Annotated in this window: 40 protein-coding genes, 1 tRNA gene and 2 pseudogenes; 30 read left to right on the top strand and 13 right to left on the bottom strand. The window is 68.5% G+C overall.

The features are described from left to right. A pseudogene (locus tag WFM69_RS18490) lies at positions 1–197 on the top strand (leucyl aminopeptidase); the annotation flags it as partial. Positions 198–240: 43 nt separating this feature from the next. Here WFM69_RS18490 and WFM69_RS18485 read toward each other — a convergent pair. Next, positions 241–2,199, bottom strand: a complete 1,959-nt coding sequence (locus WFM69_RS18485) for a YhgE/Pip family protein (RefSeq protein WP_337007208.1) — start codon at positions 2,197–2,199, stop codon at positions 241–243. Next, a complete protein-coding gene (locus WFM69_RS18480) occupies positions 2,196–4,997 on the bottom strand; it encodes an MMPL family transporter (RefSeq protein ID WP_337007206.1) in 2,802 nt (933 codons plus the stop codon). Before WFM69_RS18480 ends, WFM69_RS18485 begins: the two co-directional genes overlap by 4 nt. A gap of 132 nt (positions 4,998–5,129) precedes the next feature. On the opposite strand from WFM69_RS18480, the gene WFM69_RS18475 reads away from it, so the two are divergent. Next, entirely contained in the window at positions 5,130–5,753 is a 624-nt protein-coding gene (locus WFM69_RS18475; protein WP_337007203.1) for a TetR/AcrR family transcriptional regulator, read from the top strand. Here WFM69_RS18475 and WFM69_RS18470 read toward each other — a convergent pair. Together WFM69_RS18470 and WFM69_RS19440 are read right to left on the bottom strand one after the other, a co-directional pair. Continuing rightward, positions 5,740–6,054, bottom strand: a complete 315-nt coding sequence (locus tag WFM69_RS18470) for a hypothetical protein (protein ID WP_337007202.1) — start codon at positions 6,052–6,054, stop codon at positions 5,740–5,742. The genes WFM69_RS18475 and WFM69_RS18470 overlap by 14 nt on opposite strands. Before the next feature lie 91 nt (positions 6,055–6,145). Continuing rightward, positions 6,146–7,171: pseudogene (locus WFM69_RS19440) on the bottom strand (MFS transporter); the annotation flags it as partial. A gap of 77 nt (positions 7,172–7,248) precedes the next feature. Here WFM69_RS19440 and WFM69_RS18460 point away from each other — a divergent pair. After that, positions 7,249–7,875, top strand: coding sequence for a helix-turn-helix domain-containing protein (locus WFM69_RS18460; RefSeq protein ID WP_337007211.1), 627 nt, complete (start codon positions 7,249–7,251; stop codon positions 7,873–7,875). A 15-nt stretch (positions 7,876–7,890) separates the two neighbouring features. On the opposite strand, the gene WFM69_RS18455 is transcribed toward WFM69_RS18460, so the two are convergent. After that, positions 7,891–8,874 carry an o-succinylbenzoate synthase gene (locus tag WFM69_RS18455; protein ID WP_337007200.1) on the bottom strand — a complete coding sequence of 328 codons (984 nt, stop codon included), beginning with the start codon at positions 8,872–8,874 and terminating at the stop codon, positions 7,891–7,893. A gap of 139 nt (positions 8,875–9,013) precedes the next feature. On the opposite strand from WFM69_RS18455, the gene WFM69_RS18450 reads away from it, so the two are divergent. From WFM69_RS18450 to WFM69_RS18400, 11 genes are all read left to right on the top strand, one after another. Beyond that, positions 9,014–9,346, top strand: coding sequence for a PadR family transcriptional regulator (locus WFM69_RS18450; protein WP_337007199.1), 333 nt, complete (start codon positions 9,014–9,016; stop codon positions 9,344–9,346). A 1-nt stretch (position 9,347) separates the two neighbouring features. Beyond that, positions 9,348–10,301: a permease prefix domain 1-containing protein gene (locus tag WFM69_RS18445; protein ID WP_337007198.1), complete on the top strand. Its 954-nt coding sequence runs from the start codon at positions 9,348–9,350 to the stop codon at positions 10,299–10,301. A gap of 66 nt (positions 10,302–10,367) precedes the next feature. Then, positions 10,368–11,309, top strand: a complete 942-nt coding sequence (locus WFM69_RS18440) for a 1,4-dihydroxy-2-naphthoyl-CoA synthase (protein ID WP_337007197.1) — start codon at positions 10,368–10,370, stop codon at positions 11,307–11,309. A gap of 13 nt (positions 11,310–11,322) precedes the next feature. Next, on the top strand, positions 11,323–12,477 hold the full coding sequence (locus WFM69_RS18435; RefSeq protein ID WP_337007196.1) for an AMP-binding protein: 1,155 nt from the start codon (positions 11,323–11,325) through the stop codon (positions 12,475–12,477). 140 nt (positions 12,478–12,617) lie between these two features. Beyond that, positions 12,618–13,409 carry a class I SAM-dependent methyltransferase gene (locus WFM69_RS18430; protein ID WP_337007195.1) on the top strand — a complete coding sequence of 264 codons (792 nt, stop codon included), beginning with the start codon at positions 12,618–12,620 and terminating at the stop codon, positions 13,407–13,409. Positions 13,410–13,468: 59 nt separating this feature from the next. Then, positions 13,469–14,647 (top strand): sensor histidine kinase, encoded by a 1,179-nt coding sequence (locus WFM69_RS18425; protein ID WP_337007194.1) that lies wholly within the window; start codon positions 13,469–13,471, stop codon positions 14,645–14,647. Next, entirely contained in the window at positions 14,644–15,279 is a 636-nt protein-coding gene (locus WFM69_RS18420; RefSeq protein ID WP_337007193.1) for a response regulator transcription factor, read from the top strand. The genes WFM69_RS18425 and WFM69_RS18420 overlap by 4 nt, the downstream gene beginning before the upstream one ends. Before the next feature lie 217 nt (positions 15,280–15,496). After that, positions 15,497–16,258, top strand: coding sequence for an ABC transporter ATP-binding protein (locus WFM69_RS18415; RefSeq protein ID WP_337007190.1), 762 nt, complete (start codon positions 15,497–15,499; stop codon positions 16,256–16,258). Beyond that, positions 16,255–17,715 carry an ABC transporter permease gene (locus tag WFM69_RS18410; protein WP_337007188.1) on the top strand — a complete coding sequence of 487 codons (1,461 nt, stop codon included), beginning with the start codon at positions 16,255–16,257 and terminating at the stop codon, positions 17,713–17,715. The genes WFM69_RS18415 and WFM69_RS18410 overlap by 4 nt, the downstream gene beginning before the upstream one ends. A gap of 18 nt (positions 17,716–17,733) precedes the next feature. Further along, positions 17,734–18,393, top strand: a complete 660-nt coding sequence (locus WFM69_RS18405) for a 2-phosphosulfolactate phosphatase (protein ID WP_337007186.1) — start codon at positions 17,734–17,736, stop codon at positions 18,391–18,393. Between the two features lie 134 nt (positions 18,394–18,527). Next, a complete protein-coding gene (locus tag WFM69_RS18400; RefSeq protein ID WP_337007184.1) occupies positions 18,528–18,950 on the top strand; it encodes a DUF3054 domain-containing protein in 423 nt (140 codons plus the stop codon). A 10-nt stretch (positions 18,951–18,960) separates the two neighbouring features. Here the strand turns inward: WFM69_RS18400 and WFM69_RS18395 are convergent, their stop codons facing one another. From WFM69_RS18395 to WFM69_RS18380, 4 genes are all read right to left on the bottom strand, one after another. Further along, complete coding sequence (locus WFM69_RS18395; RefSeq protein WP_337007182.1) at positions 18,961–19,449, bottom strand: SprT-like domain-containing protein; 489 nt, start codon at positions 19,447–19,449, stop codon at positions 18,961–18,963. 46 nt (positions 19,450–19,495) lie between these two features. Next, a complete protein-coding gene (locus tag WFM69_RS18390; protein ID WP_337007180.1) occupies positions 19,496–20,023 on the bottom strand; it encodes a hypothetical protein in 528 nt (175 codons plus the stop codon). A 131-nt stretch (positions 20,024–20,154) separates the two neighbouring features. Beyond that, entirely contained in the window at positions 20,155–21,015 is an 861-nt protein-coding gene (locus WFM69_RS18385) for a spermidine synthase (protein WP_337007178.1), read from the bottom strand. 32 nt (positions 21,016–21,047) lie between these two features. Beyond that, positions 21,048–22,319 carry an LCP family protein gene (locus WFM69_RS18380; RefSeq protein ID WP_337007176.1) on the bottom strand — a complete coding sequence of 424 codons (1,272 nt, stop codon included), beginning with the start codon at positions 22,317–22,319 and terminating at the stop codon, positions 21,048–21,050. Positions 22,320–22,501: 182 nt separating this feature from the next. Between WFM69_RS18380 and WFM69_RS18375 the strand changes: the two genes are divergently transcribed. From WFM69_RS18375 to WFM69_RS18355, 5 genes are read left to right on the top strand one after another with little or no spacing between them, the layout of a single operon-like run. After that, positions 22,502–23,788 (top strand): sugar ABC transporter substrate-binding protein, encoded by a 1,287-nt coding sequence (locus WFM69_RS18375; protein ID WP_337007174.1) that lies wholly within the window; start codon positions 22,502–22,504, stop codon positions 23,786–23,788. 15 nt (positions 23,789–23,803) lie between these two features. Beyond that, positions 23,804–24,778 (top strand): carbohydrate ABC transporter permease, encoded by a 975-nt coding sequence (locus tag WFM69_RS18370; protein ID WP_337007172.1) that lies wholly within the window; start codon positions 23,804–23,806, stop codon positions 24,776–24,778. Then, positions 24,775–25,608, top strand: a complete 834-nt coding sequence (locus WFM69_RS18365; RefSeq protein ID WP_337007170.1) for a carbohydrate ABC transporter permease — start codon at positions 24,775–24,777, stop codon at positions 25,606–25,608. The genes WFM69_RS18370 and WFM69_RS18365 overlap by 4 nt, the downstream gene beginning before the upstream one ends. Further along, positions 25,605–27,116 (top strand): glycoside hydrolase family 3 N-terminal domain-containing protein, encoded by a 1,512-nt coding sequence (locus tag WFM69_RS18360; protein WP_337007168.1) that lies wholly within the window; start codon positions 25,605–25,607, stop codon positions 27,114–27,116. The genes WFM69_RS18365 and WFM69_RS18360 overlap by 4 nt, the downstream gene beginning before the upstream one ends. A 14-nt stretch (positions 27,117–27,130) precedes the next feature. After that, positions 27,131–27,997, top strand: coding sequence for a MurR/RpiR family transcriptional regulator (locus WFM69_RS18355; protein WP_337007166.1), 867 nt, complete (start codon positions 27,131–27,133; stop codon positions 27,995–27,997). Positions 27,998–28,095: 98 nt separating this feature from the next. On the opposite strand, the gene WFM69_RS18350 is transcribed toward WFM69_RS18355, so the two are convergent. Then, a complete protein-coding gene (locus WFM69_RS18350) occupies positions 28,096–29,016 on the bottom strand; it encodes a sugar kinase (protein ID WP_337007164.1) in 921 nt (306 codons plus the stop codon). Positions 29,017–29,181: 165 nt separating this feature from the next. On the opposite strand from WFM69_RS18350, the gene WFM69_RS18345 reads away from it, so the two are divergent. The 6 genes from WFM69_RS18345 (at position 29,182) to rpoC (ending at position 42,329) form a co-directional block, all read left to right on the top strand. Beyond that, on the top strand, positions 29,182–30,855 hold the full coding sequence (locus WFM69_RS18345) for an ABC transporter substrate-binding protein (RefSeq protein WP_337007162.1): 1,674 nt from the start codon (positions 29,182–29,184) through the stop codon (positions 30,853–30,855). Between the two features lie 88 nt (positions 30,856–30,943). Continuing rightward, on the top strand, positions 30,944–31,948 hold the full coding sequence (locus WFM69_RS18340) for an ABC transporter permease (protein WP_337007160.1): 1,005 nt from the start codon (positions 30,944–30,946) through the stop codon (positions 31,946–31,948). Between the two features lie 34 nt (positions 31,949–31,982). Further along, a complete protein-coding gene (locus tag WFM69_RS18335) occupies positions 31,983–32,948 on the top strand; it encodes an ABC transporter permease (RefSeq protein WP_337007158.1) in 966 nt (321 codons plus the stop codon). Further along, positions 32,945–34,651 carry an ABC transporter ATP-binding protein gene (locus tag WFM69_RS18330; protein WP_337007157.1) on the top strand — a complete coding sequence of 569 codons (1,707 nt, stop codon included), beginning with the start codon at positions 32,945–32,947 and terminating at the stop codon, positions 34,649–34,651. The genes WFM69_RS18335 and WFM69_RS18330 overlap by 4 nt, the downstream gene beginning before the upstream one ends. Before the next feature lie 220 nt (positions 34,652–34,871). Then, complete coding sequence (gene rpoB / locus WFM69_RS18325) at positions 34,872–38,375, top strand: DNA-directed RNA polymerase subunit beta (protein WP_337007155.1); 3,504 nt, start codon at positions 34,872–34,874, stop codon at positions 38,373–38,375. Positions 38,376–38,453: 78 nt separating this feature from the next. Continuing rightward, positions 38,454–42,329, top strand: coding sequence for a DNA-directed RNA polymerase subunit beta' (gene rpoC, locus WFM69_RS18320; protein ID WP_337007153.1), 3,876 nt, complete (start codon positions 38,454–38,456; stop codon positions 42,327–42,329). 243 nt (positions 42,330–42,572) lie between these two features. On the opposite strand, the gene WFM69_RS18315 is transcribed toward rpoC, so the two are convergent. Further along, on the bottom strand, positions 42,573–43,166 hold the full coding sequence (locus WFM69_RS18315) for a hypothetical protein (protein ID WP_337007151.1): 594 nt from the start codon (positions 43,164–43,166) through the stop codon (positions 42,573–42,575). Between the two features lie 85 nt (positions 43,167–43,251). Here WFM69_RS18315 and WFM69_RS18310 point away from each other — a divergent pair, with 85 nt between their 5' ends. Both WFM69_RS18310 and WFM69_RS18305 read left to right on the top strand, forming a co-directional pair. After that, a complete protein-coding gene (locus WFM69_RS18310; RefSeq protein WP_337007149.1) occupies positions 43,252–44,181 on the top strand; it encodes a PfkB family carbohydrate kinase in 930 nt (309 codons plus the stop codon). Positions 44,182–44,267: 86 nt separating this feature from the next. Next, positions 44,268–44,352, top strand: a tRNA-Tyr gene (locus WFM69_RS18305). A 776-nt stretch (positions 44,353–45,128) separates the two neighbouring features. Here WFM69_RS18305 and WFM69_RS18300 read toward each other — a convergent pair. Continuing rightward, entirely contained in the window at positions 45,129–45,326 is a 198-nt protein-coding gene (locus WFM69_RS18300) for a hypothetical protein (protein WP_337007146.1), read from the bottom strand. Between the two features lie 815 nt (positions 45,327–46,141). Here WFM69_RS18300 and WFM69_RS18295 point away from each other — a divergent pair. Next, complete coding sequence (locus WFM69_RS18295) at positions 46,142–47,746, top strand: hypothetical protein (RefSeq protein WP_337007144.1); 1,605 nt, start codon at positions 46,142–46,144, stop codon at positions 47,744–47,746. Continuing rightward, complete coding sequence (locus WFM69_RS18290) at positions 47,691–48,806, top strand: helix-turn-helix transcriptional regulator (protein ID WP_337007143.1); 1,116 nt, start codon at positions 47,691–47,693, stop codon at positions 48,804–48,806. The genes WFM69_RS18295 and WFM69_RS18290 overlap by 56 nt, the downstream gene beginning before the upstream one ends. Here WFM69_RS18290 and WFM69_RS18285 read toward each other — a convergent pair. Continuing rightward, entirely contained in the window at positions 48,803–51,430 is a 2,628-nt protein-coding gene (locus WFM69_RS18285) for a helix-turn-helix transcriptional regulator (RefSeq protein ID WP_337007142.1), read from the bottom strand. The genes WFM69_RS18290 and WFM69_RS18285 overlap by 4 nt on opposite strands. 129 nt (positions 51,431–51,559) lie before the next feature. On the opposite strand from WFM69_RS18285, the gene WFM69_RS18280 reads away from it, so the two are divergent. Beyond that, positions 51,560–52,915: a hypothetical protein gene (locus tag WFM69_RS18280; RefSeq protein ID WP_337007140.1), complete on the top strand. Its 1,356-nt coding sequence runs from the start codon at positions 51,560–51,562 to the stop codon at positions 52,913–52,915. The last annotated feature ends 116 nt before the right edge of the window (positions 52,916–53,031 follow it).

Here is a 53,031-nt window from a genome sequence, read left to right as displayed (position 1 = left end):
TCGGCGGCCCGTTCGCGGGAGCGACCACCGCCGCGCTGTTCCTGCAGCACTTCGTCGGAGAGACACCGTGGGCGCACCTCGACATCGCCGGCACGATGCAGACCGAGAAGGACGACTCCTGGCGCACTGCGGGTGCCACCGGGTTCGGGGCGCGACTGCTCCTGGAGACCGCGCGGACCTTTGCGCCGGCGTCCTGACCCGCACCGGCCCCGCCCTGAGCGCAGGGCGGGGCCGGTGCGCTCAGGCGGTGGCGAGGACGGCCTTCGCGGAGGTCGTGCGTCGGAGGGTCACGGCGAGGGTCGTGGCCACCAGTGACAGCACGCCCCAGACCACCAGGGCGGCGACGGCGGATCCGCTCCCGGCGATCAGCCCTGCGAAGGCAGGAGCCGTGGGGAGCGCCGCGCCGATGCCGGCGAGCCAGCCCGGCACGGTCGAGATGAGTCCGGTCGCGATGGCGAGCACGCCGACGAGTGCCGAGATCCAGCGTCCGATGCCGCCGAACAGGGCGACGAGCGCCTGGTTCACGGCCGCGAACACGACTCCGGCCAGCACGGCGGTTCCGGCGAACGCCCACCAGGTGGCGGCGTCGTAGCTCGCCACGATCTGCACGATCAGCGACACCAGCAGACCTTGCCCCGCACCGATCAGAGCGGCAGGTGCGAACGCTCGCAGGGTCAGCGTGGCCGAGGAGCGCCGCGACGTGAGGGTGCGTGCCGTGTGCGCGCGCATCACCAGGAACGTGGCGAGTCCACCGAACCAGAGCACCACCGCGGCGAGCAGCGGGATCGCGGTCGGGCCGAAGATCGTGTTCATCGACGAGTTCGACGACACCGGGTCGGCGATCACCGAGGCGAGCGACTTCGACTCGCTGTCGCTGAACGACGGGAGCGAATCGGATGCCGTGCGCAGCCCGCCCGCGAGGTCGCCCGTGCCGGTCGCCAGGGTGTCCAGTCCGCTCGCGAGCGACGCGGAGCCGTCGGCGAGGGCGGTCGCCCCGTCGGAGAGCTGGGTCGCCCCGGAGGCGAGGCCGCGGGCGCCGGTCGCCGATGCGCCGATGCCCTGGTCTGCGAGCTGGGTGAGTCCGCTCGCGAGTGCCGTCGCGCCGGCGCCGCCCTGAGACAGACCGGAGACGGCGCCGTCGAGGACGCCAGGGATCGCGGCTACGCCGGGGGCGGCGGCGTTGAGGTATCCGGATGCCGTGCCCGCGGAGGTCGCCAGCGCGACGGATTTCGCGGCGGCGTCCCGGAGGTTCCCGCAGAAGGTGCTCTCCGCGGGAGTGCACGACGCGGCCAGGGCTCCGACATCGCCCGCGAGTCCTGCCGCCTGGTCAGACGCGGTCTGCGCGGAGGCGGTCCCGGCCTGCACGGCGCTCATCGCTTTCTTGAGGTCGTCGACGTTGCCGCCGATCTGAGTCGCCCCGGCCGTGAGCCCCGACCCGATCTGCGCCGCACCCGCCGCGGCGTCACGGGTCTTGCCCGCGATCGTGTCGAGCCCCGATGCGAGCGACGACGCACCCGTGCCGAGCTGTCCGGCCCCCGAGGCCAGCTTCGTGGCGCCGTCGGGGAGCGCGGCGGCTCCGTTCGCGGCATCCCGCGCACCGCTCGCGAGCTTGACCGCGCCGTCGGCGGCCTCGCCGATCTGGTCGCCGATCGTGGTGAAGCCGACGAGGATGTTCTCGGTCGTCGCCTCGGTGAGCATGGTGCCCATGGTGGTGGCCGCGACGTTTGCGATCTGCCCCGTGATGAGGTCGTCGGCGACGAGGCCGTCGTCCGGGGTGGTCACGGTGATGGTGGCCTTCTCGGCCTTCCCTCCGCCATCGGAGATCGCTGTACCCGCGGAGGTGGCAGCGGCCGAGAAGTCCTCGGGGATCGTGATGACGGCCTGGTAGGAGCCGTCGGCGAGTCCGTCGGCGGCGTCGTCCTTGTTGGAGATGACCCACGTGAGGTTCGAGTCGAGGTCGTCGGAGCCGTCCACGAGGCCAGCGGCGAGCTGTCGCCCGAGGGGGGTCAGCTGGCCGTCGATGGTCACCGGGTCGTCGAGGTTGACGATCGCCGCGGTCATCGAGTCCAGGCGTTCGGTCGGGTTCTGGAGGGCGGCCACGAGGATGCCGCCGACCGCGGCGGGCAGCAGCAGCACGCCGAGGATGGTCAGCCACGTGATGGGCTTGCGGGAGCGTGCGCGCTCGATGGGGAGGGTCATGCGGTCACCTCGGTGGATTCTGCGGCGCTCCGGCGGGGAGCGCGCGTGTCGAGAGTCTGGGCGTCGGGCCAGCCGGCCTCGGCGAGTGCCGTCCGTGCCGGATCGGCGTCTGACGCGGTGGCGAACACCGCGAGCGTGCGGGAGGCGGCAGCATCGCGCAGCATCGCCGTCGCCTGGTCGCGCTGTCCGCCGCTGAGGCGGTCGATCCCGTCGATCACGACGAGCCGTGACTTGCCCCGCAGTGCTTCCGCGAGGTCGGTGAGTGCGGCATCCGCGTCGTCGACCAGCACGCAGCCGACGTGTGAGCGCACCCAGGCCGCGCGGCCGGGGAGCAGGTGCCCCGCGACCCGGAGGCGACCGTCGGTGGGCGTCAGGCGCCCGGCGATCGTGAGGGCGAGGGCTCGTCGTGCAGGCACGTCGCCACCGGTCGCGATGACCGCGCCGCCCTCCGCGATGCGCACCGACACTCCCTCGACGAGTGGCGCGTCGGCGCTGATGTCCAGGTCGTCCGCGGCCACGATCGATCCATCGCCCGGCCACTCGGAGAGGTGCCGTTCGCGTTCGACGGCCTCGCCTTCCACATCGACGCGGGGGAGGATCTTCTCCAGCCAGCGCGGGAGCTCCCAGGCGCGTTCGCCGAGGATCGCCATCAGAGCGGGAATCAACGTCATGCGCACGAGGAACGCGTCGACCGCGATACCGGCCGCGAGGCCGAGCGCGATGGGTTTGAGCGACGAGTCGCCCTCGGGGACGAACGCGACGAACACCGCGAACATGATGAGTCCGGCCGCGGTGACGACCTTCGCCGAGCCCGTGAAGCCGCTGCGCACGGCACGCAGGGCCGCGGCGCGACGAGCGGCCCGGTCGGGGCTCTTCGCATCCTGGTCGTGCACGAAGTCCTCCCGCATGCGGGAGACGAGGAACACCTGGTAGTCCATCGCGAGGCCGAACAACACGCCCATCAGGATGATCGGCATGAAGCTGATGATCGGTCCCACCTTGGCCACGTGCAGCAGGTCGGCGAACCACCCCCATTCGAAAACCGCCCCGACCACGCCGAACGCGGCGACGATCGAGAGCAGGTATCCGGCAGCGGCGGTGATCGGCACCCAGAGCGAGCGGAACACGATGGTCAGCAGGATGAGCGAGAGCCCGATCACGAAGATGCCGAACGGAAGCAGTGCGGCGCCGAGCTGGTCGGAGATGTCGATGCCGACGGCCGTGAAGCCGGTGACCTTCAGATCGATGCCGAACTCCTTGAGCCACTCGTCGTGGTGGCTGCGCAGTTCGCGGACGAGGTCGGCGGTCGCCGGGTCGTCGGGCGCGGTCTCCGGGATGATCTGCACGATGCCGGTGTCGGCGGTCTCGTTCGGGGTGGCGAGGGCGACCTCCTTCACCCCGGGGACCTTCGCGACCGCATCCCCGAGATCCTCCATCAGCGTGAGCGGGTCGGTGGAGGTGACGATCGTGCCGGTGAGGATCAGGGGGCCGTTGAAGCCGGGACCGAACTGCTCGCCCACGAGGTCGTAGTTCTGCCGGGCTTCGGAGTCCTTCGGCAGCACACCCGCGTTGGGCAGTGCGAGGTCGAGGCTCAGCGCGGGGACGGCCACGATCCCGAGTCCGAGGACCACGGCGAGCGACACCAGCACGGGATGCTTCATGACCCCGCCGACCCAGCGGCCGCTGCCCTTCACCGGGGCGGTGGTCTCCTTCGCGTCTCCGGACTCGTCGGCGTCGTCGTTCTTCTTCCGCGCCGCGGCCTTGGCCTTCTTCGGCCGCCCGACGACCTTGCCCTTCATGAATCCGAGCAGAGCGGGCGTGAGCGTGACGGCGATCGCGACGGCGACGGCGACGGCGGCGGATGCCGCGATGCCCATGGTGGTGAGGAACGGGATGCCCGCGAAGCCGAGGCCGATGAGCGCGATGAGGACCGTGACACCGGCGAACACGACCGCGGATCCGGCGGTGCCGACCGCGCGGGAGGCGGACTCCTCCGGATCGACGCCGTCGCGCACCTGATCCTGATGTCGCGCCATGATGAACAGCGCGTAGTCGATGCCGACCGCCAACCCGAGCATGAGCGCCAGCAGCGGGGTGGTGGAGGACACGGTGGCGAACGCGGTCGCGGTGAAGATGCCGGCCATCGAGATGCCGACGCCGAGGATCGCGGTGAGCAGGGGGAGTCCGGCGACGATGAACGAGCGGAAGGTGACGATCAGCACCAGGAGTGCGATCAGCAGGCCGACCGCCTCGGTGAGTGTGACGCCGGGGATCGAGATCGCGAACAGGTCGCCGCCGAGGGAGGTCTGCGAGCCCGCGGGCAGCTCGGCGCCGAGGTCGCTCACCACGGTGCGCAGGGCGTCCTTCGTCTCGGTCGAGACGTCGGTGGATTCGCCGTCGAACTGCACGCGCACGATGGCTGCCGTGTCGTCGTCGTTGATCATGCCCTTGACCATCTCGTCGTAGGGCGAGGTGGCGGCGAGCACGCCGTCGAGGTCGGCGAGCTCGTCGACCGCGTCTTCGATGTGCTCGCGATAGTCGTCGGCGGTGATCTTGTCGCCGTCGGCCGCCACCACGATGAACTGCGCGTTCGTGCCGCTCACCTGCGGGAACGAGCGCGAGAGCTGCTCGAGGCCGGCCTGCGACTCGGTGCCGGGGATGGAGAAGGTGTTGTCGGTTCCCGCGCCCAGGACGAGTGCCCCGGCGCCGGCGATCCCGAGCGCGAGCAGCCAGGAGACGAGCACGCGCCAGGGGTGGCGGAAGGACCAGCGTCCGAGCGACGACAGGAGAGTGGACACGGGTTCCTCCGAGGGGTGCGGGGGTGGATACACAGGTGTATCCGATACATAGATGTATCGTAAGGTGACCCGCCCGGCCAAGCCTGTGTGCGGGGTGTGAATCATGCGAGAGTGAAGGGTCAGGAGGTTTCGATGTCGACACCCGCAACCCGCAGCCGCGAGAACACGCGCGCTCGCCTGCTGGAAGCCGCAGCCCAGGTCTTCGCCGAGGTCGGGTTGGACGGTGCCTCGGTCGAAGCGGTGTGCGAGCGGGCAGGGTTCACCCGCGGCGCGTTCTACTCCAACTTCGAGTCCAAGGACGAGCTGTTCCTCATGCTCGCCGCGAGCGTCTCCGAGGTGCGTGTGAGCGCCGTGCGCACGCGCGTCGAGGAGCTCACCGCCGCCGGCGCCCTCGTCGAGGGGTGCGACCCCATCGACCTGGTGCAGCAGATCATGGAGCTCGGTGGTGATGACCGCCTCGGCGTGATGCTGCTCAGCGAGATCCGCATCCGCGCCCTGCGCGACCGCCAGTTCGGCGAGGCGTATCTCGCCCAGGAGCGCGAGATGGTCTCGAGCATCGCGCAGATCGTCGACGACATCGTGTCGGCGGGACTGCTGCGGCTGCGCCTGCCGGCGGAGACCGCGGCACGCATGCTCATGATCATCTGGGAGGGCATGACCGTGCGCGGCGCCATGGCCGGGCAGGATGACGCGCAGCTGCGGCACTCGGGCGGCGCGGAGCTCGGGCGGCTCGTGCAGTTGCTCATCGAGCCGTAGCCTGCGGCATCGCCCGCCGGGACTTCGACGTGCGATGCCCCGTCGCGACGGCGAGCAGTGTGGCGGCGACCAACAGGGCGGCGGTCGCGAGGAACGTGACCCGCAGTGCCGAGGTGAGCGCCTCGGGCGACGCTTGCGCGACCTCGGCGACGCCCGATGCGGCGGCGAAGAGCGCCGCGAGCACGGAGGCGCCCGTGACGAGTCCGAGATTGCGGGAGAGCCCGAGGAGTCCGGATGCGGCCCCTCGACGCTCCGCGGGTGTCGCGCTCAGGATCCCGGTGTTGTTCGCGGCGAGGAACACCTGATATCCGGGGGGCGAGCAGCACGGTGCCCGTGACATATCCGGGCAACCCCCACCATGCGGGGAGCAGTGCGAGGGCGAGGGCGCCGATGATCATGGCTCCGAGCCCCGACGCGGTCATGAGTCGTGTGCCGAACCGGTCGACGGCGCGCCCGGCGAGGATGCCCGTGCAGATCGAGGCGACGGGCCCTGCCGCCATCGCCGCGCCGATCGCCGCGGGGGTGAGCTGCAGGGCGCCGGCGAGGAAGAACGGCCCGACCACGAGAGTGCTCATCATCACCGTCCCCACGATCAGGTTGAGGACGGCGCCGACGGACACTCCGCGAGTGCGGAGCAGCGTCGGCGGCAGCAGGGGATGCGCGGCTCGGCTCTCTCGGAATGCGAACAGCACGGCGATGAGCACAGCCCCACCGAGGAGTGGCAGTGTCGGCCACGACTCGGGGTCGCCGGGCGCGGTGACCCCGAGCGTGTAGAGCGCGACCGCGGCGGTGAGCAGCAGCACGCCCGCGGTGTCGAATCCGCGGCGCGAGGCAGCGGGGGTGTTCTCGTCCTGAGCGGTCAGGGCGGTGAGCGCGGCGGCGAGGAGTCCGAGCGGGACCATGGCCGCGAAGATCGCGGGCCATCCGGCGATCGTGATCAGAATGCCGCCGAGAGCGGGTCCGGAGGCGGTGCCGACCGCGGCGGTCGTCCCGAGCAGACCCATGGTCCGTCCCAGCCGGTCGGGCGCGACCATGTCGCGGGCGCGTGCGAGTGGGAGTGCCATCATCACGGCGGCGCCGATGCCCTGAAGGGCGCGCGCGGCGATCAGCGTGCCGAGCGTGGGTGCGAGTGCACTCAGGAGTGCGGCGCCCGTGAAGATTCCGATCCCGATGCCCAGGATGCGGCGGCGGCCGAGCAGATCGCCGAGGTGGCCGACCGTGAGGCTCGTCGCGGTCATCGCGAGCAGGTAGGCGAGGGCGACCCACTGCGCCTGCGCGAAGGAACCGTCCAGCTCACGGGCGATCGTGGGGAGCGCCACGTTGGCGGCGCTCGTGCCGAGCGAGGCGACCAGCACGCTGAGGGCGAGGCCGGCCGCCGCCGAACGCGGCCGGGTGGGTGTCGGGGCTGCGGTGGTCATGGCTCCAGCCTCGATCCGTGGGTCATGAATCGGCAACTCGTGTTGCTGAAACCGGGATGTCGTGGTGTGCTGGCGTGATGGACGAACAGGCACCGGGCTTCGAGGCGACATTGGAGCGGATCGGATCGCGCCTGCAGGACCTGCGCGGGCGTCGCGGGCTCACACTCGCCGAGGTGGCGGCCGCGACCGGGATCTCCACGAGCACGCTGTCTCGTCTGGAGACCGGTCAGCGCCGGGCGAGCCTCGAGCTGCTGCTGCCCCTCGCCCGGATGTACCGGGTGTCGCTCGACGACCTTGTCGATGCGCCGGAGACGGGAGACCCCCGGGTTCGGCTGCGTCCGCGACGGGTCAACGGCCGCACGGTCGTGGCGCTGACCCGTCAGCCGGGCGAGCGGCACGCATGGAAGATCATCGTGCCGCGCAGCGCCGCGGAGCCGAAGCCGACCTCGCACGAAGGGTCGTCGTGGATGTACGTGCTCACCGGGCGCATCCGGCTCATCGTGGGCGACCGCGACGTGATGCTCGAGGCCGGCGAGGTCGCGGAGTTCGACACGCGGACTCCGCACTGGTTCGGCGCCGACGGCGAGCACGACGCCGAGATCCTCACGATCTTCGGCACGAACGGCGACCACGGGGCGCGCGGCGCCGACCTCGCGACGCGCCACCTCGCCGAGGTGCTCGGAGGGAGCGGCGCCAGGGACTGATCCGCGGGCGAGCCGTCAGCGGGCGGCGGCGACCAGCTCGTAGTGGCAGCGCGCGAGGCGGGCGAGCCACCATTCGCGACGGTCGTCGGAGGCGGCCAGGCGCGTGAGCGCATCGGCATCCGGGGTCACTCGACCGACCGGGATCGAACCGTCGACCGGGCGGCGGTCGGCGACGTCGTCGAGGAACAGGGAAGCCGTGCCGAGCCCGCAGTCGTAGTCGAGCGTCGGGAGGGCGGCGGCGAGGGCCGCACCCTGGGACAGCCCGACGGCGGTGTCCAGGGCGCTCGAGACCACGACCGGCAGGCCGGCGGCGGTGACGATCTGCAGTGCATGCGTGACACCGCCCAGCGGCTGCGCCTTGATCACGAGCAGGTCGGCGGCACCGGCGCGGGCGACCGCGAGGGGATCGGAAGACTTGCGCACGCTCTCGTCCGCTGCCACCGGTATGCCCATGTGCTTCACGCGCCTGCGCAGATCGGCGAGCTCCGGCACGGTCGCGCACGGCTGCTCCACGTACTCCAGGTCGTACTCGCCGAGGGCGTGCACCGCGTGCTCGGCCTCGTCGACGTTCCACGCGCCGTTCGCATCGATGCGGATACGCCCTTCGGGTCCCATCGCCTCGCGCACGGCGCGCACTCGTGCCACATCGTCCGCGAGGGTCTGGCCCGGCTCGGCGACCTTGACCTTCGCGGTGCGACAACCCGCGAACCGCGCGAGGAGTGCCGGCACGAGGGCGGCATCGATCGCGGGGACCGTCGCGTTCACGCCGATGCGGTCGCGCAGGGGCTCGGGCTGTGCGCGCCAGGCGAAGTCGATCGCGGCGGCGAGCCACGTGGCGGCCTCCGGGTCGTCGTACTCGACGAACGGGGAGAACTCCGCCCATCCCTCCGGCCCCTCGAAGAGCAGCGCCTCCCGCACGTCGACGCCGCGGAAGCGGCTGTGCATGGGGAGGGCGACGACCCTCGCCGAATCGATCAGGTCTGCGAGCGGCGGGATCATGTGCCCATTCTGCTCCGCAGGGTGCCGTGACGGGCTGAGCGCCGTGCGGGCGAGTCCTTGCCCGGCTCCACGCCAAAGATGGCGTGATCCATAAATGTGCGATTGACAATGGTGTGTGACGCACAGTAATGTGATCGGCATGAACGAGACGCTCGACACGCACCTGCAGGAACTGCGCCGCGGCACGATCGTGCTCGCATGCCTGCAGCTGCTGCGCACGCCGGGTTACGGCTACGGACTGCTCGAGCAGCTCGAGCAGCGCGGGTTCGCCACCGACGCCAACACCCTGTACCCCCTGCTGCGCCGACTGGAGAAGCAGGAGTACCTCACGAGCGAGTGGAACACCGACGAGGCCAGGCCCCGCAAGTTCTACCGCACCTCGGATGCCGGCATCCGCCTCGCCGACACCCTCACCGACGAATGGCGCTCGCTCACCACCGCGATCGCCTCCCTCACCGCAGAGGAGAACTGACATGACCGCCACCCTCACCGAGCGCTACATCGGCGCCACGATCCGCAGCCTCCGCCCCGACGCCCAGGCCGACGTGCGCGCCGAGCTCGAAGCATCCATCGCAGACGCGATCGACGCACGAGTCGAACAGGGCGAGGCGCCCGACGACGCCGAACGCGCCGTCCTCACCGAACTCGGCGACCCCGGCATCCTCGCCGCGGGATACGCCGAGCGCCCGCTGCACCTGATCGGCCCGCGCTACTACCTCACGTGGTGGCGGCTGCTCAAGCTGCTGCTCATGATCGTCCCCGCCTGCGCCGCAGTGGGCGTCGCGCTCGGACAGCTCCTCGACGGGGCGTCCGTGGGGGAGGCCATCGGCTCGGTCGTCGTGGTCACCATCTCGGTCGTCGTGCACCTGTGCTTCTGGGTGACGCTGGTGTTCGTCATCCTGGAGCGTTCGGGAGCAGACACGGGCGAACGGTGGAACGTCGACCAGCTGCCCGAACCCACGGAGAACGGCGCGGCCCGCAGCGACCTGATCGCCTCGATCGTCCTGCTCTTCCTCGGCATCGGCGCGGTGTTGTGGGACGCGACGCGTGGCTTCTTCCCGACCGGCGGCGACCCGATCGCGATCCTGAATCCCGGGCTCTGGCCGTGGGGGATGACCGTGTTCCTCGCACTCATCGTCGCCGAGACGCTGCTCGCCGTCGCGGTGTACGCCCGCAAGCGCTGGACGGCTGGGATCGCCGCCGTGAACACGGTGCTCGCGGTCGGCTTCGCGGCGTGGGCGCTCACGCTGCTGCTGCGCGGTGAGCTGCTGAATCCGGAGTTCCTGCAGTTCGCGTTCACCGACAACGGGGTCGAGCCCGACACGATGCGGGTGCTGGCCACCATCACCGGCGTGTGCCTCGTCGCGTTCCCCGCGTGGGACATCATCGACGGGTGGATGAAGGCGTGGCGCGCTCGCCGCAACTGACCCGCGCTGACATGCGACCCGCGCTGCTCCGATCCGGGGCGGCGCGGGTCGCATGCGTGGGAGGGCATGAGGAATAGGCTGGATGTCGTGACCAGCGCATTCGTCTCCGACCTGTTCGACCCGGCCGAATGGCGGCTCGCGCCCGGTGCCGAGGACTACACCGACATCACCGCGCACGTCTCGAACGACGGTGGTGTCGCCCGCATCGCCTTCAACCGGCCGGAGGTGCGCAACGCCTTCCGTCCCCACACGGTGGACGAGCTCTACCGGGCGCTCGACATCGCGCGTCAGGACTCTCACATCGGCGCCGTGCTGCTCACCGGCAATGGCCCGAGCCCGAAGGACGGCGGGTGGGCGTTCTGCTCGGGGGGCGACCAGCGCATACGCGGTCGCGACGGCTACAAGTACTCGGATGCCGAGACGGCGATCGTCGACGGTGCCAGCCGCGCCGCGGTCGGACGGCTGCACATCCTCGAGGTGCAGCGCCTGATCCGCTTCATGCCCAAGGTGGTGATCGCCGTGGTCCCCGGGTGGGCGGCCGGCGGCGGGCACTCGCTGCACGTGGTGTGCGACCTCACCATCGCCTCGGCGGAGGAGGCGCGCTTCAAGCAGACCGATGCCGACGTGGGCAGCTTCGACGCGGGATACGGCTCCGCGTACATGGCCCGCCAGACCGGGCAGAAGTTCGCGCGGGAGGTGTTCTTCCTCGCGGAGGAGTACTCGGCCCAGCGTGCCTACGAGGCCGGGGCCGTGAACCGCGTGGTGCCGCACGCAGAGCTCGAGCGCGAGGCGCTGAAGATGGCGCGCACCGTGCTCACCAAGTCGCCCACGGCGATCCGCATGCTGAAGTTCGCATTCAACGCGGTCGACGACGGACTGGTCGGACAGCAGGTGTTCGCCGGAGAGGCCACGCGCCTGGCCTACGGCACCGACGAGGCCGTCGAGGGCCGCGACTCGTTCCTCGAGAAGCGCGACCCCGACTGGTCGTCGTTCCCCTGGCACTACTGAGCCGGATGCGTCGATGACCGCCCTGATCCCCACGGATGCCGAAGACGCGGCGCTCCTGCGGGATGCCCTCCGGCGCGCCCTCGACGGCGGTCCGGCCGTGGGGCTGGGGATGGTGACGGATGCACCGGATGACGTCGCCGATGGGATCGCCGCGGTCATCGCGACCTCGGGGTCGAGCGGTGTCCCGAAACGGGTCGCGCTGAGCGGCGAGGCGCTGCGGGCGAGCGCCGAGGCCACGGCGGCGCGGATCGGCAGCGGACGATGGCTGCTCGCGCTCCCGGCGGGCTACGTGGCGGGCCTGCAGGTGGTGGTGCGGTCGATCCTGGCGGGCACGGAGCCGACGCAGCTCGACGGCCGTTTCTCACCGACGTCGTTCGCCGAGGCGACCCTCGCGATGCTGCGCCCCGCTCCGGGAGGCGCGATCCCCGAGCTGTACACCTCGCTCGTACCCGCGCAGGTGGCGACGCTGCTCGACGCGGCGGACGACACCGCCGTCCGTGCGGCCCTGAAGGCGTATCGGGCGATCCTGGTGGGCGGGCAGTCGCTGCCGGAGCCGCTCCGCGAGCGCGCCGCCGACCTCGGGGCGAGGCTCGTGCGCACCTACGGTTCGACCGAGACCAGCGGTGGGTGCGTGTATGACGGGGTGCCGCTCGACACGGTCGGCGTCCGCACGGTCGAGGGTGAGCTGCGGATCGCCGGCCCCATGCTCGCGGAGGGATACCTGGGCGACGGGTCGCTGACGGCGCGCACGTTCGTCCGCGACGAGCACGGCATCCGCTGGTACCGCACGGGCGACCTCGGCCTCGTCGAAGACGGCGTCGTGCGGGTGCACGGGCGTGCCGACAACGTGATCGTCTCGGGCGGGATCAACATCTCCCTCGACCGCGTGGAGCGGATCGTGCGGCGGATCGCCGGGCTGCACGAAGCCGTGGTGGTCGGGGTCGAGGACGAACGCTGGGGTGAGGCATCCGTGATCGTCGCGGCCCGTGGCGAGGTGCTGCGTCGCAGCGAGTCCGAGCAGCTCGGTCAGGCGCGCGACGCCGTGGAGGAGGAGCTCGGTCGGCACGCGCGTCCGGCACGGCTGATCCTGGTCGACGAGATCGAGCTGCTCTCTTCGGGCAAGCCCGACCGTGAGGCCATCCGTCGTGCGGTCGCCGACCTGCACTGACCCACCCCCCCGGTCCCCCTCCCCGCCGCGCGAACCACCCCTCTCCGGCCGAACCACCCCCATGCGCACGGTGCTTTCGGGGGCGCTCGCACAGGAGGGGGTGGCTCGCGCCGACGTGGTGCCCTGCCAGAATGAACCGCATGGCCTCGTACACGCATGGACACCACGAATCCGTCCTCCGTTCGCACAACGTGCGCGACATCGCGAACTCCGCCGAGTACCTTCGTCCGCACCTCACGGCCACCACCCGCCTCCTCGATGTCGGCGCCGGTCCCGGCAGCATCACGGTCGACTTCGCCACGGTCGTCGCGCACGTCACCGCGACTGAGATCGACGAGAACCCGCTGTCGCTGTCGCGCGGCCTCGCGGCGGATCGCGGGCTCACGAACCTCGCGTTCTCGGTCGAGGATGTGCACGGGCTGAGCTTCCCCGACGACTCCTTCGACGTCGTGCACGCGCACCAGGTGCTGCAGCACGTCGGCGACCCCGTGCAGGCACTCCGCGAGATGCGGCGCGTCACGGTACCCGGCGGGTTCGTCGCCGCGCGCGACGCCGACTACGCCGGCTTCCTCTGGTTCCCCGTCCTTCCCGCGCTCGACCGCTGGCTGGACCTGTACCGCGCGGCCGCCCGTGCCAACGGCGGGGAGCCGGATGCCGGCCGTCGACTGCTCGCCTGGGCGCGGGCCGCGGGCTTCGAGGATGTCACGGCCACGGCATCCACCTGGTGCTACGCGACCCCCGCCGACCGGGCGTGGTGGGGCGGCATGTGGGCCGACCGCATCCTGGAATCCGCGCTCACCCGTCAGCTCCTCGACAGCGGGATGGCCACCGAGGCCGACCTGCAGGAGATCAGCGACGCCTGGCGGCGCTGGGCCGATGACGGCGACGGCTGGTTCCTGGTCCCGCACGGGGAGATCGTCGCCAGGGCGTAGCGCGCGGGATACATCCGCAGACGGATGCCCGTGACGGGGCGCTCGCGTAGCGTGGGGGAGTGATCCGCCCGCTCTCCCGCACGTCGCTGATCCTCGACATCATCGGGGCGGCGCTGCTCTTCCTCGTCCTGACGCCGATGTCGCTCGTGTTCTACGGGCCCGGAACGGGGAACACGGCGATCGAGGGCGTGGCGGTCGCGGCCGTGGTGGTCGCGAGCGTGCTGATGTTCGGTGGCGTCGCGATCGGCAGGCTCGCGCCCGCTCTCGCACTCACCGCCGCGTGGGCCGGGGCCGTGCTGCAGATGCTGGCCGGCTTCGGGCCGCTGCCGATCGACTTCGCGATACTGCTGGTGCTCTACGCCACGTCAGCCTGGGGTACGCGGCGCGTGCTCTGGTGGGGGTTCGGCTCGGCGCTGTTCGGCGGGCTCGTGGCCGCGGTGTACATGGTGTTCGTCAACGGCATCGCGTTCGGCACCGGCTCCGGGTGGGAGAAGATCACCAGCGGCACATTGCTGCTGGCCGTCTCGGTCATGGCCCTCGGGTTCGCGTGGGTGTGCGGACTGCTGTGGCGTGTCGTGCTGCGGGCGCGGCGCACGCGAGCGGCACAGCTGCAAGCGGAATCGCTCGCCGTCGAGGAACAGGAGCGCGTGCGCATCGCCCGAGACATGCACGACGTGGTCGCGCACTCGCTGGCGGTCGTGATCGCGCAGGCCGACGGCGCCCGATACGCGGCGGCGGCGAACCCGGAGGTGGCGACCGAGGCGCTCGGCACGATCGCACAGACGGCACGCGGGGCGCTGAGCGATGTGCGCATGCTCCTCACCCAGCTGCGGCATCGCCAGGGCGACGGCCCGCAGCCGACGCTCGCCGACCTCGAGTCGCTGTTCGCGCAAGTGCGCCAGGCAGGCATCGAGCCGCGGGTCACCGTGGATCCGATGCCGCCGGGGGAGCCGCCGGGTGCGATCCAGCTCGCGGTGTACCGCATCCTGCAGGAGGCGCTCACGAACGCGATCCGCCATGGCGACGGCGCCGTGGACGTGCATCTGGCCTGGCTGCCCGACCGCGTCGATGTGGATGTGCGCAACACCGTGTCGGGGGCCGCCGTCGCGCCGGCCGGGGGACACGGGCTCATCGGCATGCGGGAGAGGGCGCAGCTGGTGGGCGGTAGTCTGCAAGCCGAGCGCCGCGGGGCACAGTTCGTCGTCCACGCCTCGCTCCCGATCGGAGCTCCGGAATGATCAGAGTCGTGCTCGTCGACGACCAGGCGCTGTTCCGCGCCGGGATCCGGATGCTGGTCGCCTCGCAGCCCGACCTCGAGGTGGTCGGTGAGGCGGGGGATGGCAAGGAGGCGCTCGCCGTGGTGCAGAGCACCCGTCCGGACGTGGTGCTGATGGACATCCGGATGCCGGTCATGGACGGTCTCACCGCGACCGCCGAGATCCTCGCGCGCCCGGAGCCGCCCAAGGTCGTGATGCTCACGACGTTCGACCTCGACGAGGCGGCGGCGCGGGCGATCCGGCAGGGGGCGAGCGGCTTCCTCCTCAAGGACGCGGATCCGGAGTTCCTGCTCGCCGCGATCCGCACGGTGCATTCCGGATCGAGTGTGATCGCGGCCTCGGCGACGCGCGACCTGTTCGCGCACTTCGCGGAGGCTCCCAAGCCCGTTCCGCCGCAGTACGCCGCCCTGACGGAGCGGGAGCGGGAGATCTTCGCGCTCGCGGCACGGGGCCTGTCGAATGCGGAGATCGCCGGTCGGGAGTTCTTGAGCGAGGCGACCGTCAAGACGCACATCAGTCGCATCCTCACCAAGCTCGCCCTGCGCGATCGCGTGCAGCTCGTGGTCTTCGCGTTCGAGCACGGCCTAGCCTGACGTCCCCCCCTCAACCTCGGTTCGAATCACCCCCTTCTGTGCGACCCGGCCCTCTGCGCACCGACGCAAGGGGGCCGGGTCGCACGCAAAGGGGCCGCTCGGCATGGCGGGGTGGGGGTGCGGGGCGGGGGAAGTAGGGGAGATCATCCTTGCGATGTATGGGGATGCGCCTGGCGGGCGATGACCTGTGTGGAGCGGCGGAAATAGCGTCGATGACATGGAGATCACGACCACCGACCTCGGGCTCGCCGCCCGCGTCCAGCACCTGAAGAAGACCTACGGCTCGGGCGAGGGCACCGTGCACGCGCTCGACGACGTCAGCGTGGGCATCCGCCGCGGGCAGTTCACCGCGATCATGGGCCCGTCCGGATCGGGCAAGTCCACCCTGATGCACATCATGGCCGGCCTCGACACCCCCACCGAGGGGCGCGCGTGGATCGGCGACACCGAGATCACCGGTCTCGGCGATATCGACCTCACGATCCTGCGGCGCCGCCGCGTGGGTTTCATCTTCCAGGCCTTCAACCTGGTGCCGACGCTGGACGCCCTGGGCAACATCATGCTGCCGTTCGAGCTCGACGGACGCCGCCCCAGCGCGATCGAACGGGCACGCATCGACGGTCTCGTCGAGTCGCTCGGCCTCGGTCCGCGCCTGTCCCACCGGCCGCATCAGCTCTCCGGCGGGCAGCAGCAGCGCGTCGCGATCGCCCGTGCTCTGGCCACCGCACCCGACCTGGTGTTCGCCGACGAACCGACCGGCAACCTCGACTCGAAGACCGGCCGCGAGGTGCTGCGGCTGCTCGCCACCGCGAGCCGCGAGCACGGCCAGTCCATCGCGATGGTCACGCACGACGCGATCGCCGCGAGCCACGCCGACCGCGTGCTGTACCTCGGCGACGGACGCATCGTCGCCGACCACCCGCGCCAGACCGCAGAGCAGATCTCGGCGTACATGCTCGCCGCGGAGGTGGCGGCATGACCGCCGTCGCCACGGTCGTGCCCGAGACAGCCGCGACCGGACCTCGCCTGGGCTGGCTGCGCGACCGCGGCATGGGCGCCAGCATCCTCGTGGCCGCGTTGTCGGCGGCGTTCGGCGTGCTGCTCGTCGAGGTCACCGCCTACATCGGGGCGGTGCTACAGGGTGATCCGTTCATCGGCGACAGCGAGACCCTCGCGTTCGTCGTCGCGCTGCTGTCTGTGCTGCTCACGGCGGTCGCGATGTACGTGGCCGCGATCGTCACGGCGAACACGTTCTCGACGATCATCGCCGGGCGCACGCGCCGCATCGCGCTCCTGCGCCTGATCGGGGCCACGGCGCGCGCGCAACGCGCCGAGGTGGGCAAGCAGGGGCTCGTCGTCGGGCTTCTGGGGGCCGCGATCGGCCTGCTCGTCGGACTCCTGCTGGCTGCGGTCGGTGTGCAGATCGGCGCGCAGGTGATGGACAACGCTCCCGCCTCGTTCTCGCTCGCGCAGCCGTTCATCGCCCTGCCGGCGATCGGCGTGGCACTCACCACCTGGGCGGCGGCATGGGCGGGTTCGCGACGCGTGCTCTCGGTGACGCCGCTGCAGGCGCTCGGCGGATCGGTCGAGCGCACGCATGACGAGGTCTCCCACCGCCCGGGCCGCCACATCGGCGCGTGGGTGCTGCTGGTCTCGGGTGCGGTGCTGCTCGCCGGCGGCGTGCTGGTCGGGCTGATGACACCCCTCGGCGTCGTGATCGCCTTCTTCGGCGGCGTGCTCTCGTTCACGGGTCTCGCCCTCGGATCCGTGCTGTTCATGCCGCCGATCCTGCGACTGGTGGGGAAGATGTTCGGGTCGGGCGCGACCGCTCGGCTCGCCGCCGAGAACGCACTGCGCTACCCGGAGCGGTCGTCGCGGATGGCGATCGGCGTGGTGATGGGTGTGACCCTCGTGACGATGTTCGCCGTCGCGCTCGAATCGGCGAAGGCGTTGATGATGAGCCAGACCACGGGGGAGGTGCCGGCGGAGTTCTTCGCGCCGTTCGACGCCTTCGCCGCGATCATGATGGTGCTCGTCGCCGTGTCGGCGGTCATCGCCGCTGTCGGACTCGTCAACCTGCTCACGATCGGTGTCGTGCAGCGCCGCCGCGAGCTCGGGCTCCTGCGGTCGATCGGGCTGTCGAGCGGGCAGGTGCGTCGCATGGTGCTGCTCGAGGCCACGCACATCACGGTGGCGGCGACGCTCACCGGACTCGTCTTGGGTGTCGTGTACGGCTGGATCGCGGCGCAGTCGCTCCTGGGATCGGTGCCCACGCTGCCCGACTTCACGCCCGCAGGCCTCGTCGCCCCGCAGATCCCGTGGGTCCCTGTCGCGATCATCATCGTCGCGACCGCGATCCTCACGCTGGTCGCTGCGGCGACGCCCACGCGGCTGGCGACGCGGGTCGCTCCGGTCGAGGCGCTCGCAGCCGACTGACGGCCCTAGGCTGGTCGGATGCCGTCGACGTTCGATCAGTCCACGTATCAGGTCCGTCTCGACTGGGGCACCGCGGGGCTGAGCCGCCTCGCCCCCGCCGACATCGTCGTGGTCGTGGATGTGCTGCGGTTCTCCTCGACCGTGATCGATGCGGTCGCCTCCGAGCAGAGCGTGGTGTCAGCAGAGACCGAGCAGTGGTCGCGGAACGGGGCGGCGGTGGTCGCCGCCACCTCGCCCGAGGCGACCGTGCTGGTGGGCGGCATCCGCAACGCGGCGGCCGTGGCCCGTGCCGTGCAGGAGATCCAGGAGCGTCGGCAGGCACGCACCTCGGTCGCGGTCATCGCGGCGGGAGAGGTCGACGACGGGGGCGCGCTGCGGTTCGCGGTCGAGGATCAGCTCGGCGCGGGCGCGATCATCCTGGCCCTGTCGGACCGGGGCATCGATCACACCTCCCCGGATGCCGCGGTCGCGGCGGAGGGCTTCCGTGCACTCCGTGGGGCGCTGCGGCACATGATCGGTGCGAGCGGATCCGGGCGGGAACTCGCCGCTGGGGTCGAGGCGACCGCGCGCATCGAGGCGTCCGGCCTGACGCCGACCGCCGTGGCCGATGCCGCCGTGCTCGATGCCGTCGACGTGGTCCCGGTGCTGCACGAGGGCGCGTTCACCCGCTTCGTGTGAGACTGCCGCCGCCCCGGGCGGAAGACTCCGCGATGGGCGGAGTCCCGGCGCGCGAGCATCCGCCCGACGCGGAGATCTCCGCCCGTGAGCGCGGGGCACACCCCCTGTCGCCTCCACCCACGTAGGGTCGTGGCATGAGGTACCTTCCCGCTGTCATCGTCGACGCCGTGCTCGTGCTGATCTTCGCCGCGATCGGTCGCGCCTCGCACGACGAAAGCCCCGCCGGATTCCTGCTCACCGCCTGGCCGTTCCTGATCGCGCTGGTCGTCGGGCACCTCCTGGCGGCACTGCTCCCGGGCCGTCCGCGTCGGCCGTGGTCGGTCCTGTGGGGCGCGGTCGTCTGGGTCGTGACTGTGGCGGGCGGGATGCTCGTGCGTGTGCTCAGCGGTGATACCGCGCAGGTGGCGTTCATCATCGTCGCGACGCTCGTGCTCGGGGTGTTCCTGGTCGGCTGGCGCGCGATCGCCGCGCTGTTCCGCCGCCGTCGTGGTGCCGCGGACGGGCAGGCGGAGGATGCCGCCGTCGACGCGGAGTATCCGGAGGACGAGGCGCGCTGAGGCGCCGCGGTCAGCGCGGTAGCTGGGCGGCGAGCCGGGCGTCGGTGGAGATCTCACGGCGCGTCCACGCGAACAGGTGCCGTGCGTCGAACGTCCGCGAGCAGCGTGCGCACGAGGTGGGCCTCGTCGGGCGGCGATGCCGGTAGGTGATGTGCCCCGCGGGGCAGCTGCCCACCCAGGGGGCGAGCTCGACCGCCGTCTCACCGTGGTGCGTGGTGCCGCCGACATAGCCGAGGTCGTGCGCGACGCGCTTCCAGGCCGGCCCGTGGGCTGCCGCATGCCCGGCGAGTGCGTGCGCGACCTCGTGCAGCAGCACCTGGTGGATCTCGTCGTCGTCGAATCGTGCGGCGAGATACCGCGACACGGTGATGCGCTTCTTGGTGTAGTCGCACTGCCCGGCACGGCGCTTCGCATGGTCGAAGCCGAACGACCAGCTGTCGTCGAGATGCAGCGTGATCAGTGCCTCGCCCCAGACGCGCACCCGGTCAAGTTCCGCCATGCGCCCAGGCTAAGCCATGCGACCGACATCGCGGTCGCACCCGAGGTCAGCCGAACATGAGCTGTGCGGGGCGGCGGCGCTCGGCGGCCTCGATCGCCAGCAGAACCGTCTCGAGCTCGCTGTCCTCCGCCCCGGATTCGCGTCGCAGGAACAGCGACTGCTTGAAGCTCTCGCGGGCGGTCTCGTAGTCCTCCGCGTCGTACGCGTTCTTCCCGTGGTGCTGATACGCGAACGCCGCGATCGACAGCCAGCGCTGCCCTTCGGCCTCGGTCGCACAGGTCGCCAGTTCCTGCTCCGCGGCGGCATGTGCTCCGCGGTGCTGCAGGATCGTGGCGTGCAGCACGCGGGCGCGCAGCACATCCTTGCGGGTGCCGGCCATGCGGGCCTGACGCACCGCCTCATCGGCCAGCGCGAGCGCCTCGTCCAGGCGGTCGAGAACCTTCAGCAGCCAGACCCGCTCCAGGAGGGCGGGGAGGCTCCGCTGCGACTCGATCTCGGCGAGACGGGTCGCGCACTCATCGAGATCGACCATCTCGCGGAGGGTCTCCTGGTCGTATCCCCGGATGAAACTCATTGCTCTCCTTCCGCAGCGTCCCCGTCCAGTGTGCCTTCCGGTCGCGGGGTCCTCGGGGCGGCGCGCCCTGGTCGACGCATCCCGTCTGCGACACGCCGAAGCCGGCCGCGCGCGGGCTCCCGAATGCGGGGTCAGCGCAGGAACAGCGAGGCGTCGGGGCGGGGGGAGGCGACGGCATCGGCATCCGTGACGACCCGTGCGCCCTGGATGAACGCGGCCGCCTCCGGGCCCTGCGCGATCTTCGCGGGGTGGGGTCCGGCGGCCAGCATCCGCGGCAGCCATTCGGTCGGCAGCGGGGTGGCGGATGCCGCGATCACGAGGTTGCCGAACCGTCGCCCCTTGAGCACCTGAGTGTCGGCGAGGATGCCGATCTCGGGCAGCACCTCCGCGATCGTCGCGGCCTGGCGACGGGCGAAGGCGAGCCCTGGGCCGTCGGCGACGTTGACCAGGAGCACGCCGCCGGGGGCGAGCAGTGCGGCGAGCTCGCGGTAGAACTCCACGCTCGTGAGGTGGGCGGGGGTCTGCGCGCCGGAGTACACGTCCGACACCACGAGGTTGCAGCTCGCGAGCAGTGCGCCCGGCAGCCGCTGCACGCCCTCGCGCGCATCGCCGATCCGGATCCGGATGGCCGCGCCCTTCGGCAGGGGCAGGCGCTCGCGCACCAGCTGGGCGAGCGGAGCCTCGAGCTCGATGACCTGCTGGCGGGAGCCGGGCCGGGTGGCGTCGATGTAGCGCGGGATCGTCAGCGCACCGGCACCGAGGTGCACGGCGGTCAGCGGCCCCGGAGCGAGCTGGTCGATCACCGCGCCCATGCGCACGATGTACTCGAAGTGCAGGTGGGTCGGATCGTCGAGGTCGACGTGCGACTGCGGGGTGTCGTCCACGATGAGCTCGTATCCGCTCGTGAACTCCGATGGCACGATGCGCGCGATGCCGCCATGGTCCAGGCGGGCCTGCGGATGCTCGGTGTCTCGCGTTCGCGTCCTGCCCATGGGCACGAGCCTACGCGTCGGCCAGCGTACGGTCAGCGCTGCTTGCCGTTGGCGCAGGTCTCCTGGGCGGCGGTCTGGCCCGAGATGGACGAGTCGAGTGTCGCGCGCGGTGCCGGTGCCTCGGTCGTGGGGGCATCGGTTGCGGGAACCTCGGTCGTCGGCGTCTCCGGTTCGGTGCCGGGTGCGGGTTCGACGAGCTCGACGCCGCCGTTGTTGCTCGCCTTGCCGGTCAGCTGCACGGGCTGGCCCGCGAGCAGCGCGCTCCAGATCGTGGCCGCCGCCTCGCGGTTGGGGATGACGCGGTTGCTGTCATCGGGGTCGCCGAACACGGGGTACTGCAGGAATACGAACTCCGAGAACGGCACGTCCTTGATCGAGAGCGCGAGCTGCGCGAGGCGGATCGGGTTGCTGAGCTCTTCACTCGGGTCGATGTTGTCGACGATGGTGTTCGCCAGCCCGAGCACCTTTGTCGGGTCGGAGAGCACCTCGTCGCTCATGATCTTCTTCACGAGGCGCGACATGTACTGCTGCTGGTTCGACACGCGTGCCATATCGCTCTCGTCGCCGACCCCGTGTCGTGTGCGGATGAACTGGAGCGCTTCGTAGCCCGAGACGGTGCGCAGGCCGGGCTCCCAGTCGAGGGCCGTGTGGCGGTCGCGGATGCCGTCGCCGCCGATGCACACCTCGACGCCGCCGATCGCGTCGGTGACCTCCATCACCCCGTCGAACGAGATCTTGGCGGCGAACGGGATGTCGAGACCGGTGAGCTCCGTCACGGTCTTCGCCACGCACGACAGGCCGGCGTTCTGGTAGATCGAGTTGATCTGCGTCTTGCTCGTCTTGGAGGCGATGGATCCGTCTTCGCGCGTGCACTCGGGCGTCGGGATCATCAGGTCGCGGGGGAGGGAGACGACGGTGACGTTGCGCGGCTCCGCCGACACGTGCACGAGGAGGTTGACGTCGTTGAGGATGCCGTCGTCGGCCTCGGAGCAGCGCGCGCCGAGCAGGCTGGTGGAGACCTCTCCGCATTCGTCGGTGCCGATGATGAGCATGCTGAACTCGCCGGGGTACTGCCCGATCGCCGGGGGTTCGACCTCGGGAGCACCCTCGAGCGCCACAGCGCCGTCGCTGAAGCGGTTGAAGTAGTCGGTCACGAGGAACGCCGCGACCGCGACGGCCGACACCACGATCACGCCGAGCGCGACCCCCGCCAGTCTCAGGAACGTCGACAGCGCGCTCGGGGTGGACAGGGTCGCATGGCGCGCGACCGTGGCACGGTCGGCATCGTTTCTGCGGCTGGGCATGCGGGCGAGCCTACCGGCGCAACCTCCGACGACCCTGCGGATACCTGTGCGGCGCCGATGTTACGGGGGTATGACGATTGTGGGAGCAACTTGCAGGGAATTAGTTAGTCGTGGATACTTTTTCCTAACCCCCGGTGCGCACCTACTGCCCACCTGGACTTTTTCAAAGAGGAGATCCCTTCATGCACAAGCGCATTCTCTCGGCCGTGGCGCTCGGCGCCGTGGCCACACTCGCCCTCGCCGGCTGCGCCGGCGGCGGAGACACCGGCTCTGCCGACGGCAAGGGCAAGGAGCTCACCGTCTGGATCATGAAGGGCACCAACCCCGACTCGACCGCCTTCTACGACAAGGTCTCCGCGGCCTTCGAGAAGGAGACCGGCGCGACGGTCAAGATCGAGGAGATCCAGTGGGCCGACGCCCACGACCGCTTCGTGACCTCTATCGCCGGTGGCACCACCCCCGACGTCGCCGAGACCGGCACCACCTGGACCGCCGAGTTCGCCGACGCTGGCGCGCTCCTCCCGCTCGACGAGTACGTCGACGCCGAGAAGGGTCTGCGCGACGACCTGGTCGAGGGCCTCGCGGTCGCCGGAACCTACGACGACGAGCTCTACGGCATGCCGTGGTACGCGGGTGTCCGCTCGCTCGTCTACCGTGCCGACGTGTTCGAGGAGCTCGGCCTCGAGGCTCCGAAGACGTGGGACGACATCGTCGCCGCCGGTGACGCCATCAAGGCTGCCAAGCCCGACATGCTGCCGTTCCCGGTCCCCGGTGACGCCGAGTTCCAGGTCTACCCCTGGGTCTGGGGCGCCGGCGGCGAGGTCGCCACGAAGGACGGCAAGACCTGGACCAGCGAGCTGGACAGCCCCGAGTCGCAGGCCGGCATCGAGTTCTACACGGGCCTCGCCACCGAGCACGGCTTCTCCTCCGCAGGTGCCACCACCTGGAAGGAGACCGACCTCCGTGACGCGTTCACGCAGGGGAACGTCGCCATGATGCTCTCGGGCTCGTGGACGCCGAAGTCGCTCATCGAGGCGAACCCCGACCTCGAGGGCAAGATCGGCGCCGCGGTCATCCCGGGTGAAGACGGCGGCATCGCTCCGTCCGTGCTCGGCGGATCGCACCTCTCGGTCTTCAACACGACCAAGAACGCCGACCTCGCATGGCAGTTCGTCAAGCTCATGACCACCGGTGAGTTCGCCGAGCAGTGGTCGAACGAGACCGGCTACTTCCCGGGCGTCCAGTCCGCGATGGAAGAGGCTCTCGCCTCGACCGACCCGCTCGTCGCACCGTTCGCTCAGCAGATGGTCGAGGGCGGCGCATCCGTGCCGGTCACCCCGAACTTCGGCGCCGTGCAGGCGAAGAAGACGACCAACTCGATGATCCAGGCCATCCTCAGCGGGCAGAAGGACGTCGCGACCGCGACGAAGGACGCCGCAGCCGAGATGACCGAACTGCTCAACAAGTAAGGAAGCATCCCTTCCATGTCGATGGTGCAAGCGCCACTGCCGGCCACGAAGGCGGAGTCCACCTCCGCCTCCGTGGCCGGCGGCCGGAAGCGACGCGGTCTCTCGATCGTCGCGGCCCGCCCCTGGCTTCTTCTCGCGCCCGGGCTGGCCATCCTCGCGGTGCTCATGCTCTGGCCGCTCGTCCAGGTGTTCATCTACTCGCTGCAGGACTACGGTCTGCGCGAGATCAACACCGGGGAGAACAACTGGATCGGTCTCGACAACTACGTCGAGGCGCTCACCAACCCGACGCTGTGGACGGTCGTTCTGCCGAACACCGTCGGGTTCGCCGCGGTGGCGGTCTTCGTCACCGTGGCGGTCGGCACGCTCGTCGCCCTGTTGCTCGCTCGCCTCGGCACCACGTGGCGTGTGATCGTCTCCAGCTGCATCATGGTCGCCTGGGCGATGCCCGCCGTGACCGGCACGTACGTCTGGACCTTCATCTTCGATGCCGACCGCGGCATCTTCAACACGGTTCTCAAGGACCTCGGTCTGATGGACGACCCGGTCAACTGGTTCACGAATCAGTGGTCGTTCTACGCCATCGTTCTGCTGAACGTGGTGCACCACGGCTTCCCGTTCGTCGCGATCACCGTGCTCGCCGGCCTCCTCGGCGTCTCGAAGGAGATGCTCGAAGCCGCCGCCCTCGACGGCGCCGGCGCCTGGCGTCGGTTCTGGAAGATCATCTTCCCGACGCTGCGTCCCGTCTTCTCCGTCGTGATCATCCTCTCGACCATCTGGGACTTCAAGGTCTTCGCGCAGGTGTACCTGATGCCCGGCGGAAGCGGCGGCAACCGCCAGGTGCTCAACCTCGGCGTGTGGTCGTACGTCGAATCGTTCGGGCAGAACCGCTACGGCTTCGGCGCGGCACTCGCCGTGCTGCTCACGCTCGTGCTGATCGGCATCACGATCGTCTACATCCGATCCCTCATGAAGGAGGACGAGCTGTGAACCCCCGCCCCCGGCTCCGCTCGCGCATCGGGCTCGGCATCGCGGTCGCGGCCGTCCTGATCTTCACGCTCTTCCCCGTCTACTGGATGGTCTCCAGCGCCTTCGACGCAAAGGCCTCCAGCGGTGGGCAGTCGCTGCTCCCGCAGGAGTTCACCTGGGACAACTTCGCGTTCGTCCTCACCGACGGCGGCTTCGGCACCTATCTGCGCAACTCCGCGATCGTGGCTCTCGTCACGGTGCTGGTGAGCGCGCTGGTGTGCCTGCTCGCGGCCGTCGCGGTCGCACGGTTCAAGTTCAAGTTCCGCACCATGATCCTGATGATGATCCTCGTGGTGCAGATGGTGCCGCTCGAGGCGCTCGTGATCCCGCTCTTCCTGCAGGTCAAGAGCCTGGGGCTGCTCAACAGCATCCTCGGCCTGATGGTCGTGTACGTGGCGCTGTCGCTCGCGTTCGGCATCTGGATGCTGCGCGGCTTCGTCGCCGCCGTCCCGGTCGAGCTCGAAGAGGCCGCCTACATCGACGGTGCCAGCTGGTGGCGCATGTTCCGCTCCGTGCTGCTGCCCCTGGTCATGCCGGGTCTCGTGGCGACCAGCATCTTCAGCTTCATCACCGCGTGGAACGAGTTCATCTTCGCCATGACGATCCTCGGCGCGCAGACCGACCAGTACACGGTCTCGATCGGTCTGAAGTCGTTCTTCGGTCTGCACTCCAACGACTGGGGCAGCATCATGGCCGCGTCGACCATCATCACGGTCCCGGTCATGATCTTCTTCGTGCTGGTGCAGCGCAAGCTCGCCTCCGGCATGGTCGCGGGAGCGGTGAAGGGATGACCGACGACCTCGAGCGCCTGGCGAACGGTGTGCTGTGGCCGGGCTTCTTCGGCACCGAGGCGCCGGAGTGGCTGCGCGCGGAACTGCGCGACGGCCTGGCCGGTGTCGTGTACTTCGGGCAGAACGTCGGCAAGGGGCTTCCCGCTCTCAGCGCCGCGATCCTCGACGCCAACCCCGACGCCCTGATCGGGATCGACGAGGAGGGCGGCAGCGTCACCCGACTCGAGTCCGCCACGGGTTCGACGGTCCCCGGCGCTGCGCAGCTCGGTCTCCTCGACGATCTGATCGCTTCGGAGAAGACCGGGGCGGAGCTCGCCCGGCGCGTCCGTGCGGTCGGTGCCAACGTCGTGCTCGGCCCGGTCGCCGACGTCAACACCGACCCGCGCAACCCGGTGATCGGCGTGCGCGCGTTCGGCGCCGATGAGGCGTTGGTCTCCCGGCACGCGGTCGCGACGATCGACGGCATCCAGGACGGCGCCGTCGCCGCGTGCGTCAAGCACTTCCCCGGCCACGGCGACACCCACATGGACTCGCACCACTCGCTCCCGGAGATCGCGCTCGGTCTCGAGGAGTTCGAGCGCGTGCACCTCGAGCCGTTCCGCGCGGCGGTCGAGGCGGGCGTCGATGCCGTCATGACCGCGCACATCGTGGTTCCCGCGTGGGGCGAGCAGCCCGCGACCCTCAACCCGCGTGTGCTCGGCATGCTGCGCGACTGGGGCTTCGAGGGCGTCATCATCACGGACGCGCTCGACATGGCCGCGATCCGCGAGACCGTCGGACTCGGCGGCGGTGCCGCGCAGGCGCTCGCGGCCGGCGCCGATCTGCTCTGCATCGGCAACCCGACCAACCCCGGTGACGCGGCGCTGCCCGACCAGGACGAGCAGGACTTCCGTGCCGCGCGTGACGGCATCGTCGCTGCGCTGCGCGACGGGTCGCTGTCGCGGTCGCGCGTCGAGGAGGCGGCCGGTCGTGTCGCCGCTCTCGCCGCCAAGCTCCGTGCCGCCGCGGAACGGGTGCACGAGACGGCGGACGACTTCGATGCCGCCGACATCGTGCGCCGGGTGCTGACCGTCTCGGGAGGGACTCCGGCCGCAGCCGTGGAGCTCGCCGTCGTCGACGCGCGTCGTCGTTCCACGCTGGCCGTGGACAGCGCCGGCTCCTACGTGGCGAATGCGCTCGCGGGCGAGGGACTGCGGGTGCGCCTCGATGTGGCATCCGTCCCCGTCGACGAGCAGGATCGCGTGCTCGACGAGGTCTGCGCGGCAGCCGGAACGACCGTGCTGCTGATCGACCGCCCGGACACGGATACCGCACAGCGGGCTCTCGTCGAGCGCGCCGCCGTGCGCGACGCCGACGCGGTGGTCGTGAACGTCGGTCTTCCCACGCGACAGGCGCTGCCTCTGCCGACCGTCGAGGTCGCCGCAGCCAGTAGGCTCGGTGCCCAGATGGCGCGAGACGCTCTTCTGGGGCGCTTCGCCCTGCAGCAGAGGGTCGACAGCGCCGGCTGAGACAGGATCCCTCCATGGACGATGACGTTCTCGCTCGGGTGCGGCGCTCCCTTCCCAAGGTGAGCGCCGCCGAGGCGCGCGTCGCGGAGACGATCCTGGGAGACCCGACGCTGGTCGTCGACCTCGCGATCAACGATCTGGCCCAGCTGTGCCGTACCTCGCTGTCGACGGTCGCCCGGTACTCCCAGTCGCTGGGATACAGCGGCTACCGGGAGCTCCGGGTCGCGGTGGCGCGGGCGATCACTCTCGAGCAGGCACAGCAGGCGCGGTTCGGGCTCGACACCACGGCGATCGATCCGGACGACGGCCCCACGGCGATCGCCGCCAAGCTCGCCGCACAGGAGATCGACGCGATCGAGAAGACCGCGCTCGCCATCGACGCCGCGGCCCTCGACAGGGTCGCTCGCGCCGTGGTCGACGCCCGTCACATCGACCTGTTCGGGCAGGCGGCATCGTCGCTGACCGCGCAGGACCTGCAGCTCAAGCTGTCCCGCATCGGCTGCTCGGTCTCGCATTCGGCCGATCCGCACCTCGCAGCCACGACGGCCGCGCTGCGCACCACCGACGACGTCGCGATCGCGTTCTCGCACGGTGGCGAAACCGCGGAGACGCTGCGTGCGCTCGAAGTGGCGCGGGATGCGGGGGCGCTGACGGTCGCCGTGACGAGTGTCGGGGAGTCTCCGCTGGCGCTGACGGCCGACGTGGTGCTGCTCACGCACGCGCACGAGTCGCCGTTCCGGATGGCGGCGATGTCGAGCCGCATCGCTCAGCTCGCGCTCGTCGACGTGCTGTTCGTGCGGGTCGTGCAGCATCGGGGCGAGCCGGTCGCGGTGTCGCTGCAGCGCACCCACGACGCGGTGCCGCCGCGCCGGCACACCTGACCGCACGGTCGTCCCGCGTCGGGCGGAGATCTCCGTGAGGGGAGGAACCTGCGACGGCGAAGGCCCGCCCGACGCCGTGTTCTCCGCCGGAGGCGGACTCAGTCGACGTGGTCGCGAGTGCTGCCCAAAGCCCGGGTCGCGATGCGGTGCCCGCGGGTGAGGCTCCCGGTCAGCGAGAGGCCGGTGAGCACGCCGGCGAGGAAGCCGGCCGCGAAGGCGTCGCCGGCGCCGATCGTCTCCACGACCGGGGCGTCGAGCGCATCGCTCTCGGCGGTCTCCGCGCCGTCGAAGGCCACGGCTCCGCTCGCATCGGTGACGAGCAGATAACGCGGCTCGGGGAACAGCGCGCGCAGTTCCTGCGGATCGCTCGTGCCGAACACGGCCTCCGCATCGGGGCGGGTGCAGAACACGATGTCGGCGCGGCGGGCGAACCCTGCGACGATGTCTCGGCCCTCCTCCTCGCGGCCCCGCCAGAGCGTCGGGCGCCAGTTCAGGTCGAAGCTGAGCAGCCGCCCCGGTCGGGGGTCGCTGTAGAGCACCTCCTGCGCGGCCAGGGCCGAGGGCGACAGTGCGGGCGTGATCCCCGAGGTGTGCACGAGAGCGGCATCGGCGAGTCGGCGGGCCGCGTCGGGATCCGACAGCGTCTGCGGGGACATCGCAGCGGCTGCGGATCCTGCCCGGTAGTAATGCATCGTGCCGTCGACGGCGCCGTCCGCTCGTGCCGACAGCTCCTTCACGTACAGTCCGGTCGGTGCCTCGCGGTCGACCTCGACGGCCGTGTCGTCGACACCGTGCGCGCGCAGCTCGGCGGTCAGGAAACGGCCGAAGCCGTCGTCGCCGACCCGGGAGACGACGGCGGTGGCGATACCGGCGGATGCCAGGGCGATCGCGGTGTTCCACTCCGCTCCGGCGAGCGAGCGATGGAACGTGCGGCAGTCCTCCAGCGGTCCTGCGGTGGCGGCGACGAGGGCGACCAGGCCCTCCCCGAAGCAGACGGCGAGTGGGGTGGAGTCGGACACGATCTGGACACTACCGGATCACGACGCGGTGCATGCCGATACCGGATCGCAACCTGGATCTGTTTGGCATCTGTGGATCTGCTGGGTAGCGTCGAGGCATCACCGTCCCCGAAGCGAAGAGGCTTCGGGACGCGCAATGAAGCGCCCGACAGGGAAGGTCACACAATGCACCAATCAGTCAAGCGTCGGCGAGGACTCATCGCCGTCACCGGAGCCACGATCGCCGCTCTCGCCCTCGCGGGGTGCGTCGCCAGTGAGCGCGGCGACAACGGATCGGAAGGCTCCGGCGACGTCGATGGGACGTTCGTCTTCGCGGCGTCGTCCGACCCGGCGAGCCTCGATCCCGCGTTCGCGCAGGATGGCGAGAGCTTCCGTGTCTCGCGCCAGATCTTCGAAGGACTCGTCGGCACCGAGCCCGGCACCGCCGACCCGGCGCCGCTCCTCGCCGAGTCGTGGGAGTCGTCCGACGACGGCATGAGCCACACGTTCGAGCTGAAGAAGGACGTCACGTTCCAGGACGGCACGCCGTTCAACGCCGAGGCCGTGTGCGTCAACTTCGACCGCTGGTTCAACTGGACGGGCCTCGCCGCGTCCGAAGCGTTCGGCTACTACTACAACAAGCTGTTCAAGGGCTACGCCTCCAACGCGGCCGACGCGGTCTACAAGTCGTGCACGCCGGACGGTGACACCTCGGTCACGATCGAGCTGAACAAGCCGTTCGCCGGTTTCGTCGCCTCGCTCTCGCTCCCGGCGTTCGCGATGCAGAGCCCTTCCGCCATGAAGGAGTTCGGCGCGGATGAGGTCAGCGGCTCGGCCGAGGCCCCGCAGCTCTCCGAATACGCGATGGGACACCCGGTCGGCACCGGTCCCTACCAGTTCGACGAGTGGGCACCGGGCGAGCAGGTCACCCTGAAGTCGTACGACGGCTACTGGGGCGACAAGGGACAGATCGACGAGATCATCTTCCGCACGATCGACGACCCGACCGCCCGTCGTCAGGCGCTCGAGTCCGGTTCGATCGACGGCTACGACCTCGTCGGTCCCGCCGACACCAAGGCCCTCGAGGACGACGGCTTCACGATGGTGTCGCGTCCGCCGTTCACGATCCTCTACCTCGCCTTCAACCAGGCGGTCCCGGAGCTCCAGGACCCGAAGGTCCGCGAGGCGCTGTCGTACGCGGTCGACAAGGACGCGTTGATCAGCCAGGTGCTGCCGGAGGGCACGCAGAAGGCGATCGAGTTCGTGCCCGAGGTCGTCAACGGCTACAACCCCGACGTCACGACGTACGACTACGACCCGGAGAAGGCCAAGTCCCTGCTCGCCGAGGCCGGCTACACCGAGGCCAACCCGTTGAAGCTCACCTTCAACTACCCGGTCAACGTGTCGCGTCCGTACATGCCGGACCCCGAGCAGATCTACACGGTGCTGTCGTCGCAGCTGTCCGAGGTCGGCGTCGAGACCACCCCGGTCTCGGAGGAGTGGGTCGAATACCTCGACCGCACCACCGGCACCTCCGACCACGGCATCCACCTGCTCGGATGGACCGGCGACTACAACGACACCGACAACTTCGTCGGCGTCTTCTTCGGCCAGCAGAGCTCGGAATGGGGCTTCGACAACCCGGAGCTGTTCCAGAAGTTGAACGAGGCGCGTGGCGTCTCCAACCTCGATGAGCAGACGGCGCTGTACGAGGAGATCAACGAGATGGTCGCGACCTTCATCCCCGGTGTCCCGCTCGCGCACCCTGCGCCGACTCTGGCGTTCGACCCGCGCGTGAAGAGCTACCCGGCCAGCCCGGTGAACGACGAGGTCTTCACGGACATCGTCCTCACCAAGTAGGCCCGACCACGTGATATGCCTCGCCCCGGTTCCGTGCTCTGCGCGCGGGACCGGGGCACGGCGTACCTTCTGATCGACGGAGATCTTCGTGCTGCGCACCATCGGCAGGCGACTGCTGTTCCTCATCCCCACCCTGTTCGGGCTCAGCATCCTGCTGTTCGCCTGGGTCAGGGCCCTCCCCGGCGGCCCGGCGGTCGCCCTGCTCGGCGAGAAGGCCACACCAGAGGCCATCGCGAGAGTCAATGAGCTCTACGGCTTCAACAAGCCGCTCATCGAGCAGTACTTCATCTGGGTCACACGGCTGCTCCAAGGCGACTTCGGCACCTCGATCCAGACCAACCGACCCGTGACGGAGGAGTTCCTCCGTCGCTTCCCGGCGACCCTGGAGCTGAGCGTGATGGCGCTCATCTTCGCGGTCGGCGTCGGCATCCCGCTCGGCTACTGGGCCGCGCGCCGCCACGGCAAGTTCACCGACCACGCCTCGGTCGTACTGAGCCTCATCGGCATCACGATCCCAGTGTTCTTCCTGGCGTTCATCCTGAAGTACGTCTTCGCCGTGCAGCTGGGCTGGCTGCCGTCGGATGGCCGGCAGAACCCGCGAATAGATGCCACCCATCCCACCGGCTTCTACGTGTGGGACGGCATCATCACGGGCGAGTTCGACGCGGCATGGGACGCGATCCTGCATCTGATCCTGCCGGCGCTCGCGCTCGGCACGATCCCGCTGGCCATCATCGTCCGCATCACCAGGGCCAGCGTCCTGGAGGTGCAGAACGCGGACTACGTGCGCACCGGGCGGGCGAAGGGCGTCGGATCGTCGACGCTCCGCAGCCGGTTTATCCTGCGCAACGCGATGCTCCCGGTGATCACGACGATCGGTCTGCAGACCGGGCTGCTGATCTCGGGGGCGGTGCTCACCGAGACGGTGTTCGCGTTCCCCGGCATCGGCTCGTTCCTGGCGAGAGCCATCTTCACCAGGGACTTCCCGGTCCTCCAGGGATTCATCATCTTCATCGCGATCGCGTACGCGCTGATCAACCTGGCGGTCGATGTCTCCTACAGCGTCATCGACCCGAGAGTGAGGGTGCAGTGATGTCCCTCGTCATCGTCCGAAAGGAGGCGGTCGCATGAGCATCGCACTCCCGCCCGCACAGGGCCCATCGGCGGAGAGCGGCGGCAGCATCGACACGGTCGCGATCGCGCAGGCCGACCTGAAGCAGAGCTCCGGCGGGTTCTGGCGGGACGTGTTCCGCCGGCTCCGCCACAACCCGACGGCCTGGATCGGCGCGGTCATCGTGCTGCTGTTCCTGCTGGTCGCCGCGCTGGCACCGCTGCTCGCGCCCTACCCGGAGACCGCGCTGCCCGGCGCGAAGTACATCACTCCGACCCATATCCCCGGTCCCGGCGAGCTGCCCGAGTTCCCGCTGGGACTCGACCGCTTCGGCGGTGACGTGCTGTCCAAGCTCATCTGGGGTGCGCAGGCATCGCTCCTGATCGGTGTCATCTCGACGGCGATGGGCCTGGTGGGCGGCATGATCCTCGGATTACTGGCCGGCACGTTCGGCGGCTGGGTCGACACGGTCATCATGCGTGTGGTCGACATCATCCTGTCGGTGCCGAACCTGCTGCTGGCCGTGTCGATCGCCGCGATCCTCGGTCAGACGCCGTTCGCGGTGATGATCGCGATCGGGGCCTCGCAGGTGCCGATCTTCGCGCGCCTGCTGCGGGCGTCGATGCTGCAGCAGCGCTCCAGCGACTACGTGCTGTCGGCCCAGACGCTGGGTCTCGGACGCGGCAGGATCACGATGTCGCACGTGCTGCCCAACGCCATCGGGCCGGTGATCGTGCAGGGGACCCTGACGCTCGCGACCGCGGTGATCGATGCGGCGGCGCTGTCGTTCCTCGGACTCGGCGGCGGAGGCCCGGCCACTGCCGAGTGGGGTCGCATGCTCACCTACGCGCAGGCCGAGCTGGCCATCGCGCCGTGGCTCGCGTTCCTGCCCGGCATCTGCATCGCCGTGACGGCGCTCGGCTTCACCCTGCTGGGCGAGGCGCTGCGCGAGGCGATGGATCCCCGGACGAGGGCGCGATGAACGCCCGTGAGGAGGGCGCGATGCGCGCCGCGAAGGAGAACCGGATGTCGATCGAGCCGCTGCTGTCCGTCGAGGGGTTGGCCGTGGACTTCGCGACCATGGACGGTGTCGTGCATGCCGTCGAGGGGGTGGACCTCGAGATCCGTCCCGGCGAGACCGTCGCGATCGTGGGGGAGTCCGGCTCGGGCAAGTCCACTACAGCGATGGCCATCATCGGCCTGCTGGCCGGGGGCGGCAAGGTCGCCGCGGGCAGCATCCGGCTCGATGGGAAAGAGATCGCCCACGCGCCGGAGCACGAGCTGCGGATGATCCGCGGACGCGACATCGGCCTCGTGCCGCAGGACCCGATGTCGAACCTGAACCCGGTCGCGAAGATCGGCACCCAGGTCGCCGAGACGCTGCTCGCGCACGGTCTCGCCACCCGGCAGAACGTGCAGGCGAAGGTGGTGGAAGCGCTCACCGCCGCGGGCCTGCCGGATCCGGAGCGACGTGCGAAGCAGTATCCGCATGAGTTCTCGGGCGGGATGCGTCAGCGCGCGCTCATCGCGATCGGGCTGGCGTGCAAGCCGCGGCTGCTGATCGCCGATGAGCCCACGAGCGCCCTCGACGTCACGGTGCAGCAGACGATCCTCGACCAGATCGGGGCGATGACCCGCGAGCTGGGCACGGCCGTGCTGCTCATCACGCACGACCTCGGCCTCGCCGCGGAGCGGGCCGAGCGGGTCGTGGTGATGCATCGCGGCAAGGTGGTCGAGCAGGGCGACGCGCGTCAGATCCTGGAGGATCCGCAGCATCCGTACACCCAGTCGCTCGTGAAGGCGGCGCCCTCGGTCGCCGCCGCGCGGCTGCGGCCGGAGGCGTTCCGCACGCAGGAGCGCACCGCCGTGACCGAGGAGGCTGCCGAGGCCGCCGCCGCCGACAACATCGTCGAGATCGAGAACCTCACCAAGGTGTATCCGGTGCGCGGTCGCGGGGAGGACTTCGTCGCCGTCGACGACGTGTCGCTCGTGATCCCGCGCGGGGAGACCGTCGCGATCGTGGGGGAGTCGGGGTCGGGCAAGACCACGACCGCCCGGATGCTGCTGAAGGTGATCGAGCCCACGAGCGGACTCATCCGCTACGAGGGCAAGGACATCGCGGCACTGAGCAAGGCGGAGACACGGAACTTCCGGCAGCAGGTGCAGCCGATCTTCCAGGATCCGTATTCGAGCCTGAACCCGATGTTCACGATCGAGCGCCTGATCGCGGAGCCGCTGGAGTTCTACAAGCGGGGCAGCGGTGCCGACCGACGCACGCGCGTGCGGCAGCTGCTCGACGATGTGGCGCTGCCGCAGTCGATGCTGCGGCGGTATCCCTCCGAGCTGTCGGGTGGTCAGCGGCAGCGTGTGGCGATCGCCCGTGCGCTGGCGCTGTCGCCGGATCTGATCGTGTGCGACGAGCCGGTGTCGGCGCTGGACGTGCTGGTGCAGGATCAGATCCTCGCGCTGCTCGGCGACCTGCAGCGCGAGTACGGCCTGAGCTACCTGTTCATCTCGCACGACCTGGCGGTGGTGCGGCTCATCAGCGACTATGTGTGCGTGATGAAGGACGGGAAGCTCGTCGAGGCGGCGACGTCGGAGGAGATCTTCACGAATCCGCGCGACCCGTACACGCGCCGCCTGTTGGCCTCGATCCCCGGCAACGAACTCGGCATCGCATCCTGACCTGGCGTCCTCGACCGATCTCGGGTGCCAATACCGCAGCATCCGAGATTGGTCAAGGATTGCGCTTGCCATGTCGCCGAATCGTGCGTATAGTGAGTAGTTGCGCTCGCTTCTCCATGCCCTCATATGGTGGTCGGCATTTCGTTGAGCTTCTGAGTGCACACTCCACCTGACGACAAAGGAATCGAGAAGCCCTGCGGGGCTCACGGAGGTTATTCCCTTGGCTGCTGCTCGCAACGCATCCACATCCACCACCACCAAGAACGGACGCGGAGCTTCCCGTCTTTCGTTCGCCAAGATCTCCGACACGCTGACGGTCCCTGACCTTCTCGCCCTGCAGACCGAGTCCTTCGGTTGGCTGGTCGGCAACGACGCCTGGAAGGCGCGCGTGGCCGAGGCCAAGAAGCAGGGTCGCACCGACGTCAACGAGAACAGCGGTCTGGGCGAGATCTTCGAGGAGATCTCCCCGATCGAGGACCTCGGCGAGACGATGCAGCTGTCGTTCACGAACCCCTACCTCGAGCCGGAGAAGTACTCGATCGAGGAGTGCAAGGAGCGTGGCAAGACCTACGCCGCTCCGCTGTACGTCGAGGCCGAGTTCATGAACCACCTCACGGGTGAGATCAAGACCCAGACGGTCTTCATGGGCGACTTCCCGCTGCAGACCGACAAGGGAACGTTCATCATCAACGGCTCCGAGCGCGTCGTCGTCTCGCAGCTCGTGCGCTCGCCGGGTGTCTACTTCGACAAGACCCCCGACAAGACGAGTGACAAGGACATCGTGTCCGCGCGCGTCATCCCGAGCCGTGGTGCATGGCTCGAGTTCGAGATCGACAAGCGCGACCAGGTGGGCGTGCGCGTCGACCGCAAGCGCAAGCAGTCGGTCACGGTCTTCCTCAAGGCGCTGGGCATGACCAGCGAGGAGATCCTCGCCGAGTTCGCCGGCTACACCTCGATCGAGGAGACGCTCGCGAAGGACACGATCGTCACGAAGGAAGACGCCCTCCGCGACATCTACCGCAAGCTCCGTCCGGGCGAGCAGGTCGCCGCCGAGGCCGCCCGCGCGCTCCTGGACAACTTCTACTTCAACCCGAAGCGCTACGACCTGGCCAAGGTCGGTCGTTACAAGATCAACCACAAGCTGGGCCTCGACCAGCCGCTGACCTCCTCGGTGCTCACCGTCGAGGACATCGTGGCCACGATCAAGTACCTCGTCCGCCTGCACGCGGGCACCGAGGAGACCTTCTCGGGCATCCGCGGTGGCAAGAAGGCCGAGATCCGTCTCGCGACCGATGACATCGACAACTTCGGCAACCGTCGCATCCGCGCGGTCGGCGAGCTGATCCAGAACCAGGTCCGCACCGGTCTGTCCCGCATGGAGCGCGTCGTCCGCGAGCGCATGACCACGCAGGACATCGAGGCGATCACGCCGCAGACCCTGATCAACGTGCGCCCCGTCGTCGCCGCGATCAAGGAGTTCTTCGGAACGTCGCAGCTGTCGCAGTTCATGGACCAGAACAACCCGCTCGCGGGTCTGACGAACAAGCGTCGTCTCTCCGCGCTCGGCCCCGGTGGTCTCTCGCGTGACCGCGCCGGTGTCGAGGTCCGTGACGTCCACCCCTCCCACTACGGCCGCATGTGCCCGATCGAGACGCCGGAAGGCCCGAACATCGGTCTGATCGGTGCGCTCGCGACCTTCGCGCGCATCAACTCGTTCGGATTCATCGAGACCCCGTACCGCAAGGTCACCGACGGTGTCGTCACCGAGCACATCGACTACCTCACGGCGTCCGAAGAGGTTGACTTCAACATCGCGCAGGCCAACGCCCCGCTCGATGCCAAGGGTCGCTTCCTCGAGAGCCACGTCCTGGCCCGTCCGAAGGGCGGCAGCGGCGAGGTCGACATGTTCCTGCCGGAGGACATCGGCTACATCGACGTCTCGCCGCGCCAGATGGTGTCGGTCGCGACCTCGCTGGTGCCGTTCCTCGAGCACGACGACGCGCAGCGCGCCCTCATGGGTGCCAACATGCAGCGTCAGGCTGTGCCGCTGCTGCGCAGCGACTCGCCGCTCGTCGGAACCGGTATGGAGGGCTACACGGCCATCGACGCCGGTGACGTGATCACCGCCGAGAAGGCCGGTGTCGTCTCGGAGGTCTCCGCGGACCGCGTCATCGTCATGCTCGACGAGGGCGGCACGCAGGAGTACCACCTCCGCAAGTTCGACCGCTCCAACCAGGGCACGTCCTACAACCAGAAGGTCGTCGTCTCCGCCGGCGAGCGCGTCGAGGTCGGAGAGGTCATCGCCGATGGCCCCGCCACCGAGAACGGCGAGCTGGCCCTCGGAAAGAACCTCCTCGTCGCGTTCATGACGTGGGAGGGCTACAACTTCGAGGACGCGATCATCCTGAGCCAGGACCTGGTGAAGGACGACACCCTCTCCTCGATCCACATCGAGGAGTACGAGGTCGATGCTCGCGACACCAAGCTTGGCAAGGAGGAGATCACCCGTGACCTCCCCAACGTCAGCCCGGAGCTGCTGAAGGACCTCGACGAGCGCGGCATCATCCGCATCGGCGCCGAGGTCCGCCCCGGCGACATCCTCGTCGGCAAGGTCACGCCGAAGGGTGAGACCGAGCTGTCGGCCGAGGAGCGTCTGCTCCGCGCGATCTTCAACGAGAAGAGCCGCGAAGTCCGTGACACCTCGCTGAAGGTGCCCCACGGTGAGCAGGGCACGATCATCGCCGTCAAGGAGTTCAACGCCGAGGACGGCGACGACGAGCTCGGCTCCGGCGTGAACCGCCGCGTCGTGGTCTACATCGCCCAGAAGCGCAAGATCACCGAGGGCGACAAGCTCGCCGGCCGCCACGGCAACAAGGGTGTCATCGCGAAGATCCTCCCGATCGAGGACATGCCCTTCCTGTCGGACGGCACCCCGGTCGACATCGTGCTGAACCCGCTCGGCATCCCGGGTCGAATGAACTTCGGCCAGGTTCTCGAGACGCACCTCGGCTGGATCGCCAAGCAGGGCTGGAAGGTCGAGGGCACCCCGGAGTGGGCAGCTCGTCTGCCGGAGCAGGCCTTCGAAGCGGCTCCCGGCACGAAGGTCGCGACCCCGGTGTTCGACGGTGCGAGCGAGGAGGAGATCTCCGGTCTCCTCGACTCGACCACCCCGACCCGCGACGGCGTGCGCCTGATCGACTCGAGCGGCAAGACGCAGCTGTTCGACGGCCGCTCCGGTGAGCCGTTCCCGGCTCCGATCTCGGTCGGCTACATGTACATCCTGAAGCTGCACCACCTGGTCGACGACAAGATCCACGCACGTTCCACGGGTCCGTACTCGATGATCACCCAGCAGCCGCTCGGTGGTAAGGCGCAGTTCGGTGGACAGCGCTTCGGTGAGATGGAGGTGTGGGCCCTCGAGGCCTACGGCGCCGCGTACGCGCTCCAGGAGCTCCTCACGATCAAGTCCGACGACATCCTCGGCCGCGTCAAGGTGTACGAGGCGATCGTAAAGGGCGAGAACATCCAGGAGCCCGGCATCCCCGAGTCCTTCAAGGTGCTCATGAAGGAGATGCAGTCGCTCTGCCTGAACGTCGAGGTCCTCTCGGCCGACGGCACGCTGGTCAACCTCCGCGACACCGACGATGAGGCGTTCCGCGCCGCAGAGGAACTCGGTATCAACATCTCCAGCCGCTTCGAGGCCGCCTCGATCGACGAGATCTAAGCCTTCGTGAGCCGGGGGCACCTGTCCCCGGCTCACCGAAGCAGACTTCTCAACAGAATTTCCGACACAGGAGAACTAGTGCTCGAGTCCACAACTTTCGACGAGCTTCGCATCGGTCTGGCCACCGCGGACAACATCCGCGCCTGGTCGTACGGTGAGGTCAAGAAGCCCGAAACCATCAACTACCGCACCCTGAAGCCCGAGAAGGACGGCCTCTTCGGAGAGCAGATCTTCGGACCGTCCCGTGACTGGGAGTGCGCGTGCGGCAAGTACAAGCGCGTCCGCTTCAAGGGCATCGTCTGCGAGCGCTGCGGCGTGGAGGTCACCAAGAGCTCCGTCCGTCGTGAGCGCATGGGTCACATCGAGCTCGCCGCTCCCGTCACCCACATCTGGTACTTCAAGGGCGTGCCCTCGCGTCTGGGCTACCTGCTCGACATGGCGCCGAAGGACCTCGAGAAGGTCATCTACTTCGCCGCCTACATGGTCATCTCGGTCGACGAGGATGCTCGTCACCGCGACCTGGGCACGCAGGAGAACAACATCCGTCTCGAGCTGAAGACGCTCGGCGACCGCCGCGACTCCAAGATCGCGGAGCGCCTGGCCAAGCTGGAGGAGGAGCTCGCCGCTCTCGAGGCCGAGGGTGCCAAGGCCGACGCCAAGAAGAAGGTCAAGGACGCCGCCGAGAAGGAGATGTCGCTCATCCGCAAGGGTGCCGACGAGGCGATCATGAAGCTCGAGCGCGTGTGGGAGGACTTCCGCACGCTCGAGGTCGGAGCGCTCCGCCCGGAGGACGACGTCTTCCACGAGCTGCAGGACCGCTTCGGTCAGTACTTCGAGGCCTACATGGGTGCCGAGTCGATCCAGCGTCGCCTCGCGGCGTTCGATCTCGAGGCCGAGGCGGAGAACCTGCGTCTGCAGATCTCCGAGGGCAAGGGCCAGCGCAAGATCCGGGCGATCAAGCGCCTCAAGGTCGTCAGCTCGTTCCTCGAGACCGGCATGAGCCCGGCCGCGATGGTCCTCGACGTCGTGCCGGTGATCCCGCCGGAGCTGCGTCCGATGGTTCAGCTCGATGGTGGCCGCTTCGCCACCAGCGACCTGAACGACCTCTACCGCCGCGTGATCAACCGCAACAACCGTCTTCGTCGTCTGATCGACCTCGGCGCCCCCGAGATCATCGTCAACAACGAGAAGCGCATGCTGCAGGAGGCCGTCGACGCCCTGTTCGACAACGGCCGCCGCGGTCGCCCGGTCACCGGTACCGGCAACCGTGCCCTCAAGTCCCTCAGCGACATGCTGAAGGGTAAGCAGGGTCGTTTCCGTCAGAACCTGCTCGGAAAGCGTGTCGACTACTCGGGTCGTTCGGTCATCATCGTCGGACCGCAGCTCAAGCTGCACCAGTGCGGTCTGCCCAAGCAGATGGCTCTGGAGCTCTTCAAGCCGTTCGTGATCAAGCGCCTGATCGACCTCGGTCACTCGCAGAACATCAAGGCCGCCAAGCGCGCCGTCGAGCGCACCCGTCCCGAGGTCTGGGACGTGCTCGAGGAGATCATCCGCGAGCGTCCGGTGCTGCTCAACCGTGCACCCACCCTGCACCGTCTCGGCATCCAGGCGTTCGAGCCGCAGCTCGTCGAGGGCAAGGCCATCCAGCTGCACCCGCTCGTCTGCGCGGCGTTCAACGCCGACTTCGACGGTGACCAGATGGCCGTGCACCTGCCGCTGTCTGTCGAGGCTCAGGCCGAGGCCCGCGTGCTGATGCTCGCGTCGAACAACATCCTGAAGCCGTCTGACGGCCGTCCGGTCACCCTGCCTTCGCAGGACATGATCATCGGTCTGCACCACCTGACCACGGTCAAGGAGGGCGCAGCCGGTGAGGGCCGTGCGTTCGGTTCGGTGGGCGAGGCGATCCTGGCCAAGGACGAGGGCACCCTCGACCTGCAGGCCAAGATCCGCATCCGCATCCCGGGCCTGACCTTCCTCGAGGGCGAGGCTCCCGAGGGCTACGAGCGTCACGGTCTCGTCGACGCTTCGCTGGGTCAGGCGATCTTCAACGACACGCTCCCCAAGGGCTACCCGTTCGTCCGCGAGCAGGCAGACAAGAACAAGCTGTCGCAGATCGTCAACAAGCTGGCCGAGGAGTACCCCAAGGTCGAGACGGCGGCGTCGCTGGACCGCATCAAGGACGCCGGTTTCTACTGGGCCACGCGCTCCGGTGTGACCGTCGCCCTGAGCGACATCCTGACCCCGCCGAACAAGGCGGAGATCGTCGCGGGCTACGAGAAGCAGGCCGCGAAGGTCCAGTCGCAGTACGAGAAGGGTCTGACGACCGACTCCGAGCGTCGCCAGGAGCTCATCAAGATCTGGACCGAGGCGACCGACGAGGTGCAGGCCGCGATGAAGGCGCACTTCCCGGAGGACAACACCATCAACCGCATGGTGTCCTCGGGTGCTCGTGGTAACTGGCTGCAGATCCGCAACATCGCGGGTATGCGTGGTCTGGTGAACAACCCCAAGGGTGAGATCATCCCGCGTCCGATCATCTCCTCGTACCGCGAGGGTCTGTCGGTGGCGGAGTACTTCATCGCGACGCACGGTACCCGTAAGGGTCTGGCCGACACCGCTCTGCGTACCGCCGACTCGGGTTACCTGACCCGTCGTCTGGTGGACGTCTCGCAGGACGTCATCATCCGCGAAGAGGACTGCGGCACGTCGAAGGGCCTCGAGCTCCCGATCGCTGCGCCGAACTCGCAGGGTGAGCTGGTGCGCGACGCGAACGTCGAGAACTCGGTGTTCGCTCGTACGCTGGCCTCCGACGTGGTCGACAGCAAGGGCGAGGTGCTCGCTGCTGCCGGTGACGACGTGGGTGACGTGCTGATCGACAAGCTGGTCGCTGCCGGCGTCGAGACGATCAAGGTGCGCTCGGTCCTGACCTGCGACTCCGCCGTCGGTGTCTGCGCGCAGTGCTACGGCCGTTCGCTCGCGACAGGAAAGACCGTCGACATCGGCGAGGCCGTCGGCATCATCGCGGCCCAGTCGATCGGTGAGCCCGGTACCCAGCTGACGATGCGTACCTTCCACACCGGTGGTTCGGCGTCGGCGGATGACATCACGCAGGGTCTTCCCCGTGTGCAGGAGCTCTTCGAGGCGCGTACCCCCAAGGGCGCGTCGCCGATCGCCGAGGCCGATGGCCGCATCGCGATCGACGAGACCGACAAGGGCAAGAAGGTCATCCTCACGCCCGACAGCGGCGACGAGCCGGTCATCTACCCGGTTCTGAAGCGTGCGACGCTTCTCGTCGAGGACGGGCAGCACGTCAAGGTCGGTCAGCCGATCCTGGTGGGTACGCTCGACCCGAAGGAGATCATGCGTGTCATGGGTGCTCGCGAGGTGCAGCGTTACCTCGTCGGCGGCGTCCAGGGCGTGTACCGCTCGCAGGGTGTGCCGATCCACGACAAGCACATCGAGGTCATCGTCCGTCAGATGCTCCGCAAGGTCACCGTCGTCGACCACGCCGACACGACCCTGCTGCCGGGTGAGATGGTCGACCTCAAGCGCTACCAGTCGATCAACCGCGAGGCCGTGGCAGAGGGCAAGCGTCCCGCGTCGGGCCGTCCGGAGCTGATGGGTATCACGAAGGCGTCGCTCGCGACCGAGTCGTGGCTGTCGGCCGCCTCCTTCCAGGAGACGACCCGAGTGCTCACCGAGGCTGCGATGCAGGGCAAGCGTGACCCGCTGGTCGGTCTCAAGGAGAACGTCATCATCGGTAAGCTCATCCCCGCCGGAACCGGTCTCTCGAAGTACCGCGACGTCACGGTCGAGGCCACCGAGGAAGCCAAGAGCGAGCGCTACCCGAACCGGATCTTCGCATCCGACGGCGCGTACGCGGACGGCGACTTCGGCTACGTCGACTTCGACGCGTTCTCGACGGACGACATCACCCCCGGTACTTACAACTGATTGAGGCGAGAGCCGGCGAGCTTGCTCGTCCGGCCGAGCCGATCGAGGTTGTCGAGCGACGAAGTCGCGACACAACTGAGGTGTGACTGACTGAGAAGGCCCCAGGCGATTATTCGCCTGGGGCCTTCTTCGTGTGCTCGTGGACCTGTGTCTCGGCGTCGGGAGAGATCTCGGCGTGGGGCGGTGATGCGTGTCAGGTGTCACCGCCCATCGCGGAGAACTCCGCCGGAGCGAGCGGGTGAGTCAGCCGAAGAGATGCGCCACGATCGCGGACGTGTAGCCGGTCGGGGCGAGGTTCGAGTAGCGGGTGTCGATCAAGACGTCATCGCGCCAGAACAGGGTGCGGCCGTCCGTGACCGGATACTGCGCGTTGGGCCAGGTCTTCTCGCAGCGGGTGCCGCCGTCGGGCGTGAAGCAGCTGAACCCTTCGTTGTCGGCCAGTTCGTTGAGCATGTCGAGCGCCGGCCCGCGGTTCATGCGCGAGATCGTGGTGGTCAGTCCCGTCGTGTCGGCGCCCGGGTCAGCCCAGATACACGTGAGGGTGCCGTCGTCGGCGACGCCAGAGGGACCGAAGGCCGCATCGTTGAGCGGGACGCCCTCGAGCTGCGCCAGCACCGCGTCAGAGAGGATCGCACGGCAGTCGGTCGGGAGAGCGACCGGCGCGTTGGTCGAGGTCGGGCTGGGGGAGGGGCTCGCAGTGTTGTCGGGTTCCGCGGACGCGCTGCCGGTGGGCTTCGGCGATGACGATTCGCCGGCGGCACCTCCCTGGGGCGCGCACGCCGTGAGTGCGGCGAGGAGGACGAGAACCGCGGCGGTGCTGGTGAGTCGGTCTCTCATGGCCACACCGTATCGTCCGGAGCCGCCGGGGTGGGAGAGGATCGCGGGACGGGTGCGGCGACACGCAGCGCGATAGTCTCGGCGGGTGAGCAACCAGACTTCTTCCGCCGGTTCCGTGGTCGTGATCGGTGACGCCCTGATCGACGAGATCCGTGACGGATCCGGAGTGCGCGAGCTGGTCGGCGGCGCGGCGTTGAACGTCGCTGTCGGGTTGCGCCGCCTCGGGGTGGTCACGACGCTGATCGCCATGGTCGGCGACGATGAGGCCGGAGCGCACATCCGCGAGTATCTGTCCGATCATGGCGTGCGATTGATCGCGAGCCCGGCGCCGCGCGGATCGTCACGGGCGATCGTCGAGCGGGCAGCGAACGGCGAACCGCAGTACGTGTTCAATGAGGCGGCACAGAGGCGCAGCATCCACTACTCCGACGAAGCGCGCGAGGCGATCGCCGATGCCGGTCTCGTCGCGATCAGCTGTTTCCCGTTCGACGTGCCGTCCGAGGTGGATGCCCTGGTCGACGCGCTGGCGGACGCGCGGGTGGCCGTCGACCCCAACCCGCGCACAGGGATGCTGAGCGATCGGGAGGAGTTCGTCCGCGGCTTCGAGCGCGTCGCGGCGACGGCATCCATCGTCAAGGTCGGCGCGGACGATGCGGCGATCCTGTACGGCGGAGACCTCGACGCCCTGCGCCGACGGCTTCGCGATCTCGGCGCCGCGGCGGTGCTGGCGACCGCCGGTGCGGAGGGGGCCCTGATCGATGCGGATGCGGGAGTGATCGATGCTCCGATCGCGCAGCTTCCCGGTGCCGTGATCGACACGGTCGGTGCCGGAGATGCGACGCTCGCCGCGGTTGCCGCCGGCCTCGTCGCGGCGTCGCCGACGGGCTTGGAGGAGTGGCGGGCGCTGCTGGTCCGGGCGATGGATGTGGCTGCGGCGACGTGTCGTGCCGAGGGCGGACTGCTGCGGACTCCCGAGTCGCTGGCCGACCTCGGGCGCGGCGTGAACGGCAGCTGACGTTTCGATTTCTTGCACCTGCCTCGGGCAGGTATGCTTGTCTCTCGTGCCCCCGGTTGGCTGTCGAAGTCGGACGGGTGCGCTCTGGCGAGTTACCCAAGCGGCCAAAGGGATCTGACTGTAAATCAGACTGCTCTGCATTCGGGGGTTCGAATCCCTCACTCGCCACCACGAGTTGTCTCGGATCTAGAGCTCACATGTTCTCGGATCTAAACATCGCATACGAAGGGCCACCGGATTCCCGGAGGCCCTTCGTCGTCCTCACCATCGGCGCAGGCTCCGTGACACGACTACGCGTCCGAGAGGAGATGGGGCGGCAGCTGCTCGCCTGTGATACGGCCGCCGCGTGCGGAGAGGTGAACGACGTTGTTCGGCACGAGATGCAGATCGTCAGGGTGCACGAAGATGTATCGATGAGCGTGGATCGCTGTGTGCGTGTTGAAGATCCCCGCCATCGTCGAATCAGGCTCGTCGAGGAGATCGAATTCCGTCCAAGACAGCGTCGGCCAGCCCTCGGACCTCCTCCGGATCCGGTCGGTACATCGCAAGGCCTAGGGTCCGGGAGATCGGGTGAAGCAGCGCGAATGCGTTCTCAACGCCGGGGCGTTTCGCTTTCTCAGTTGCTCTGCAGTGATCTGGTGGGTCTCGATTTCTCCCCGACCCCGTCTCCCGGCGATGCGTTTCTGGGGCGAGCTAGGTAAGACGTGTCACCGTGTACGGCAATCATGGTTCTCGGCACGCAGGATCCCCCGCGGGCGGACGACGCGATCACTCATCCGAGGACACGGACATGGCTGGCGTCGTGCACGGTGACGTCGGCTGGGGAGCCGATCATCGTCGCAGGTGCCGTTTCCCCTTTAGGCGGCACCCACTGGTAGACCCCTGTGAACGTCAGCTGACTTTCGCGGGCGCCTCTGCATGTCCAGCAGACGTTGGGACGTCCGTGCTCAGGTGGCCTCGCCGAGGCGATTCTCGATCGGCGCGAAAAGCGGTTCCGAGAGCAGCGAGAACCGCTGCTGCGTTGCGAACCTGCGGAGCATGGCGGCTTCGCGGCGGATCGCATGGGGGGTCATCGGCGTGGCGGGGCGTTCGACACGGAGGTGTCGGACTCCGAGCCGAGTAAGAGCTTCGTCGTGCTCGGACATGGCTCCTTCGTAGTCTGCGCGTTCCGGCGCCGAAAGGATGGCCACGTCGAGGTCGGTGAGACCCCAATCTTCGAGTGTCACAGTGCTGGCCCTTCTTCGTCAGGAGGTGATCTCTTACGGGGACTGTACGTCCGTGATAGCGCGCATCGGGCCGAGACGAGGACTAGTCCGAGCGTCAGCACTGGTTCTCCGTGCGACGCTGTACGACCTCGGTGGCCTCTGAGACGGCCGTGCGCGTCGCGGCCCAAGAATTGAGCCCCGACCATGGGATGGCCGGGGCTCGTGACGAACGCGCGGTGTGCCCGGGGCGGGATCGCCATACGCACCGTAGTGTGGGGAAGCTGGGGAAACTAACCACGGTGGGTCGCACTGGATGGCGGACGCTGCAATGCCAGTTGCAGACTCGAGGTCCGTCGTCCTCTCGAACGTCAGAAGCCACGCTACGTTCGGAGATGCCGTCTCGGCGCCGTGAACGAGATCGTTAAGTGCGCGCGGCGCCTTTCGTCAGTGCGGAAGCGGGTGAGATCGGTGTGACCCCCGCTGCGATCGGGCATTCCACCCCGTCTTCGTCGCCCCCCGACCCTGCGGGTGTGCGAGAACGCCTCTCGGACTCGCTGTTCTGCTCCAGTGCTGCCGAGAAGCGTGGGCGACGCATCCACTGAGCCGCGCACGCAAGGCGGCGTTCGGTGCACCGAGATCGCAGTGGCGCTCACTGAGGTTCTGCATCTTCACCGGCGACAAGTGCGAGTTGTCCTTAGCTTCGTTGCAGCCCACTCGTGCGCGCCGCGCACTCCTCATCTCTTGGAAAGCTCGCCATGACGGATTCGCGCTCGCGCCTTCCCCACGCCACCAGGTCACACCCAACGACGGCCCTGTTCTCATTCGGGGGTCGGACTACCGCGAATTTCGTGCGGGTCGACGAGCTCGAAGCGGCGATTCGAGGAGTCGGAGAGGGCCGAGCGGTCGAGATCGTCGGGCCGAGATTCTCCGGTCGCACCGAGCTGCTGCGGAGATTGCAGCTCGACCTCTCCCTGCACGAATGGTTAGTCATCCCCGTGCAGGGCGTGGCGGGCGCGAACCCCCTGGAGGCTGCGCGGCTCGGACTTCCTTTGAGCGAACGTGCCTCGCTCCTGCAGCGCGGACTGAATACGCCGCTGCTCCAGCACACGTACGAGACGTACATCGGCGTGCGGCGAGCGGTCCTGCTGGTCGATGACGCCGATCATCTCGATGCGCACTCATGGGCGTTGCTGGAGGGGCTGTGCCGTTCTCTGGGAACGGTGATCGTCACGGCCTCGGTGCTGGGGGGAGGTCAGGTCGGTGCGAAACAGTCCGCTATCCGCGTGGCGAACGGTGCTGTCAGGGTAGAGCTGCCGTCGCTCGGGTTGAACGAAACGAGGCGGCTGCTCGAACGCCGCTTGGACGGCGAGATCGCTCCCGAAACGGTCAGCCGCATCCACACGAAGTCGGCGGGGAACCCCGGCATCGCGCTCGCGCTCGTCGAGGCCACCGTTGCTGCCGGAACCCTTCGCGTCGAGGATGGGGCCTGGGTGACGTCCTCCCGCCTCTGGGTTCAGCAGGCGAACGTCGCGTTCGAATCGCTGCTCTCGAACGTCTCACCGGAGCTGCAAGAGGGACTCGAGGTTCTCTCCATCGTCGGTGTCACCGACCTGGAGACGGCAACGGCGCTCATCGGTGACGAGCAGCTCGAACAGCTCGATGCACACGGGATGATCGCGACGATCACGGCGGGGGAGACCTGCCGCGTCGCCGTGAACCCTCCCGGTATCGCGGAGTTCTTCTTGCATCGCAAGCCCAGCATTCGTCGTCGTCGTCTCATCGAGCAGGTGTCTTCCGTGCTCGCGGATCACCATGCCGATCTCGAGGCCGCCTACGTCGACGCTGTGTGGCGTCGCGGCGAGGCAGATGACGAGACGGCACCCCTGCGCGCGACCCAAGACGTTCCGTACTTGATCCGGATGTTCGCAGAAGACCACCAGGCCCGTCGCCTCATCGCACACCGCGAATGGCGTCGCAGGCCCTCACTCAGTGCCGCACGCGATGCTTTGGCGACCGAACTCGCCGGTACCTTCGACGCCACGCTTCTCGACGACCTCATCCTTCATGCGCTCGACACGAACGGTGACGCCGAGACGGAACTCAGCACTCGCTATCTCCGATCGTGCGCACGACTCGCCCGGGGGGGACAGCGTCGACGACGCAGCGGATGCGCTCGCCGAAGGCATGGAGAGCGACTTCGCCTATGCGGAGGCTATCGACAGCCTGCAACGTACTCTGCGAGCGGGGTTTGGTCAGGATCAGCCCGACCTCGAGCCGATTCTTCGTTCGCGTGTACGCGAGGGAGTGAACGGCAGCGTCGCCGGGATCCTCCTGGCGCTGCGTCTCATCGTCACTGGTAAAGCAGAGGAGGCGCTCGCTCTGCTTGCGGAAGCGGTAGAACCGAATGCTCCCTTCAGGGCCTACGCCAGCGTGGTCAAAGGGCTCGCCCTCATTCTCAGCGGGCACCAGTACGAGGCTGCGGCCTGGGCGACGGATCAGTTGCAGAAGTCCGTTACAACGGTTGATCGGGTGTCGTTCGCGGGGCATGCCTATGTTGCCGGTCTGGCACTGATCGCGCATGGCCGACACGACGAGGCGAACGAGATCCTGGGCATCCCATTGCGCGCCGGGATGTCCACACGCGGAACTCCGCTCCCGGTCGATGGCGCGAGCATCACCATGATGAGTCTCCTTGCCCGACACGGAGGTCGCGTGACCTCAGCCGACGCGTTGGAGCACGTCGCCGCGAGCCATGTCAATTCGTCTCTCGCGCTTCCATACTCCGACCCGGCATGGTCCAAGGCCATGAGTCTCTTCGTCGCAGGAGACACGCAGGGTGCGCGGGATGTGATCGAGCTGATAGCTGCGCGCGCAGACGATCGCGGTGACATCGCAGCTGCTGACCATGCGATCTATGTCGGCCTGTGCGTGCACTACGACGATCATGATGCCGAGGCACGTCGCTCGCGAATCCAGCGGGTGGGAGGAGCACTCGCTCTCGCCCAGATCGACGCACGCGCGGCACTCACCCGGCAGGACCCGGGAGCGCTCCTCGCCGCAGCAATGCGGCTGACGGAGATTCACGCGCCGCAGTCGGCGACGAAGCACTATCTGACAGCTTCCCACTTGTTCCGGGATCGCGGCGATTCCGAGAACGCGGCGATCGCACGGGCGAGCCTCCGGGTAGGGAGTGATATGAGAGCGTTGTACGGCGACACGCAATCCCGGAAGACGCTCACCAGCCGTGAGTCGCAGGTTGCTCGGTACATCGCAGAGGGGCTGTCCAACGGCGAGATCGCCAGCCGCTTGATGCTGAGCATCCGCACCGTGGAGAGCCACATCAACAGAATCGCGCGGAAGACGGGCTCAGCGAATCGCGCAGAGATATCGCGTCTCTCCCAAACGCAGATTCGCTCTTAGGCGAAGGAAGACAGGCGCGCCAACTCGCTGCGCTCCGTGAGGCCCGTCTTTCGACGGATGTTGTTGATGTGGCTCTCCACGGTGCGCACACTCAAGACCAGGCGGGTCGCAATCTGGCCATTCGACAATCCTGCCGCGATCAACCGGACGAGCTCCGCTTCGCGGGAAGTGAGCGGCGTATCGAGGGTTGCCAGAGGCACCTTCCGCGCCTCATTCGCGATCTCGTCGAGTTTGCTGCGAAGGCGCGCCACGTCGTCGCGCGCACCGGCCTCACGGTACAGGCGAGCCGCCTGACCGAAGAAGTGGGCTGAGGCCGAGACAGCGTGCAACCGGAGCAGTTGACCGGCCGCCCGTTCGACGCCCGCAGCGTCGTCCACGACCGAGAAGTGACGTGCAGCGAGGAAGGCATCGAACAGATCGCCGTCCGTGCGTTGCAGCTCCTCGCGAGGCTCCGGGTCTCGAGCGCCGACATAGCTGTACCTGCTGAGAAAATCGGCGAGACTCCACGCGAACAGATAGCCTCTCTCCCGCACGGTTGTGGCGAGGTCGGCGAAGTCATCGCCTGCGCGCTCCCGTTGCCCCTCCATCAGGCGGCTCATCGCTTGCGCCCAGAGGTCTTCGCTGAACGGAAGGGATGCCGTTCGGGGATGCCTGTCGTCGAGCGCCGCGAGAGTCCAGAGCAGAATCAGGAGCGGCCGATCGGGGCTGAGCAGGAGGGATCCGGATCTCGCCCCGACGAGAAACGGGAGGCTCGCGACGTCGGTGGCATCGTTGTACTGAGCGAGCACGGCGTTTCCCGTGGCTGCGACGAACGCGTGGCCCGCGAGCGCGCCTCGATCGAGTTCAGCCATGCCCTTCTCGAGATGTGCGCTCGCCCACGTGACCGCAGCATGGAACTGTCCGTCCGCCAACAGAGCCAACCCCTTGATGATCGCGAGGTGACTGTCCACGAGGGGCGTTCGCTCAGACAGGTGCGCATCTTCTATGACCTGCAGCGCTTCGGCGCCGGCGCCACGCACAGTGAGCAGCGCCGCGAGCACCGTTCGAGCGAGTGACGCTGCGTGGCTGCTCCCCTGGGCGGATGCTCGAAGTCTCTCGATATCCGCAGAGGACGCATCGAGCGTTTCGAAGCCCACGGCCAGGGACATGACCCGGAGCGACTCCGAGCCGGTGAAACCCTCCCGTACTCCGCCTTCGAGCATCTGCTGTGCATCCGTCACTGACGCCCCCTGCGTCAAGCGGATCCTGCTCAGCAACCAGCGGAGTTCGACCTCTTCGATCGCGTCCCCGGGTAGGGCGCGCACGTCGTGCGTCACCACATCGTCGATGGACGCCGGGGCCTCTCCGCCGCTCAACGCGAGAACGAGCACGTCGGAGGCCGAGCGCATCGATGGTTCCTCGTTCCAGCGCCGGTCGGCCAACGTGCGCTTCACCTGCAGGTCTTCGGCGAACATCCGCACGATGACCGGCGTCTCGACGGAGTGCCACATGGGCACGTTGCGCGACGCCGACGACAGTTGTCCCCATTGCTGCTGAACGTATTCGACACGTTCGTCGGAGGGGATCTCACTGAGAGACTTGCTGGCGCGCTCGACCAGACGCATCCGTCGGGCGGACAGCGGCTGGTTGTGAAAGTAATCGACGATGCCGCCAGGGGTGATGGCCATCAAGGCACGACCGTCGCTGACGAGCACGCGGGCAAGGCCGTGCCCTTCCAAAGCCTCCAACGCTTCCTGACCGACGAGCGTCTCTGCCGTCCGCCACTCCGTGACTCCGGCGATGGAGAGCGTTTCTGCAGCCTCCTGCAGCTGCGGGGGATACGCGCTCAACAGCGAGGAGAACACGCCGACGAGGTCGTCGTTCCAGAGATCACCTTCGCCTCGCCACACACTTCCCTTGCGGCGAACGAGTCCCGCGGCGACAGCAGACTCGATGATCGCGAGGGAGAGGCCCGGCACGCCCCCGGACATGGTGTGGACGCTGCCAGCGAGTCCGGGATCGACGGGCCCCTCCATGCGACTCTCCAACAACCCATGCGTGACATCGAAGGCGACATCGTCGAGCGCGATCTGCACTGCGGGATGCGCGATCGACATCAGCGACGGAATCGAAGCGCTCGCCGAATGACGACGCAGTTCCGTGGCGAATACGGGTGTCCGGGTCGACTTGTGCAGCGACTCCACGACGACCCATGACGCACGGTCGAGGAGGTCGGCATCGTCCACCAACAACACCGTCGGCTCCAGTCGGCTCGCTCGCTCCAACTCGTCGATCATCGCCCCGACCGCTGAACCTCGCGGCCCGATGTTCTTTCGCGAGGCTGCGGGGAGAGCAATGCGCACGGCCTCCAGCGGTATCTCCGGTCCGATACCTCGAATCACGATGACCTGCTTGTCCTGGGCGAGAAGCTCTCGGCGGACCCGTTCGAGAAGCTCGCTCCGCCCGGACCAGCGGGCGCCGACGAGATTCACGCTCCGGGCAGAGAGCAGGAGCGTGACGATCCGGTTGACCTCGGCTGTGCGCACGAACATTGTGTTGCCTCCACATTCGTTCACGGCAACGGTGCCGGATAGTGAGCATGATACGTGCGATGAGCGCCGCACGCAGGAAGACGATGCGCGCACGCAACCTGCGTCGCGTGACACCTAAAGAAGGCGCGAAACTCGTCTGCCTCTCGCCGCGGTGAGTTGTCATAGATGCGTCAGCCGCTCCAGGACATCGCCGCGCGACTGCGCAGTTGGGGGACTAAGAACATGCGAACTCGTAGAACCGATGGCGTACGCCGCCGGAAGGCCACCGCTTTGGGTGTATCGCTCGCTATTGCGGCGGGGCTGCTCACTCCGATCGTCGTGGCGAATGTGGCTCAGGCGGCAACCGAGCTGATGGTCAACTCTGTGGGTCTCGAGGCTGCTGCCGGTTCTAAGACGGATGGGATCTGCCAGTCCACCGCCGGAACGTGCACTCTGCGCGCGGCCATCGAGGAATCCAACGCCCTCGCGGCCGCCGCCGGAGAGGTGAAGATCGGGGTCGACCCCAATTTTGCTGGTGGGAACATCAACATCACGACTGCGACGGCGAATCGCATGCGGAACACAAACGTCTACGCGGCGAATGGTGCAGTCCTGGGCGACCAGAGGGATGACACCGCTGCTGTCTTCGAGGTCACCGCTCCGGTCACGATCGATCTGGAGCACAAGATCACCGTGCACACTGCCGCGACAACCGATTACGCACAAGCCGTGTTCCACCTCAACGGACCCGACATCACCATCCGCGCTATCGACGATGTCTGGTCGGGGGAGACTTCCTTCTACGTCGGGCCGCAGGCCAAGCGCGTCACCCTCGACGACATCAATGCCGACGCCCCGTACTACTACCCCGAGCGCCTCTTGGTGGTCCGAGGGGGCGCCGAAGATATCACTCTCTCCAACTCGACGATGCACGGCTTCGCGGGAGCTGAAAGGGACTACAACTGGGTCGTGGTCGATGGGACCAGCGCGTCGTTCCCTGTGAAGGGGCTGACTGTCACCGGCAACACCTTTGTCGCGAACGCATCCGGTGCCTGTAACGGATCCTCGACTGTGGGATGCTCCTCGTCGCCCCTGGACGCCGCGGGACAGTTCATCACAGAGCTCGAGTTCTCCGACAATGTCGCTCCGAACCTCAACCGCGCGTCCAGTCAGGGTGCTCGCGGTCTCGACCTCCGCGCCGCCACCGTGGGGACGCTGAAGGTCAAGGACAACACGTTCGACGCCGCGTACTACCGCGCTGGAACGTCGGTGATCTCCATGGGGGGCGCCACCACCATCGACAGTTTCGAGATCACCGGCAACGCGTTCACCGAGATGTCGGGCAACGGCACCGACGATGTGGGGGCTGCGATCGAGCTGCCGACAAGCAAACGCATCACCACCGGTGGAAAGATCTCCGACAACGTGTTCGTCGCGACCGGGACCTTCAACGCGGACGCTATTCACTGGGCCGGTGCCGATTCGACCGATTCCGCGACGAACCTCGCCGACTCGCGCGTCTCGATCGTCGACAACCATTTCGACGGTTTCTCGGTCGCCAACGGATCGAGAGCCAGCATCCGGATGACTCAGCCCTGATCCACCGTCGCGATTCGGTTGAGCCGCGTTTCGCTTTTCGTTGAGTTGTTTCGGCGGGCGGGCGTGCGTGTTCTGCCAGCCGGGGCTCTGGCTTATCCACGTCGATCTCCGGTTCG

The organism is Microbacterium sp. LB12, from assembly GCF_037150835.1.
Classification (GTDB): domain Bacteria; phylum Actinomycetota; class Actinomycetes; order Actinomycetales; family Microbacteriaceae; genus Microbacterium.
The sequence above is the reverse complement of the archived record's forward strand: the minus strand, read 5'-3'. Positions and strand labels throughout refer to the sequence as shown.

What these genes read in the sequence shown, in the direction of transcription:
- WFM69_RS18485 (WP_337007208.1), bottom strand. Translation starts at nt 2,199, where the DNA reads ATGACCCTCCCCATCGAGCGCGCACGCTCCCGCAAGCCCATCACGTGG.
- WFM69_RS18475 (WP_337007203.1), top strand. Translation starts at nt 5,130, where the DNA reads ATGTCGACACCCGCAACCCGCAGCCGCGAGAACACGCGCGCTCGCCTG.
- WFM69_RS18460 (WP_337007211.1), top strand. Translation starts at nt 7,249, where the DNA reads ATGGACGAACAGGCACCGGGCTTCGAGGCGACATTGGAGCGGATCGGA.
- WFM69_RS18455 (WP_337007200.1), bottom strand. Translation starts at nt 8,874, where the DNA reads ATGATCCCGCCGCTCGCAGACCTGATCGATTCGGCGAGGGTCGTCGCC.
- WFM69_RS18450 (WP_337007199.1), top strand. Translation starts at nt 9,014, where the DNA reads ATGAACGAGACGCTCGACACGCACCTGCAGGAACTGCGCCGCGGCACG.
- WFM69_RS18445 (WP_337007198.1), top strand. Translation starts at nt 9,348, where the DNA reads ATGACCGCCACCCTCACCGAGCGCTACATCGGCGCCACGATCCGCAGC.
- WFM69_RS18440 (WP_337007197.1), top strand. Translation starts at nt 10,368, where the DNA reads ATGAGGAATAGGCTGGATGTCGTGACCAGCGCATTCGTCTCCGACCTG.
- WFM69_RS18435 (WP_337007196.1), top strand. Translation starts at nt 11,323, where the DNA reads ATGACCGCCCTGATCCCCACGGATGCCGAAGACGCGGCGCTCCTGCGG.
- WFM69_RS18430 (WP_337007195.1), top strand. Translation starts at nt 12,618, where the DNA reads ATGGCCTCGTACACGCATGGACACCACGAATCCGTCCTCCGTTCGCAC.
- WFM69_RS18420 (WP_337007193.1), top strand. Translation starts at nt 14,644, where the DNA reads ATGATCAGAGTCGTGCTCGTCGACGACCAGGCGCTGTTCCGCGCCGGG.
- WFM69_RS18415 (WP_337007190.1), top strand. Translation starts at nt 15,497, where the DNA reads ATGGAGATCACGACCACCGACCTCGGGCTCGCCGCCCGCGTCCAGCAC.
- WFM69_RS18410 (WP_337007188.1), top strand. Translation starts at nt 16,255, where the DNA reads ATGACCGCCGTCGCCACGGTCGTGCCCGAGACAGCCGCGACCGGACCT.
- WFM69_RS18405 (WP_337007186.1), top strand. Translation starts at nt 17,734, where the DNA reads ATGCCGTCGACGTTCGATCAGTCCACGTATCAGGTCCGTCTCGACTGG.
- WFM69_RS18400 (WP_337007184.1), top strand. Translation starts at nt 18,528, where the DNA reads ATGAGGTACCTTCCCGCTGTCATCGTCGACGCCGTGCTCGTGCTGATC.
- WFM69_RS18395 (WP_337007182.1), bottom strand. Translation starts at nt 19,449, where the DNA reads ATGGCGGAACTTGACCGGGTGCGCGTCTGGGGCGAGGCACTGATCACG.
- WFM69_RS18390 (WP_337007180.1), bottom strand. Translation starts at nt 20,023, where the DNA reads ATGAGTTTCATCCGGGGATACGACCAGGAGACCCTCCGCGAGATGGTC.
- WFM69_RS18385 (WP_337007178.1), bottom strand. Translation starts at nt 21,015, where the DNA reads ATGGGCAGGACGCGAACGCGAGACACCGAGCATCCGCAGGCCCGCCTG.
- WFM69_RS18380 (WP_337007176.1), bottom strand. Translation starts at nt 22,319, where the DNA reads ATGCCCAGCCGCAGAAACGATGCCGACCGTGCCACGGTCGCGCGCCAT.
- WFM69_RS18375 (WP_337007174.1), top strand. Translation starts at nt 22,502, where the DNA reads ATGCACAAGCGCATTCTCTCGGCCGTGGCGCTCGGCGCCGTGGCCACA.
- WFM69_RS18370 (WP_337007172.1), top strand. Translation starts at nt 23,804, where the DNA reads ATGTCGATGGTGCAAGCGCCACTGCCGGCCACGAAGGCGGAGTCCACC.
- WFM69_RS18360 (WP_337007168.1), top strand. Translation starts at nt 25,605, where the DNA reads ATGACCGACGACCTCGAGCGCCTGGCGAACGGTGTGCTGTGGCCGGGC.
- WFM69_RS18355 (WP_337007166.1), top strand. Translation starts at nt 27,131, where the DNA reads ATGGACGATGACGTTCTCGCTCGGGTGCGGCGCTCCCTTCCCAAGGTG.
- WFM69_RS18345 (WP_337007162.1), top strand. Translation starts at nt 29,182, where the DNA reads ATGCACCAATCAGTCAAGCGTCGGCGAGGACTCATCGCCGTCACCGGA.
- WFM69_RS18335 (WP_337007158.1), top strand. Translation starts at nt 31,983, where the DNA reads ATGAGCATCGCACTCCCGCCCGCACAGGGCCCATCGGCGGAGAGCGGC.
- WFM69_RS18330 (WP_337007157.1), top strand. Translation starts at nt 32,945, where the DNA reads ATGAACGCCCGTGAGGAGGGCGCGATGCGCGCCGCGAAGGAGAACCGG.
- WFM69_RS18315 (WP_337007151.1), bottom strand. Translation starts at nt 43,166, where the DNA reads ATGAGAGACCGACTCACCAGCACCGCCGCGGTTCTCGTCCTCCTCGCC.
- WFM69_RS18300 (WP_337007146.1), bottom strand. Translation starts at nt 45,326, where the DNA reads ATGTCCGAGCACGACGAAGCTCTTACTCGGCTCGGAGTCCGACACCTC.
- WFM69_RS18295 (WP_337007144.1), top strand. Translation starts at nt 46,142, where the DNA reads ATGACGGATTCGCGCTCGCGCCTTCCCCACGCCACCAGGTCACACCCA.
- WFM69_RS18280 (WP_337007140.1), top strand. Translation starts at nt 51,560, where the DNA reads ATGCGAACTCGTAGAACCGATGGCGTACGCCGCCGGAAGGCCACCGCT.